This window comes from Vibrio sp. 811 (assembly GCF_033339195.1).
Map to the genome: position 1 here is coordinate 1 of NZ_JAWOUB010000014.1, position 57671 is coordinate 57671.

Annotated in this window: 58 protein-coding genes (1 of these 58 running past the window's edge); 49 read left to right on the forward strand and 9 right to left on the reverse strand. The window is 45.7% G+C overall.

Annotation, left to right across the window (positions count from 1 at the left end; all coding sequences use genetic code 11):
• The 15 genes from R7Q46_RS18040 to fliJ form a co-directional block, all read left to right on the forward strand.
• The coding region (locus R7Q46_RS18040) for a flagellin (RefSeq protein WP_254661342.1) at nt 1-105 on the forward strand (105 nt) is incomplete at its 5' end.
• A gap of 288 nt (nt 106-393) precedes the next feature.
• A complete protein-coding gene (locus R7Q46_RS18045) occupies nt 394-1524 on the forward strand; it encodes a flagellin (RefSeq protein WP_005380449.1) in 1131 nt (376 codons plus the stop codon).
• 92 nt (nt 1525-1616) lie between these two features.
• Nucleotides 1617-2051 (forward strand): flagellar protein FlaG, encoded by a 435-nt coding sequence (gene flaG / locus R7Q46_RS18050; RefSeq protein ID WP_005384493.1) that lies wholly within the window; start codon nt 1617-1619, stop codon nt 2049-2051.
• Nucleotides 2052-2072: 21 nt separating this feature from the next.
• Nucleotides 2073-4067 carry a flagellar filament capping protein FliD gene (gene fliD / locus R7Q46_RS18055; RefSeq protein WP_047102855.1) on the forward strand — a complete coding sequence of 665 codons (1995 nt, stop codon included), beginning with the start codon at nt 2073-2075 and terminating at the stop codon, nt 4065-4067.
• 3 nt (nt 4068-4070) lie between these two features.
• Nucleotides 4071-4376: a flagellar protein FliT gene (locus R7Q46_RS18060; RefSeq protein WP_005380456.1), complete on the forward strand. Its 306-nt coding sequence runs from the start codon at nt 4071-4073 to the stop codon at nt 4374-4376.
• Between the two features lie 12 nt (nt 4377-4388).
• Complete coding sequence (fliS, locus tag R7Q46_RS18065) at nt 4389-4799, forward strand: flagellar export chaperone FliS (RefSeq protein ID WP_005380457.1); 411 nt, start codon at nt 4389-4391, stop codon at nt 4797-4799.
• A 287-nt stretch (nt 4800-5086) separates the two neighbouring features.
• Nucleotides 5087-6553 (forward strand): sigma-54 dependent transcriptional regulator, encoded by a 1467-nt coding sequence (locus tag R7Q46_RS18070; RefSeq protein ID WP_318077672.1) that lies wholly within the window; start codon nt 5087-5089, stop codon nt 6551-6553.
• Between the two features lie 199 nt (nt 6554-6752).
• Nucleotides 6753-7784: a sensor histidine kinase gene (locus tag R7Q46_RS18075; RefSeq protein ID WP_005380459.1), complete on the forward strand. Its 1032-nt coding sequence runs from the start codon at nt 6753-6755 to the stop codon at nt 7782-7784.
• A gap of 36 nt (nt 7785-7820) precedes the next feature.
• Nucleotides 7821-9230 carry a sigma-54 dependent transcriptional regulator gene (locus R7Q46_RS18080; protein WP_318077673.1) on the forward strand — a complete coding sequence of 470 codons (1410 nt, stop codon included), beginning with the start codon at nt 7821-7823 and terminating at the stop codon, nt 9228-9230.
• Nucleotides 9231-9352: 122 nt separating this feature from the next.
• Nucleotides 9353-9664 carry a flagellar hook-basal body complex protein FliE gene (fliE, locus tag R7Q46_RS18085; protein ID WP_005384482.1) on the forward strand — a complete coding sequence of 104 codons (312 nt, stop codon included), beginning with the start codon at nt 9353-9355 and terminating at the stop codon, nt 9662-9664.
• 14 nt (nt 9665-9678) lie between these two features.
• Nucleotides 9679-11421, forward strand: a complete 1743-nt coding sequence (gene fliF / locus R7Q46_RS18090) for a flagellar basal-body MS-ring/collar protein FliF (protein WP_318077674.1) — start codon at nt 9679-9681, stop codon at nt 11419-11421.
• A complete protein-coding gene (fliG, locus tag R7Q46_RS18095) occupies nt 11414-12469 on the forward strand; it encodes a flagellar motor switch protein FliG (RefSeq protein WP_005380470.1) in 1056 nt (351 codons plus the stop codon). The genes fliF and fliG overlap by 8 nt, the downstream gene beginning before the upstream one ends.
• 71 nt (nt 12470-12540) lie before the next feature.
• Nucleotides 12541-13341 (forward strand): flagellar assembly protein FliH, encoded by an 801-nt coding sequence (fliH, locus tag R7Q46_RS18100; protein ID WP_005380472.1) that lies wholly within the window; start codon nt 12541-12543, stop codon nt 13339-13341.
• A 3-nt stretch (nt 13342-13344) separates the two neighbouring features.
• The gene (gene fliI, locus R7Q46_RS18105; RefSeq protein WP_005384474.1) at nt 13345-14664 is read left to right on the forward strand and encodes a flagellar protein export ATPase FliI; all 1320 of its coding nucleotides are present in this window, start codon (nt 13345-13347) and stop codon (nt 14662-14664) included.
• 6 nt (nt 14665-14670) lie between these two features.
• Nucleotides 14671-15114 (forward strand): flagellar export protein FliJ, encoded by a 444-nt coding sequence (fliJ, locus tag R7Q46_RS18110; RefSeq protein ID WP_005380474.1) that lies wholly within the window; start codon nt 14671-14673, stop codon nt 15112-15114.
• Nucleotides 15115-15154: 40 nt separating this feature from the next.
• On the opposite strand, the gene R7Q46_RS18115 is transcribed toward fliJ, so the two are convergent.
• Both R7Q46_RS18115 and R7Q46_RS18120 read right to left on the reverse strand, forming a co-directional pair.
• Entirely contained in the window at nt 15155-15469 is a 315-nt protein-coding gene (locus tag R7Q46_RS18115) for an NIPSNAP family protein (RefSeq protein ID WP_005380475.1), read from the reverse strand.
• Between the two features lie 39 nt (nt 15470-15508).
• Entirely contained in the window at nt 15509-15652 is a 144-nt protein-coding gene (locus R7Q46_RS18120) for a hypothetical protein (RefSeq protein ID WP_170897464.1), read from the reverse strand.
• 97 nt (nt 15653-15749) lie between these two features.
• Here R7Q46_RS18120 and R7Q46_RS18125 point away from each other — a divergent pair, with 97 nt between their 5' ends.
• The 31 genes from R7Q46_RS18125 to R7Q46_RS18275 all read left to right on the forward strand — a co-directional run bounded on the left by R7Q46_RS18125 (nt 15750) and on the right by R7Q46_RS18275 (nt 44592).
• Nucleotides 15750-17603, forward strand: a complete 1854-nt coding sequence (locus R7Q46_RS18125) for a flagellar hook-length control protein FliK (RefSeq protein WP_318077675.1) — start codon at nt 15750-15752, stop codon at nt 17601-17603.
• An 85-nt stretch (nt 17604-17688) separates the two neighbouring features.
• On the forward strand, nt 17689-18192 hold the full coding sequence (gene fliL / locus R7Q46_RS18130; RefSeq protein WP_005380477.1) for a flagellar basal body-associated protein FliL: 504 nt from the start codon (nt 17689-17691) through the stop codon (nt 18190-18192).
• Between the two features lie 7 nt (nt 18193-18199).
• Nucleotides 18200-19246: a flagellar motor switch protein FliM gene (gene fliM / locus R7Q46_RS18135; RefSeq protein WP_005380478.1), complete on the forward strand. Its 1047-nt coding sequence runs from the start codon at nt 18200-18202 to the stop codon at nt 19244-19246.
• Between the two features lie 58 nt (nt 19247-19304).
• A complete protein-coding gene (fliN, locus tag R7Q46_RS18140; RefSeq protein WP_005380479.1) occupies nt 19305-19715 on the forward strand; it encodes a flagellar motor switch protein FliN in 411 nt (136 codons plus the stop codon).
• 1 nt (nt 19716) lies between these two features.
• Nucleotides 19717-20130, forward strand: coding sequence for a flagellar biosynthetic protein FliO (gene fliO, locus R7Q46_RS18145; protein WP_005380480.1), 414 nt, complete (start codon nt 19717-19719; stop codon nt 20128-20130).
• The gene (gene fliP / locus R7Q46_RS18150; RefSeq protein ID WP_005384464.1) at nt 20117-20986 is read left to right on the forward strand and encodes a flagellar type III secretion system pore protein FliP; all 870 of its coding nucleotides are present in this window, start codon (nt 20117-20119) and stop codon (nt 20984-20986) included. Before fliO ends, fliP begins: the two co-directional genes overlap by 14 nt.
• Before the next feature lie 24 nt (nt 20987-21010).
• A complete protein-coding gene (fliQ, locus tag R7Q46_RS18155; protein ID WP_005380488.1) occupies nt 21011-21280 on the forward strand; it encodes a flagellar biosynthesis protein FliQ in 270 nt (89 codons plus the stop codon).
• 8 nt (nt 21281-21288) lie between these two features.
• Nucleotides 21289-22071: a flagellar biosynthetic protein FliR gene (fliR, locus tag R7Q46_RS18160; RefSeq protein WP_318077676.1), complete on the forward strand. Its 783-nt coding sequence runs from the start codon at nt 21289-21291 to the stop codon at nt 22069-22071.
• A 3-nt stretch (nt 22072-22074) separates the two neighbouring features.
• Entirely contained in the window at nt 22075-23205 is a 1131-nt protein-coding gene (gene flhB / locus R7Q46_RS18165; RefSeq protein WP_005380490.1) for a flagellar biosynthesis protein FlhB, read from the forward strand.
• A 210-nt stretch (nt 23206-23415) separates the two neighbouring features.
• The gene (gene flhA / locus R7Q46_RS18170; RefSeq protein WP_025998722.1) at nt 23416-25515 is read left to right on the forward strand and encodes a flagellar biosynthesis protein FlhA; all 2100 of its coding nucleotides are present in this window, start codon (nt 23416-23418) and stop codon (nt 25513-25515) included.
• A gap of 28 nt (nt 25516-25543) precedes the next feature.
• Complete coding sequence (gene flhF / locus R7Q46_RS18175; protein WP_033907111.1) at nt 25544-27061, forward strand: flagellar biosynthesis protein FlhF; 1518 nt, start codon at nt 25544-25546, stop codon at nt 27059-27061.
• 14 nt (nt 27062-27075) lie between these two features.
• Entirely contained in the window at nt 27076-27963 is an 888-nt protein-coding gene (locus R7Q46_RS18180) for a MinD/ParA family protein (RefSeq protein WP_005380498.1), read from the forward strand.
• Nucleotides 27956-28690 carry an RNA polymerase sigma factor FliA gene (locus tag R7Q46_RS18185; protein ID WP_005380499.1) on the forward strand — a complete coding sequence of 245 codons (735 nt, stop codon included), beginning with the start codon at nt 27956-27958 and terminating at the stop codon, nt 28688-28690. Before R7Q46_RS18180 ends, R7Q46_RS18185 begins: the two co-directional genes overlap by 8 nt.
• Nucleotides 28691-28735: 45 nt before the next feature.
• Entirely contained in the window at nt 28736-29104 is a 369-nt protein-coding gene (cheY, locus tag R7Q46_RS18190) for a chemotaxis response regulator CheY (RefSeq protein WP_017635949.1), read from the forward strand.
• Nucleotides 29105-29222: 118 nt separating this feature from the next.
• Nucleotides 29223-29963 carry a protein phosphatase CheZ gene (locus tag R7Q46_RS18195; protein WP_005380502.1) on the forward strand — a complete coding sequence of 247 codons (741 nt, stop codon included), beginning with the start codon at nt 29223-29225 and terminating at the stop codon, nt 29961-29963.
• 9 nt (nt 29964-29972) lie between these two features.
• Nucleotides 29973-32213, forward strand: coding sequence for a chemotaxis protein CheA (locus R7Q46_RS18200; protein ID WP_213871956.1), 2241 nt, complete (start codon nt 29973-29975; stop codon nt 32211-32213).
• 29 nt (nt 32214-32242) lie between these two features.
• Nucleotides 32243-33355: a protein-glutamate methylesterase/protein-glutamine glutaminase gene (locus R7Q46_RS18205; RefSeq protein ID WP_005380504.1), complete on the forward strand. Its 1113-nt coding sequence runs from the start codon at nt 32243-32245 to the stop codon at nt 33353-33355.
• An 8-nt stretch (nt 33356-33363) separates the two neighbouring features.
• Nucleotides 33364-34143: a ParA family protein gene (locus R7Q46_RS18210; RefSeq protein ID WP_005380505.1), complete on the forward strand. Its 780-nt coding sequence runs from the start codon at nt 33364-33366 to the stop codon at nt 34141-34143.
• The gene (locus tag R7Q46_RS18215; RefSeq protein ID WP_318077677.1) at nt 34133-35209 is read left to right on the forward strand and encodes a chemotaxis protein CheW; all 1077 of its coding nucleotides are present in this window, start codon (nt 34133-34135) and stop codon (nt 35207-35209) included. Before R7Q46_RS18210 ends, R7Q46_RS18215 begins: the two co-directional genes overlap by 11 nt.
• A 35-nt stretch (nt 35210-35244) precedes the next feature.
• On the forward strand, nt 35245-35739 hold the full coding sequence (locus tag R7Q46_RS18220; RefSeq protein ID WP_005380507.1) for a chemotaxis protein CheW: 495 nt from the start codon (nt 35245-35247) through the stop codon (nt 35737-35739).
• A 13-nt stretch (nt 35740-35752) separates the two neighbouring features.
• Nucleotides 35753-36247 (forward strand): DUF2802 domain-containing protein, encoded by a 495-nt coding sequence (locus R7Q46_RS18225; protein ID WP_213868031.1) that lies wholly within the window; start codon nt 35753-35755, stop codon nt 36245-36247.
• Between the two features lie 289 nt (nt 36248-36536).
• Nucleotides 36537-37154, forward strand: a complete 618-nt coding sequence (ccmA, locus tag R7Q46_RS18230; RefSeq protein WP_005380511.1) for a cytochrome c biogenesis heme-transporting ATPase CcmA — start codon at nt 36537-36539, stop codon at nt 37152-37154.
• 1 nt (nt 37155) lies between these two features.
• Entirely contained in the window at nt 37156-37824 is a 669-nt protein-coding gene (gene ccmB, locus R7Q46_RS18235) for a heme exporter protein CcmB (protein WP_005380512.1), read from the forward strand.
• A 109-nt stretch (nt 37825-37933) separates the two neighbouring features.
• A complete protein-coding gene (locus tag R7Q46_RS18240; protein WP_005380513.1) occupies nt 37934-38677 on the forward strand; it encodes a heme ABC transporter permease in 744 nt (247 codons plus the stop codon).
• Nucleotides 38678-38688: 11 nt separating this feature from the next.
• Complete coding sequence (gene ccmD, locus R7Q46_RS18245; protein WP_005380515.1) at nt 38689-38895, forward strand: heme exporter protein CcmD; 207 nt, start codon at nt 38689-38691, stop codon at nt 38893-38895.
• Nucleotides 38892-39377: a cytochrome c maturation protein CcmE gene (gene ccmE / locus R7Q46_RS18250; RefSeq protein WP_005380516.1), complete on the forward strand. Its 486-nt coding sequence runs from the start codon at nt 38892-38894 to the stop codon at nt 39375-39377. The genes ccmD and ccmE overlap by 4 nt, the downstream gene beginning before the upstream one ends.
• A complete protein-coding gene (locus R7Q46_RS18255; protein ID WP_064354224.1) occupies nt 39374-41350 on the forward strand; it encodes a heme lyase CcmF/NrfE family subunit in 1977 nt (658 codons plus the stop codon). Before ccmE ends, R7Q46_RS18255 begins: the two co-directional genes overlap by 4 nt.
• Nucleotide 41351: 1 nt before the next feature.
• Entirely contained in the window at nt 41352-41906 is a 555-nt protein-coding gene (locus R7Q46_RS18260) for a DsbE family thiol:disulfide interchange protein (protein ID WP_005380518.1), read from the forward strand.
• On the forward strand, nt 41903-42388 hold the full coding sequence (locus R7Q46_RS18265) for a cytochrome c-type biogenesis protein (protein WP_005380519.1): 486 nt from the start codon (nt 41903-41905) through the stop codon (nt 42386-42388). Before R7Q46_RS18260 ends, R7Q46_RS18265 begins: the two co-directional genes overlap by 4 nt.
• Entirely contained in the window at nt 42388-43602 is a 1215-nt protein-coding gene (gene ccmI / locus R7Q46_RS18270) for a c-type cytochrome biogenesis protein CcmI (protein ID WP_064354223.1), read from the forward strand. Before R7Q46_RS18265 ends, ccmI begins: the two co-directional genes overlap by 1 nt.
• A 216-nt stretch (nt 43603-43818) precedes the next feature.
• Nucleotides 43819-44592, forward strand: coding sequence for a VacJ family lipoprotein (locus R7Q46_RS18275; protein ID WP_170893577.1), 774 nt, complete (start codon nt 43819-43821; stop codon nt 44590-44592).
• A 74-nt stretch (nt 44593-44666) separates the two neighbouring features.
• On the opposite strand, the gene R7Q46_RS18280 is transcribed toward R7Q46_RS18275, so the two are convergent.
• The 4 genes from R7Q46_RS18280 to R7Q46_RS18295 form a co-directional block, all read right to left on the reverse strand.
• Nucleotides 44667-45983, reverse strand: a complete 1317-nt coding sequence (locus R7Q46_RS18280; protein WP_047104363.1) for an outer membrane protein transport protein — start codon at nt 45981-45983, stop codon at nt 44667-44669.
• 309 nt (nt 45984-46292) lie between these two features.
• Nucleotides 46293-47552, reverse strand: coding sequence for an outer membrane protein transport protein (locus R7Q46_RS18285; protein ID WP_064354222.1), 1260 nt, complete (start codon nt 47550-47552; stop codon nt 46293-46295).
• A gap of 297 nt (nt 47553-47849) precedes the next feature.
• Nucleotides 47850-48581 carry a DUF3379 domain-containing protein gene (locus tag R7Q46_RS18290; RefSeq protein ID WP_017635939.1) on the reverse strand — a complete coding sequence of 244 codons (732 nt, stop codon included), beginning with the start codon at nt 48579-48581 and terminating at the stop codon, nt 47850-47852.
• Entirely contained in the window at nt 48574-49149 is a 576-nt protein-coding gene (locus R7Q46_RS18295; protein WP_005380528.1) for a sigma-70 family RNA polymerase sigma factor, read from the reverse strand. The genes R7Q46_RS18290 and R7Q46_RS18295 overlap by 8 nt, the downstream gene beginning before the upstream one ends.
• Nucleotides 49150-49869: 720 nt before the next feature.
• On the opposite strand from R7Q46_RS18295, the gene fadI reads away from it, so the two are divergent.
• A complete protein-coding gene (gene fadI, locus R7Q46_RS18300) occupies nt 49870-51177 on the forward strand; it encodes an acetyl-CoA C-acyltransferase FadI (RefSeq protein WP_005384447.1) in 1308 nt (435 codons plus the stop codon).
• Nucleotides 51177-53288 (forward strand): fatty acid oxidation complex subunit alpha FadJ, encoded by a 2112-nt coding sequence (gene fadJ / locus R7Q46_RS18305; protein ID WP_062730490.1) that lies wholly within the window; start codon nt 51177-51179, stop codon nt 53286-53288. The genes fadI and fadJ overlap by 1 nt, the downstream gene beginning before the upstream one ends.
• A gap of 62 nt (nt 53289-53350) precedes the next feature.
• Here the strand turns inward: fadJ and R7Q46_RS18310 are convergent, their stop codons facing one another.
• Together R7Q46_RS18310 and R7Q46_RS18315 are read right to left on the reverse strand one after the other, a co-directional pair.
• The gene (locus R7Q46_RS18310; protein WP_005384444.1) at nt 53351-53605 is read right to left on the reverse strand and encodes a hypothetical protein; all 255 of its coding nucleotides are present in this window, start codon (nt 53603-53605) and stop codon (nt 53351-53353) included.
• Nucleotides 53606-53774: 169 nt separating this feature from the next.
• Nucleotides 53775-56552, reverse strand: coding sequence for an insulinase family protein (locus R7Q46_RS18315; RefSeq protein ID WP_318077678.1), 2778 nt, complete (start codon nt 56550-56552; stop codon nt 53775-53777).
• 374 nt (nt 56553-56926) lie between these two features.
• Between R7Q46_RS18315 and sixA the strand changes: the two genes are divergently transcribed.
• A complete protein-coding gene (sixA, locus tag R7Q46_RS18320) occupies nt 56927-57391 on the forward strand; it encodes a phosphohistidine phosphatase SixA (protein WP_005380537.1) in 465 nt (154 codons plus the stop codon).
• A 96-nt stretch (nt 57392-57487) separates the two neighbouring features.
• On the opposite strand, the gene smrB is transcribed toward sixA, so the two are convergent.
• Nucleotides 57488-57671, reverse strand: partial view of an endonuclease SmrB gene (gene smrB, locus R7Q46_RS18325; protein ID WP_005380539.1) — the final stretch only. Its footprint extends 347 nt past the window's final position; 184 of the gene's 531 nt are visible here — the last part of the coding sequence; its start codon lies beyond the right edge, outside the window; its stop codon occupies nt 57488-57490.

The window sequence follows — 57671 nt, forward strand, 5'->3', positions numbered from 1 at the left end:
GAAACGACGGCAATGACCAAATCACAAATTCTATCGCAAGCGTCAAGCTCAATCCTTGCGCAAGCGAAACAAGCGCCAAACTCAGCGCTAAGTCTGCTAGGTTAATTTCAAACCTAAGACGAGAACCTCATTGGCTCGTGGTGAGAGATGAGCGAGTAAACCCAGCTTCGGCTGGGTTTTTTTCTGTCTTTTGGGGCCCCAGGATTTCTGCGAATCACGACATTAGAGCTTCATCACATTTCAGTAAGCCAAAGAAAATAATCGCAAAAAATTGAAAATTTCTTCTAAAGGATATTCATCGGTCGCCGTTAAAGGGACTGAGAGAAATGAGATGTACCTAAGTGAGGTGAGAGACACGACGGTACATTCACTAAAGCCTTAAGGAGATCAATTATGGCGATTAACGTTAATACTAACGTTTCTGCGATGACTGCACAGCGTTACCTAAACCAGGCAGCTGACGGTCAACAAAAATCAATGGAGCGTTTGTCTTCGGGTTATAAAATCAATAGCGCGAAAGATGATGCTGCAGGTCTACAGATTTCAAACCGCTTGAATGCACAAAGCCGTGGCCTAGACATGGCAGTGAAAAACGCAAACGACGGTATTTCTATTGCACAGGTTGCTGAAGGTGCAATGAATGAATCTACCAACATCCTACAACGTATGCGTGATCTTTCGCTTCAATCGGCGAACGGCTCTAACTCAAAAGCAGAACGTGTAGCGATCCAAGAAGAAGTAACAGCGCTAAACGACGAGCTAAACCGTATTGCTGAAACTACCTCTTTCGGTGGTAACAAGCTTCTAAACGGTACTTACGGTACTCAGTCTTTCCAAATCGGTGCGGACTCAGGTGAAGCAGTGATGCTTTCTATGGGTAACCTACGCTCAGACACTTCAGCAATGGGTGGTAAGAGCTACGCAGCAGAAGAGGGTAAAGACGCATCTTGGACTGTTGGTGAGAAAACAGAGTTCAAAATGAGCTACACCAACAAGCAGGGTGAAGAGAAAGAGCTATCAATCAGCGCTAAGCAAGGCGATGATATTGAGCAGCTAGCGACATACATCAACGGTCAAAACGATGATGTAAAAGCCTCTGTTGGCGAAGATGGCAAACTACAAGTATTTGCTTCTTCTCAAAAAGTTGAAGGTGATGTTGAGTTTTCTGGCAACCTAGCAGACGAGATCGGCTTTGGTGGCCCGAAAGACGTAACAGTGAAAGACATCGACGTAACCACAGTAGCTGGCTCTCAAGAAGCAGTAGCGGTTATCGACGGTGCTCTTAAGTCCGTAGACAGCCAACGAGCTTCACTCGGTGCTTTCCAAAACCGCTTCAACCACGCAATCAGCAACCTAGACAACATTAACGAGAACGTTAACGCGTCTAAAAGCCGTATTAAAGATACTGATTACGCGAAGGAAACCACTGCGATGACTAAGTCGCAAATTCTTCAGCAAGCAAGTACTTCAATCCTGGCTCAAGCGAAGCAGTCTCCATCTGCAGCGCTAAGCTTGTTGGGCTAAGTGGTAAACCCAGCCTGAGGTCAACACCTTAGTGCTGGGGCACCAAAGCGATAGATTCTATCGTTAGCCCATAAGGTAGAAGGGAGATTGTAATGGATATATCCTCCTACGCATCGAACATCCAGCCTTACGGCACGCCAAATGGCACAAAGTTTGCAAATAAAAATGGCAATGATATAGGCACGTCTAGCCCAGCAAATTCAAATGGTGAGATTTCGCCGCAAAAAGCGAAAAACACCGAATACGACTTCTCTGTTCAAGCTGCGATCGAGATGGCTGAAAGCCGTCAAGAACTGAACAAGGAAGAACGTGAAAAATTGGTCGCACAAATGAATGAATTTGTAACGTCCATAAACAAAGGAGTCGCATTTCGAGTGGATGAAGAATCCGGACGAGATGTGGTGACGATTTATGAAGCCAATACCGGTGACGTGATTCGTCAAATTCCTGATGAAGAAATGCTAGTGGTATTGCGTCGCCTAGCTGAGCACACAGCCAACAGCGGGTTGTTGACTGAAAAAGTGTAAGTCGTTTTTAGAGGTGATTTGATGAGTTTAGGCCCTTTGGGGATGTCTGGCGGCATGGATATTAATTCCATGGTCAGCAAAATTGTGGATGCCGAACGCGTACCAAAGCAGCAACGCATCGACAACGAACGCACGACAATTAATGCCAGTATCAGTGCTTACGGGCGACTCAGAGAATCATTGGATACGATGAAAAATCTCATGGCGAACTTTCGTCAGGAGAAAGCATTTGCCGTTCGCACCGTCGAAACGACCAATGACAATATTGTATCTGCCACGGCAACCACAGATGCTATCGCTGGCAAATATGCTATCGATGTGTTGCAGCTTGCTCAGAGCCATAAAGTCGCTTCTGACGTATTGCCAGAAGACGCAAAATTTGGCCCTGGTAAGCTGCAGATTTCGCTTGGTGATGAGCGTTTTAATATCGATGTTCGTTCCCGATCTAAGCTCATCGATGTCGTACGTGGCATCAATGGCGCTAAAGATAACCCTGGCGTTCGTGCATCTCTTATTAACGACGTCGAAGGTCCACGCCTTATCCTTGCTTCTAACCTCTCTGGTAAGGATCATCAAATCAGAGTCAGTGTGGAGGCAGAAAAAGGCAACCCTCTTAAATATTTCGAATACCAGACACTTGAAGACCGCGTCAACGCGCTTGAAGAAGCTCGTTCAGCGGCGGAAGATGTCTTAGGTCCTCTTAAATTTCCGGAACAACCAGCAGAAGAGCTGGATGCAAACGGCAATCCTCTACCTCCAGAAGAGCAAAAAGCGGCAGACGATGTACAAGATGATGCATCGCAAGCGCCAATCTCTGCGGCGGGTGCAGAAGCAGCCAAAGCTGGTCAAGAAGCCATTGATGAAGCCAACCGACGCGCGAGTTTACGCCCTGAAGACAGAATTCCAGGGTGGACAGAAACTGCGTCAGGTACTTTGTTGGACTCTTATGAAGAACCTGAGCTCGAACTCGACGAAAAGGCAATAGAGAAGGCACCAGATGTACCAGGCTGGAATAATGCCGCATCGGGCACCCTAACCGATTCTTACGTTACGACGAAAGAGGCTAAGCAGCTTCTTGAGCAAGAAAAAGCGGAAATCGAGCAAAAAATTGCGAGTGAAAAGCAAGCGTTAGACGAAAAAGTGGCACGTGGTGAACTTTCCGAAGCGCAAGCTAAGCAAATTCATCGCGCTAAACTTGATCCTCAAGAACGTGAGCGTCTGGAAAAAATTGATGAAGCAGAAGCGAAAATCGCAAAGGCACAATCTGCTTTTGAAGAATACCTTGGGATGACAGAAGTACAAGCAGGGCAAGATTCAGAAGTTCTGCTTGATGGAGTGGCAAAGCTATCTAGCCACAACAATGTGATTGAAGATGCGATCGAAGGTGTTGATTTAACGCTAAAAGGCAAATCAGAACCGAATAAACCGCCTGCTGAAATTGGTGTCGAGTACGACCGTCAAAGTGTACGCAACGATATCGAAAACTTTGTGGCAGCGTATAACTCGTTTTATCAAACCTCCCAAGCGTTGGCGAGTGTGGATCCGGTAACTGGTCAAAAAGGGCCGTTGTCAGGTGACAGCACCGTACGCAGTGCAGATTCACGATTAAAATCGGTCTTTTCTACTCGAATCGATAAGGCGCCTGAAAACCTAAAGTCCTTAACAGAATTTGGCATTACGACCACACGTCAAGGCACCCTAGAAATCAACTATGACATGTTAGACCGCCAGTTGAACAATAACTTCAACGAGTTAGAAAAGTTCTTCGGTGGCAACACAGGTTTTGCTAAACGAGTAGAAGATGCGATTCACGGTATCACAGGTATTACAGGCAGTATTCGTACTCGAGAAAAAAGTCTCACAGAACAAAACTACCGTTTGAGTGACGATCAAGCGGCATTAGATCGCCGCATGGAAAGCCTAGAGAAGCGTACTCATGCGAAGTTTACCGCGATGCAAGATGCGACCGGTAAAATGCAGGGCCAGTTGGGCGCTTTGATGAGTGCGTTGGGTTAATAAATGCAAAAAGAACTCATGGAAATTAGTGATATAGATCAACTAATTACGCAAGAATTAGAAAAAATTGATTTTAATGCTGAAGAAATTCTTCGCTTGGTCGATATCAGGGAACGGTTATTGCAAAACCTGTTACCAATTATTCATCAAAATCCTTTGGTTAAGCAGGATGCAGAGTGGCAAGCATTGCTAACTCGTACCAAAAGAATTGTCGAGCTGATGCAATCGGAAACGTCAAAGGTCGGAAAAGAGCTCCATAAGTTTCGTTATGGCCAGCGTTCACTTCAGCAGTACAAAAAATTTATTTAAAAGAGGATTACTATGCGCGGTTCTTTGCAAGCATACAAAAAGGTATCAGTCGACAGCCAGCTTAGCGCGGCTTCTCCGCACAAAGTCATTCAAATGCTTATGGCTGGTGCGATTGAGCGCCTTATTCAAGGTAAAGCAGCCATGCAGGCAGGCAATATTCCAGCAAAAGGTGAGCGCTTAGGTAAAGCGTTAGACATCATTATCGCGCTACGCAGCTGTCTATCTATGGATGACGGTGGTGATATTGCTTCAAACTTAGATTCACTGTATGAGTTTATGATCACGCAAATTTCTGCTGCTAACCATCAAAATGAGCCTCAGCTGATCGACGACGTTATCGACATTATCCGTGAGATCAAGTCCGCTTGGGACCAAATCCCAACAGAGTTTCATAATCTTACCGCTGCTGAAGTTGGTATTTAATAGTCAAAACAATGCGTTAAGATACTAGACGAATATATTTGTCAATTGCGCAACGAGTTGTGTAGCAAAGTTTCTATCAAGCTCACACCTCTCCATTGCTTGGTTGCCTTATTTTTATATTCAAATAAAATAGAAGCCATTAGTAGCCCTAATGGCTTTTTTGTTGCTGATTTTCCTATTTTGTCTATCGTAAATTGAGTGTGGTGGTTCTGCCTTCTTTAGCACCCAATTGCGCAAATCAAGGTTTGGCCGCAACGCACCTAAAATAAAGGCAATCATTCTTACTTATGCATGGTTTGGCAAAGCTGCTTGTAATTGATGATGACGCATCAAGTCGTTTAAATTTAAGCAATATATTGGAATTTGTTGGAGAAAATTGCGAAGCGGTCAGTTCTGATCAGCTCAGCGATGTTGATTGGTCTAGCGTATGGTCGTGCTGTATTGTTGGTAATATTCCAGCAGGTCAAGCGGCGAGTACGGTTATCTCTCATTTAAACAGCGCTTACCACATCCCTCTTCTAGTCATGGGCCGTTTTCCTTTGCCTGTTGATGATCTTCCAAATTTTGTTGGTGAACTAGAGCTGCCGCTTAATTACCCACAGCTTAGTGAAGCGTTACGCCACTGCAAAGATTTTCTGGGGCGAAAAGGAGTGAATGTTGTTGCTAGTGCACGCAAAAACACGCTTTTTCGCAGCTTAGTTGGTCAAAGTAGAGGTATTCAAGAAGTTCGACACCTGATCGAGCAAGTATCAAACACGGAAGCAAACGTGTTGATCTTAGGTGAGTCCGGTACGGGTAAAGAAGTTGTTGCGCGTAACATCCACTATCATTCTTCATACCGCGATGGCGCATTTGTACCTATTAACTGTGGTGCAATACCGCCTGAGCTCCTAGAAAGCGAATTGTTTGGTCACGAAAAAGGCGCGTTTACTGGTGCGTTAACTGCCCGTAAAGGTCGATTTGAGCTCGCAAACGGTGGCACGATCTTTCTTGATGAGATTGGCGATATGCCAATGTCGATGCAAGTAAAGTTGCTTCGTGTATTGCAAGAACGCTGCTTTGAACGTGTAGGTGGCAATAGTACCATCAAGGTAAATGTTCGAGTTGTGGCGGCGACACACCGTAATCTAGAAAATATGATTGAAGAAGGCACGTTCCGAGAAGACTTGTTCTATCGTCTGAACGTGTTTCCAATTGAGATGCCAGCGCTGAAAGAGCGCAAACAAGATATACCATTGCTGCTGCAAGAACTGATGACACGTTTAGAGGCGGAAGGCGGACAACCTATCTGCTTTACACCTCGTGCAATCAACTCACTGATGGAGCATAACTGGCCGGGCAACGTACGCGAGTTGGCTAATCTTGTTGAGCGAATGATTATTCTGTATCCAAATAGCTTGGTGGATGTAAACCATCTACCAACCAAATATCGCTACAGTGACATCCCAGAGTTCCAACCAGAGAGCAATCCATTTGTTTCGGTGGAAGAGCAAGAGCGTGATGTATTCCAAGATATCTTCTCTGAAGATTTTAGCTTTGAAGATCAAGACGACCTTGATCACAGCATGAACGCCCCGCAAGCGCTGCCACCGGAAGGGGTTAATTTGAAAGAGCTGCTGGCTGATTTAGAAGTTAATATGATCAGCCAAGCATTAGAAGCGCAGGGTGGTGTTGTAGCAAGAGCGGCCGACATGCTGGGTATGCGACGTACTACGCTGGTGGAAAAAATGCGTAAGTACAACTTACAGCGCTAGGTAAAGTGAAGTTTTAAGACGATATCTGAATTATCACTTGTGCTAGTTAACATCGTTTTTCTGGCATCCAAAACCGTTATCTCTGAGTGTCAACTTATTGTCGATAGCTTAACATCCTGATAAATATAAAGAATAGCTTGGTACGCTAATTGCTTACCAAGCTATTTTAGTTTTAGCGGCGATATTTCGACAGGCAGTAATGGATAACAACACCAATCAATCCCATTTAGATTCCGTAGAGAATCAGGTTGAGCGCTACAAACAGGTGCTCGATGTGATGCCTGCTGGAGTGATTTTGCTCGATACGTACGGAGTAGTGCGTGAAGCAAATCCAGAAGCGCACCGAATTCTTGAGATTCCACTGGTTAACGAAAAATGGTTCAACGTTATCCAGGCGGTGTTTGACCCACGTGAAGATGATGGCCACGAAGTTTCATTACGTAATGGCCGTAAAGTTCGACTCGCCATCTCGGCGTCCACAACAGGTCAATTGATCCTGATTACCGATTTAACCGAAACCCGTTTACTTCAAGCTCGTGTCAGTGATTTACAGCGCTTATCGTCGTTAGGGCGTATGGTTGCGTCGCTTGCTCACCAAGTAAGAACGCCGCTGTCGAGCGCTATGTTATATGCATCCAATTTGGGAGCGCCAAATCTTCCTCCAGCGACAAAAGATCGCTTCCAAACCAAATTAATGGATCGACTGCACGATTTGGAAAAGCAGGTTAATGATATGCTGCTTTTTGCTAAAGGTGGTGATAATAAAGTCATTAAGCCATTTACGATTGCCCAGTTGGTAGCGGAATATCAGCCGATGGTCGAAACCGCGCTAAAAAACAACAGTATTGATTACTGCCTAGAAGTGGAAGAAGAACAAACTGAGCTACTAGGCAATGCGAACGCCATTGCATCTGCATTAAGTAATCTGGTCATGAATGCGATTCAAATGTCTGGTAAAGAATCGCAAGTCGATATTTTTTTCCGCCCGGTAAATGGTGAGTTACGCATTTCTGTGCAAGACAGCGGACCGGGTGTGCCCGAAGAACTGCAAGCCAAAATCATGGAGCCATTTTTTACCACACGTTCTCAAGGAACTGGATTAGGGTTGGCAGTTGTTCAAATGGTTTGCCGTGCCCATGACGGTCGATTGGAACTTATTTCAGAGCAGGGTGATGGAGCCTGCTTCACCATGTGCATTCCGCTAGAGCGAGTGCAAACAGAAGCGCAATAAGCGGCTTTTGGTAATAACAATTTCTGGAGAATCATAATGGCGCAAAGCAAAGTGCTGATCGTAGAAGACGATGAAGGTCTTCGTGAAGCCCTAGTCGATACTCTGGCTCTGGCAGGGTATGAGTGGTTGGAAGCGGACTGTGCTGAAGATGCACTGTTAAAGCTGAAATCGAATACGGTTGATATCGTCGTTTCTGATGTGCAAATGGCGGGTATGGGTGGCTTAGCTCTGCTCAAAAGCATCAAGCAGAACTGGCCTAACTTACCAGTATTGCTAATGACGGCGTACGCCAATATTGAAGATGCCGTGTCTGCAATGAAAGATGGCGCGATTGACTACATGGCGAAACCATTTGCACCAGAAGTGTTGCTAAATATGGTCAGTCGTTATGCACCGATAAAAAATGATGACAACGGTGATGCTATCGTTGCTGATGAGAAAAGTCTGCGCTTACTCGCGTTGGCCGATAAAGTGGCGCGTACAGATGCGAATGTTATGGTGCTAGGTCCGAGTGGCTCAGGTAAAGAAGTGATGTCGCGTTATATTCACAACGCGTCAAATCGTAAAAATGGTCCTTTTGTCGCAATTAACTGTGCCGCGATTCCTGACAATATGCTCGAAGCAACACTGTTTGGCTATGAAAAGGGCGCATTTACTGGTGCTGTTCAGGCATGCCCAGGAAAGTTTGAACAAGCGCAAGGTGGCACAATCTTACTTGATGAAATCAGTGAGATGGACTTGAACCTGCAAGCGAAGTTGTTGCGTGTTTTGCAAGAGCGAGAAGTAGAGCGCCTAGGCAGTCGCAAAAGCATCAAGTTAGATGTTCGTGTGTTAGCGACGAGTAACCGTGATCTTAAGCAATACGTGTCAGAAGGAAACTTCAGAGAGGACTTATATTACCGCCTGAATGTATTCCCAATTGCGTGGCCTGCACTTAAAGAACGTAAAGGCGATATTGCACCGCTTGCCAAGCATCTTGCTGAGCGTCATTGCAGCAAAATGGGCATGCCAGTGCCTCAATTCTCGACCGTTGCGTTAGAAAAACTATTGCAATACCCTTGGCCGGGTAATGTTCGTGAATTGGATAACGTGGTTCAACGAGCGCTGATATTAAGTGAAAATGGCGACATCGATGCAGAGCACATTTTGCTTGAGGGCGTAGATTGGCAAGATGCCAATAGCTTGCAACACGTGGTGCAAAACGCAGATATGGTCGTGCCCAATGTTAAGCCAGTTGCTCAAGCTGAGAGTGTCAGCCGCCCAGTAACTGGTGGAGAAGGCTTAGGCAGCGAGCTGCGCGATCAAGAATACGCCATTATTTTGGAGACTTTGGTTGAGTGTAATGGTCGACGCAAAGAAATGGCGGAGAAACTGGGTATAAGCCCTCGAACCTTGCGCTATAAGCTTGCCAAAATGCGTGATGCTGGTATAGATATCCCGAATTAACACAGACAACGGCCATAAGACAAAAAGTGTAAGTAAATTGATTGCCAATGTCTTATGGCACGTTAATTGCTGTGTCAATAATCAGTTTTGTTAATAGTCAATCTTTTGGCTTAGAGGTGCTAATGAAAATTGATGGTATTCAGGCAGAAATGCGCGCCATGATGGTAGAAGCAACCAATACGGCTCCTACTGCAAGTGGGGCGAAAGTTGGAGCAGATTTTAACGATCTCCTAACTAAAGCCATCAATAACGTGAACACACTTCAAAAAGCATCTGGTGATTTACAAACCCGTTTTGATCGTGGTGATGCCGATGTATCCCTTTCTGACGTTATGATCGCTCGTAACAAGTCTAGTGTCGCTTTTGATGCGACGGTTCAAATTCGCAATAAACTCGTTGAGGCATATAAAGACCTCATGAACATGCCAGTGTAATTTAGGTAATAAGTGTGGCAGACAAGTCTACAGATTTAACCGTCACTGAAGGCGGCTCAGATGGTGCACTGGTAGCAAGTTCCGATGTGGATGTGGAGAGTCAAAATCCAGATCTAGAGGAGCGCAGTGCGTCAAAATTCGATATGGCAGTGGGCGACCTCGATTTACTTCGTCAGGTTGTGCTTGTGCTGTCGATCTCCATCTGTGTTGCATTGATCGTGATGCTGTTCTTTTGGGTCAAAGAACCGGAGATGCGCCCACTTGGTGCGTATGAGACCGAAGAATTGATCCCCGTTCTGGATTATCTGGACCAGCAGAAAATCAATTATAAGCTTGATGGCAATACTGTTTCTGTTGAATCGAGTGAGTACAACTCGATCAAACTTGGCATGGTTCGTTCCGGCGTTAACCAAGCTACAGAAGCGGGCGATGATATTTTGCTGCAAGACATGGGTTTTGGTGTTTCACAACGTCTCGAGCAAGAGCGTCTCAAACTCAGTCGAGAGCGCCAATTAGCTCAAGCAATTGAAGAAATGAAGCAAGTTCGCAAAGCACGAGTGTTATTGGCACTGCCAAAGCACAGCGTGTTTGTGCGTCATAACCAGGAAGCGTCTGCGTCGGTATTTTTGACATTGTCGACAGGCACGAACCTTAAGCAGCAAGAAGTGGATTCTATTGTCGACATGGTAGCGAGTGCCGTGCCGGGAATGAAAACTTCTCGAATTACCGTCACAGATCAGCATGGCCGCTTACTCAGCTCAGGCTCCCAAGATCCCGCTTCTGCGGCGCGACGCAAAGAACAAGAATTAGAACGCAGCCAAGAGCAAGCGCTGCGCGAAAAAATTGATTCCGTACTATTACCCATTTTAGGTTATGGCAACTATACGGCGCAGGTTGATATCCAAATGGATTTCAGTGCGGTTGAACAAACTCGCAAACGCTTTGATCCGAACACCCCTGCGACCCGCAGTGAGTACGCACTCGAAGATTACAATAACGGTAACATGGTAGCGGGTATTCCGGGTGCGTTGAGTAATCAGCCTCCAGCGGATGCCTCAATTCCGCAAGATGTGGCTCAAATGAAAGATGGTTCTGTCATGGGGCAGGGTTCAGTTCGTAAAGAGTCCACGCGTAACTTCGAGCTAGATACCACCATCAGCCACGAGCGAAAGCAGACCGGAACGGTGGCTCGTCAGACCGTTTCTGTTGCGATTAAAGACCGTCGTCAAGTTAACCCTGATACGGGTGAAGTGACTTATAGCCCAATGTCCGAATCTGAAATCAATGCCATTCGCCAAGTATTAATTGGTACCGTCGGCTTTGATCAAGGTCGTGGCGATTTACTGAATGTATTGAGTGTAAAGTTTGCTGAGCCAGAGGCTGAGCAGCTAGAAGAACCACCAATTTGGGAGCACCCTAACTTCAGTGATTGGGTTCGTTGGTTCGCAAGTGCATTAGTGATTATTGTGGTTGTGTTGGTTCTGGTTCGCCCAGCAATGAAGAAATTGCTTAACCCTACCAGCGATGATGAAGACGAAATGTACGGACCAGACGGCTTGCCGATTGGTGCGGATGGTGAAACTAGCTTGATTGGTAGTGACATCGAAAGCAGCGAACTGTTCGAGTTTGGCTCAAGTATTGATTTGCCAAACCTTCATAAAGATGAAGATGTATTGAAAGCGGTTCGCGCTCTGGTTGCGAATGAACCTGAACTGGCTGCTCAAGTAGTGAAAAACTGGATGAATGACAATGGCTAACGATATCGTACCTCAAGATGACAACGCCGCGGGAATGCCAGTAGAGCTGGATGTTTCAACCATTACTGGCGAAGAAAAAGCGGCAATTTTGCTACTGAGCCTTAATGAACAAGATGCAGCTGGCATTATCCGTCACCTAGAACCAAAACAGGTTCAGCGTGTTGGTAGTGCGATGGCTCGCGCGAAGGATCTCAGCCAAGACAAGGTATCTGCTGTTCATCGTGCGTTTTTGGAGGATATCCAGAAATACACCAACATTGGTATGGGCAGCGAAGACTTTATGCGTAATGCACTGGTTGCCGCTCTTGGTGAAGACAAAGCCAACAACTTAGTTGACCAGATCCTACTTGGTACGGGCTCAAAAGGCTTGGATTCTTTGAAATGGATGGACCCACGCCAAGTGGCGAGCATTATCGTCAATGAACACCCACAGATTCAAACTATCGTACTATCTTATTTAGAAGCAGACCAATCTGCAGAGATTTTGTCTCAGTTCCCTGAGCGCGTGCGTTTGGATCTGATGATGCGTATTGCCAACCTTGAAGAAGTTCAGCCATCAGCATTGGCAGAGCTGAACGAAATCATGGAGAAACAGTTCGCGGGTCAAGCGGGTGCACAAGCAGCCAAAATTGGCGGCCTGAAAGCAGCAGCGGAGATCATGAACTACCTAGACAACAACGTCGAAGGTTTGTTAATGGAACAAATTCGCGATCAGGACGAAGACATGGCGACGCAAATCCAAGACCTAATGTTTGTCTTCGAAAACTTAGTCGAAGTGGACGACCAAGGTATTCAGAAGTTGCTGCGTGACGTACCACAAGACGTGTTGCAAAAAGCACTCAAAGGTGCAGATGACTCGTTACGTGAGAAAGTCTTCAAGAACATGTCTAAACGTGCTGCTGATATGATGCGTGATGATATAGAAGCGATGCCGCCAGTACGAGTGGCAGATGTAGAAGCCGCTCAGAAAGAAATCTTAGCAATTGCCCGTCGAATGGCGGATGCTGGTGAGCTCATGTTGTCTGGCGGTGCTGACGAATTCTTATAATTTCTATTGCTTCGCAATTATCCTATTGCGGAGCACCCTCACTTCTTAATCGAACACACAATAGGTAACCCATGGCTGGCGATAGAAAACGTGGATTTATCCGTCCTGATGAAGATGATTCGATGATCGAACCTCAACGTTGGGGGCTGCCTGATTATGGCGAGCCTAAAGCCAAACAAGCAAAACAAACCGCGTTCAACTATGACCCGGGATGGGTGCCGAATTTTGATGAGCCTGAAGAAGAGCAGCCACTTGCGCTAACCGAAGAGCAAATTGAACTGATTAAGCAAGGTGCTTATCAAGAAGGCTTACATCAAGGTCAGGAAGCTGGCTTTAAGCAAGGTTACGACAAAGGTAAAGAAGAAGGGTTGCAAGCCGGCCATGCTGAAGGTCTCGAGCTCGGAAAAGCTGAAGGGGTAACTGCAGGGCAAGAATACATTCAGCAGCAAGTTGAAACTTTTATGAACTTGGCCAATCAGTTTGCTCAACCTTTGGAGTTGATGAATGCTCAGGTTGAAAAGCAGCTGGTGGATATGGTGCTCTGCTTAGTCAAAGAAGTGGTGCACGTTGAAGTACAAACCAACCCTCAAATTATTTTAGATACAGTGAAGCAGTCGGTCGAGGCGCTACCAATATCAGGCCACCCTATTACCTTGCACCTGAATCCAGAAGATGTCGCGATTATTCGTTCAGCTTATGGTGAAGAAGACCTTGATTGTCGCAACTGGACGTTAGTTGCTGAACCATCGCTCAATCGAGGTGACGTCCAGATTGAAGCCGGTGAATCAAGCATTAATTATCGCATGGAAGAACGCGTCAAAAGCGTATTGCACAGCTTTTGTGGCGCAAACCGTCATCAAGAGGGTGAGTAATCCATGCAAGCACTCGCTGACCGCTTAAAAAGCTACAAAGTTGAAGGCCTTACGACGCGCCCTGTCGCCTCTGGCAAACTGGTGCGTGTGGTTGGGTTAACGTTGGAAGCGACCGGCTGTCGCGCACCAATTGGCAGTTTATGCTTAGTGGAAACCATGTCAGGTCAGATGGAAGCCGAGGTTGTCGGCTTTTCAGGTGACAACCTATTTTTAATGCCAAGCGAACAAATTACGGGCATTTTACCTGGCGCGAGGGTCACCCCTTTAACCAGTGACGCTGGTTTGCCTGTCGGCATGGAGTTACTTGGGCGCGTGATAGACGGGGTTGGGAATCCACTTGATGGACTTGGCCCTTTGTATACCGATCACCGTGCCTCTTTTAATGCCGAGCCGATCAACCCGTTGGCTCGAAAACCAATTTCTGAACCGCTCGATGTTGGCCTAAAAGCCATCAATGGTTTGTTGACGGTTGGTAAAGGTCAGCGTATCGGTCTGTTTGCAGGTTCTGGTGTGGGTAAATCGGTCACGCTTGGCATGATGACGCGAGGCACCACCGCACAGGTTGTGGTCGTCGGCCTGATAGGTGAGCGTGGACGTGAAGTTAAAGAGTTCATCGAAGAGATCTTGGGTGAGGACGGTCGTCGCCGCTCAGTGGTGGTCGCGGCGCCTGCCGATGCTTCACCTCTAATGCGCTTAAAGGGGTGCCAAACGGCATTAACGATTGCTGAATACTTCCGAGACCAAGGGTTAGATGTTCTGCTATTGATGGACTCGTTGACTCGTTTTGCACAAGCACAGCGTGAAATCGCACTTTCTGTTGGTGAGCCGCCAGCGACGAAAGGTTACCCGCCTTCTGTATTTGCCAAGCTGCCAGCGCTGGTTGAGCGAGCGGGTAATGGAAGTGCCGAGCAAGGCTCGATTACGGCGTTCTTTACCGTGTTGACCGAAGGGGATGATTTGCAAGATCCGATAGCGGACGCATCGCGAGCTATTCTTGATGGCCATATTGTACTTTCTCGTGAAATGGCGGATGCAGGCCATTATCCGGCGATTGATGTCGAGAAGTCGGTGAGCCGTGTTATGCCGCAAATCACGACCGAAGAGCACGTTCTGATGTCAAAAGCGGTGCGACAGGTCTTGTCTATTTGTCGCAAGAATCAAGATTTGGTCTCGATTGGAGCGTACAAACCGGGTACCGATCCTGCTATTGATGGCGCATTTACTTTGAAACCGAAGTTAGACGAATACTTGCAGCAGAGTATGAAAGAATCGGTGCCATACGATATGTGCGTCAATATGCTTAGAAACATTTTGGGTGGGTGATAACGCATGAATAACGCGATGGAGTTTCTACTTGAGCAAACTAAGGATCGTGAAGACCAAGCTGTGCTTGCACTGAACAAAGCGCGTTCTGAACTCGAAGATTATTACCGTCAGGTTGAACAAATTGAAAAGTATCGGCTTGATTATTGCCAGCAACTCGTCGACCGTGGTCAGGCGGGCCTAACGGCAAGTCAATATGGACACTTAAATCGATTCCTTACCCAGCTAGATGAAACTTTATCTAAGCAAAAGCAAGCAGAAAGTCATTTCAAAGAGCAGGTTGAAAACTGTAAAGAATATTGGTTAACCGTGCGTAAAGAACGCAAATCCTATGAGTGGATGATAGACAAACGCGAAAAAGAGAAACAACTTGCTGAAGCTAAGCGCGAACAAAAGCAAATGGACGAGTTTTCCACCTTACTTTACAGTCGAAAACCACATCGTTTCTAAAGGTTATCGGTTCGATATTGCATTACGGTGTTGCAGTTGACTACATCTCTACCGATTCAAGTAAGGTAACTTTGATTGAGTCTTGTTCAATTAGCTCAAATACCTTCGGTCGAATCTCGCGAACCCACCACTCGTTGTATGTTTTTTCGTAGAGAGCCTGGCGTGCTTGTTCATTGTCGAACTCTCTAAGCCAAACAAAATAGTCATGTCCATCATCACCAGTGTGGACGTAAGTATTCAGTACACGCATGCCTTGTGAACGTTGATAGGGCAACAGTTCTTCCTTCATCCAACTTAGCCACTGTTCTGTTTTGCCTGCTCTGATTCTATATTGGCGTAATTCTGTGATCTTCAAAGTGATTCCTTAATTGTTAAGCCAAGTGTCTGTTTACGCTTATCGTTTTTCAAAGTCAATCAAGTAGCTGTACATCATGTTAGGAACCAGGTTATCGGATAGTACTGTTGATGTTTGTTCCATAAACATGCCATCTATTAGCTTGCCGAGAATTGGCTCAATATTGTGGTGTGATTTTTGCATTTTAGCTGTCAGTATCGGGTCTTTTTGACCTTTGTTTGCCGCCAGTATTGCTGCCTGTCAGCGATACGCTCAGAGCCACGAGAACGAGAGTTTCTAAATGAGTGTGAATTTGTCCCATGTATCTGCGACTACCAAGACGCCAGTTTCTGATGTGTCCGCTAAAGCGTCTGCAGAGAGCTCTGAAAGCAAGGGATTTTTAGAAACGTTAACCGATGCGTTTGCTGGTAAACAAAAGCCCGAAAAAGTAGCAACAGAATCGACAGTGGTTGAAGAAAAAGAAAGAGCGGATGTAGGCAGTACTTCTTCTGCTAACGTCTCGGACGAATTGTTGGCGCAAGAAAGCCAAGAATCCGTCAGTGACGGGCCCCATGATTTTGATGAAACATCAGCAAACAAACCGAATGCAACCCTAAGTGACAAGGCAAGTTTACAAAAGGCGAGCAACAGCACACCTTTGAAGCCTGATGTTGAAGCTATCGAAAAAGTGAAATCAACATCAATTGATACGAGTAACCCATCAAATACAATGGACGTAAAAAGCACGATGGGCGAAGGACAACAGCTTCTTGGTCGAATTGAACAAGCGAATCAAACCCTGAATGCGAGTAATGCATCCATCGATAGTGGCAAAGTTTTGCCTCAGAGCGCGAATTTAGTACGTTCGTTCCACGAGCAAGCAACCGTTTCGACAAACCTTGATGAGTTGGCTTTGAATGAAACGCCATTAGTTCATTCGCTTGAACAAGCACAGATGATCCCAGGGCAAGACTTAGAGCCAATTTTAGATAAGAATGGTCAACCTATCGATGTCGACAAACTTTCGCCTGAGTTTGCTGCTTGGCAAGAGCTAGCGAAACAAGCCAGCCATCCGACGGCTAAGAGCGCGGTCAGTGGTGAAGTTGCTAATGAGCTGTCGCCGTTGTTAACAGACGTTGATGGTTCCAACATCGACGCGCTTCCACGAGTCTCCTTGGATGAACTTGAAATTATAGATACCAAGTTGGCGCAAGGAAAAGCACTGACTCAGCAAGAAGCTCAGATCATTGAAGGTTTGAAACAAGGAACGATCACGGCGGATATTCCTGAGCAAGACCTTGCCCAATTTGTTGCGCTCCCTAATGACATTAAACAGATTCTAGCAGAGCAACAAGTACAACATAACTTAACTCGCCAGGCTGGACCTATGGCAGTGTCTCAGCAAATCCAGCATACAGCGGCTCAAGTACCCCAGCCACAAGCTGCTCATAGTGGAGATAAAGTCGCATTATCTTCAACGCCCGATACGTTGATAGCCGCGCAAGTGCCGACGTCGCTTCAAGGTGTGAAAGACGGAGAGATTAGCCAGAAAGTGATGAACGCAGCATTGGCGACTGGTGCGCTAAAGGCGACTGCGGATAAACAAGATAAGCCGGACCACCAACACGGCTTCGCTGGACAGCTTCAGGCTATGGCAGGTCAGCAAGGAATTAATGTGCAGCAACAAGCGCGTATTGATGCTGCACAACAAGCTCAGCTTCCGTTGCAACTAACTAAAGAGCTAGCCAACGAGCAAGTTGCGGAAAAAGTGCAAATGATGATGTCGAAGAATCTGAAAAATCTCGATATTCGTCTTGATCCACCAGAGTTAGGTCGTATGCAAATTCGTATGACCATGAATAATGACGTTGCCAATGTACATTTTACAGTGAACAACCCGCAAGCTCGTGACATTATTGAACAGACGCTCCCTCGTTTGAGAGAAATGCTAGCACAACAAGGTATGCAGCTGGCTGATTCTTCCGTCCAGCAACAAAACAGCGGGCAACAGCAAGGTAGGTATACTGCTGAACAACATGGTCAAAGCGCGCAAAGTGGCGGTTTTTCTGGGCAGTCCGAAGAAGGTTTTGAATCTGATGTCAATCTGGATTTGAATGTCGCTTCAAAGCGTGATGGAATTAGTTTTTACGCATAAAAGGCCGTTTAACGGTAATGGCATACGGTTACCAAGCAACTCACTAAAACGTCTTGGTAACTCAAAAGAACAATAAGAGACAAGAATGGCAGAAGAACAGTTACAAGGGGCCGATGCGCCGAAAGGAAAAAGCAAGTTACTTATCATCATCATCGCTGTTGTAGTATTACTACTTGGTGGCGGGGCAGCGGCATTTTTTCTAATGGGCTCTGATGAACCTGCTCAGGCTGAATCGTCTCAACAGGCTCAAGTGAAGGCATCGGATGCTGCGCCCATCGCGTATGTGAATCTTCCTCAGGCATTTGTATTTAACGTTACTGGGGATAGCCGCGATAGGTTGGTTCAAATTAAAGCGCAGTTAATGGTTCGTGGTGCAGAAAATGAAGAGTTGGCGCGGTATCATTCGCCACTGATTGAAAGCTCTATGCTATCAACGTTTGCTTCCGCGACGGTTGATCAATTGCGCTCTCCTACAGGACGAGTGGAATTGCGCGATCGTGCTTCCGAAGATATCAAAGCAGCGCTGAATGCTGCGGTCGGTAAGCCAGTGATTGAAAAAGTACTGTTTACAGATTTTGTTATTCAATAGGTAAAACGTGACCGATCTATTAAGCCAAGACGAAATTGATGCGCTATTGCATGGGGTTGACGATGTTGATGACGTCGATGAACCGATAGAAAACGACACTGAGGGTGCCGTCAATTTTGATTTCTCGTCGCAAGACAGAATCGTACGTGGTCGAATGCCGACGCTCGAACTTATCAACGAGCGCTTCGCACGGCACATGCGTATTAGTCTGTTTAATATGCTGCGTAAAACGGCAGAGGTGTCGATCAATGGCGTGCAGATGATGAAGTTTGGTGAATACCAGAACACATTGTACGTGCCAACCAGTTTGAACATGGTGCGTTTTCGTCCGTTAAAAGGCACTGCGTTGATCACCATGGAGGCTCGTTTAGTCTTTATTCTGGTAGAAAACTTCTTTGGCGGTGATGGTCGATTTCACGCCAAAATAGAAGGCCGTGAATTTACCCCAACGGAACGCCGCATCATTCAGTTGTTACTGAAAATTGTATTTGAAGATTATAAAGAAGCGTGGTCGCCAGTGATGGGGGTAGAGTTCGAATATCTCGACTCTGAAGTAAACCCGAGTATGGCAAACATTGTCAGCCCGACAGAAGTGATTGTCGTGAGTTCCTTCCATATAGAAGTTGACGGCGGTGGCGGCGATTTTCATGTCGTTATGCCTTACTCCATGGTTGAGCCTATCCGTGAACTATTGGATGCAGGTGTTCAGTCCGACAAGATGGAAACGGACGTTCGCTGGAGCTCAGCACTACGTGAAGAGATCATGGATTGTCCGGTTAACTTCCGCGTGAACTTGCTCGAAAAAGACATTTCTTTGCGTGATCTCATGGAGCTGCAACCGGGCGATATCATCCCGATTGAAATGCCAGAACATGCGACGATGTTTGTAGAAGACCTACCGACCTATCGCGTAAAAATGGGTCGTTCGGAAGATAAATTAGCGGTGCAAATTTCTGAGGAAATTGAGCGCCCACATGTCGTCAAAACAGATTTAGCTTTCTTAGGTAAAGACATCATGTCCGAGCTTGAGAGTGAAGACGATATAGACCATTAAGATACCTTATAAAACTGACATGCTATGGCATGAGTAAGGCGTAACACAGGATAGAAAAATGGAACCAAGTGACGATCAAAAGCTAGCAGACGAATGGGCAGCCGCTCTTGGCGAAGACCCGTCTGCCCCTTCTGTAGACGTAGATGAAGTATTGGCTGCGCCACTGGAAGAGCTAAAAGACACTTCAAGCCCAATTAGCGAAGATGAGCGTCGTAAACTCGACACTATTATGGATATCCCGGTGACGATTTCGATGGAAGTCGGTCGTTCTCAAATTAGCATTCGGAACCTGTTGCAGCTTAACCAAGGTTCGGTTGTTGAGTTGGATCGTCTAGCCGGTGAGTCGCTCGACGTATTGGTTAACGGTACTTTGATTGCTCACGGCGAAGTCGTGGTCGTCAACGATAAGTTTGGTATCCGTTTGACGGATGTGATCAGCCAAACTGAACGAATTAAGAAGCTGCGTTAAGATGAGTCGTTCAATCAAAATGCGATTGAAGCAAATCACTGGAGCACTGAGCTTAATGCTAAGTGCTCCTTATGCATTTGCTGCCGCACCAAATAATCTGGATCTTGCGACGACACTTGGCTCGCTTGTGCTTGTAATCGGCGTGATTCTTTTGCTGGCTTGGTTGCTGAAACGTATGCAAGTTCCAGCGATGGGACAACAAAAGGGCTTGCGTATAGTGAGTCAGTTGCCAGTGGGTACAAAAGAAAGAATCGCAGTAGTTCAAGTGGGTGAAGAACAGTTTTTGGTTGGGATTACTAGCCAATCGATCCAAACTTTAGCCAAGTTAGATAAGCCACTGAAAGAGGAAGAGTTGGCGACCAATGCTTTTGCGACTCAATTTAGCCAGCTGATCAAAAAACATGACAAAGGGTAATCCAATTCGTTTGCTCCTGAGTACGTTGTTACTTTTTGTCGGCGTGCTGTTTTCTTCATTTACCTTTGCTGAAGCAGAGGAGTCAGCGCTGCCAGATAACTTAGCCGATGGAAGTAGTGTTACAGTTCAGGCTATGCAAAGTGATACTGGTGCTAGCCGTGCTATGTCCGTTTCTAGTGGCGGTGGTATTCCAGCATTCACCATGACCACGAACCCTGATGGCAGTGAAGACTACTCGGTTACACTACAAATTTTAGCGTTAATGACCATGCTTGGCTTCTTGCCTGCCATGGTGATTCTGATGACCTCGTTCACTCGAATTGTGGTGGTGATGTCGATATTGCGTCAGGCAATGGGTTTGCAACAAACGCCTTCTAATCAGGTCATTATTGGTATTGCGCTGTTTTTGACCTTTTTTGTTATGTCTCCTGTCCTGAACGAAATCAACGACAAAGCTGTTCAGCCTTATTTGAACGAGCAAGTCACGGCGCGAGAAGCGTTTGATGCTGCACAAGCGCCAATGAAAGCATTCATGCTTAAGCAGACCCGAATCAAAGATTTGGAGACGTTTGTAACCATGTCAGGAGAGCAAGTCGAGGATCCAGAAGATGTGTCGATGGCGGTATTGATTCCGGCTTTTATCACCTCAGAGCTAAAAACTGCATTCCAAATTGGCTTTATGCTCTTCTTGCCGTTTTTGATCATTGACCTTGTAGTCGCTTCGGTACTGATGGCAATGGGTATGATGATGTTGTCACCAATGATTGTTTCGTTGCCGTTCAAGTTGATGTTGTTCGTATTGGTCGATGGTTGGAACTTGATACTCTCGACACTTGCGGGCAGCTTTGCCCTTTAGATAAGCGCAGATAGAGGATAAGACATGACACCAGAAATGTTTGTCGAGCTTTTCCGTGAAGCACTTTGGATGGTGCTTATCATGGTCTGCGCTATTATCATCCCAAGCTTGCTTATCGGCCTTGTAGTCGCGATTTTTCAAGCTGCGACATCCATCAACGAACAAACATTGAGCTTCTTACCGCGTTTGATTGTCACGCTTTTGGCCCTGATGCTGTTTGGGCATTGGATGACGCAAATGTTGATGGAATATTTTTATGGCTTGATTGAACGCTTACCTCAGGTGCTTTATTAGAGGCGCCTATGGAGTACCCCACTAGCGTTGTCTTAGATTGGATCGCAAACTACTTCTGGCCCTATGTTCGTATCTCATCCATGTTAATGGTGATGACAGTAACCGGGGCCCGATTTGTTTCGCCAAGAATCCGCCTTTACCTCGGTTTAGCCATCACTTTCGCTGTCATGCCTGCCATCCCCGCCGTACCTCAAGACATTGAGCTACTCTCGTTTCGTGGCTTCATGACCATTGCCGAGCAAATGATCATCGGCATAGCGATGGGTATGGTTACTCAATTTATGATTCAAACCTTTGTCCTACTTGGTCAAATATTGGGTATGCAATCAAGTTTGGGCTTTGCTTCTATGGTTGATCCCGCAAATGGTCAGAACACGCCATTGCTTGGCCAGTTATTCATGTTCTTAACGACAATGTTTTTCCTTGCCACCGATGGACACTTAAAAATGCTGCAATTGGTGGTGTTCAGTTTCAAAACTTTGCCGATTGGCTCCGGCTCGCTCAACGCGGTTGATTTCCGTGAAATGGCAGGCTGGCTTGGTATTATGTTACAAACGGCACTGAGTATGTCTCTATCCGGCATTATTGCACTACTGACCATTAACTTGTCGTTTGGTGTAATGACCCGTGCCGCACCACAGCTGAATATCTTCTCGCTTGGTTTTGCTTTTGCTTTGATGGTGGGTCTATTACTTTGTTGGTACATACTGGCTGGTCTATACAGTCATTATGAAATGTTCTGGACAGTGGGTGAGGCGCAGATTTGTCGGCTTATTCGCTTGGAGTGCTAAGATTTGGCAGAATCAGACGGTCAGGAACGCACCGAAGAAGCCACGCCCCGACGGTTACAACAAGCCAGAGAAAAGGGGCAGGTCGCTCGATCTAAAGAGCTGGCATCAGCATCTGTGCTGATCGTTGGCGCCATTTCATTGATGTGGTTTGGCGAGGCGTTAGCACGTTCATTGTTTTCCATCATGAGCCGTTTATTTGATCTTCAACGAGAAGAGATTTTCGATACTGCAAAACTGTTTGATATCGCTTTGGGCGCGATGAGTGATTTGTTGTTCCCACTATTTTTGGTGTTAGCGACATTGTTTACCGCCGCCATGATTGGAGCAGCAGGTGTGGGAGGAATCAGTTTTTCTGCCCAAGCGGCCATGCCCAAGCTGTCGAAAATGAATCCGCTTAGCGGTTTAAAGCGAATGGTTGGAATGCAAAGCTGGGTAGAGTTGATCAAATCAATCCTTAAAGTGGTTCTGGTCACTGGTGTCGCCATCTATTTGATCCAAGCATCGCAGGCCGATCTGATTCAATTGAGTATGGATGTGTATCCGCAAAACATCTTCCATGCTTTAGATATTTTGCTGAACTTTATTTTGCTGATCAGTTGCTCGCTATTGATTGTGGTTGCCATCGATATTCCATTTCAAATTTGGCAGCACGCCGATCAGTTAAAAATGACCAAGCAAGAAGTCAAAGACGAATACAAAGAGACTGAAGGTAAGCCGGAAGTGAAAGGCCGTATTCGTATGTTGCAAAGGGAAGCTGCTCAACGTCGAATGATGGCGGATGTTCCTCAAGCTGATGTTATTGTTACTAACCCAGAGCACTTCTCGGTAGCGCTTCGTTATAAACAGAAGACAGACCGTGCGCCAGTCGTGATCGCTAAAGGTACTGACCACATGGCGATGAAGATTCGAGAAGTCGCCCGCGAACATGACATTACGATTGTGCCCGCACCACCTTTGGCTCGTGCGTTGTACCACACGACAGAACTCGAGCAAGAGATCCCCGATGGGTTATTTACTGCCGTCGCTCAGGTTTTGGCATTTGTATTCCAATTGAAGCAATACCGAAAACGAGGTGGACAGCGCCCGAAAATTCAAGATTATGATTTGCCAATCCCACCCGAACACCGCCATTGATACGAAAAGCGGTAAAGCCTTAAAAAAGCTCGTTTGATCAAAAGCTAAGCTCTATTTGAGTGTTTAGTCATTATTTTGGCGCTAATTATGGTACATAGATTGCTTAAAACGCTTTAATTATCAACCCTACCTAAACTTTTAGGCTAAAGCGGTCGCGTATTAATAGTAAGAGCTTACGTGACGCTTCAATCGATTGAGATCTCTCGCAGTATGAAGTTAAGCCTGCCGTTTGCAGATAAATTGCCACGAATCCCTCAACGTGAAATGCCAGCTATTGGTGCTCCGGTGATGGTTTTGGCCACCCTAGCGATGGTGGTACTGCCGATTCCAGCATTTTTGCTGGATATGTTCTTCACCTTTAACATCGCGCTGTCGATGGTGGTGTTGTTAGTGACCGTTTACACACGTCGCCCTTTGGACTTCGCTGCTTTTCCAACGGTATTGCTGATCGCCACGTTGCTCCGCTTGGCTTTGAACGTTGCCTCGACTCGTGTCGTCTTACTGCATGGTCATGAAGGCGGTAATGCGGCAGGTAACGTAATTGAGGCGTTCGGTAACGTCGTTATTGGTGGTAACTACGCGGTCGGCCTAGTGGTTTTCCTCATCTTAATGATCATCAACTTTATGGTGGTGACCAAAGGTGCGGGTCGTATCTCTGAGGTAAGTGCTCGCTTTACGCTTGATGCGTTGCCGGGTAAGCAAATGGCGATTGATGCGGACTTGAATGCCGGATTGATAGACCAAGAGCAGGCAAGAGTTCGTCGTTTTGAAGTGACCAAAGAAGCGGATTTCTATGGCTCGATGGATGGTGCCTCGAAGTTCGTAAAAGGGGACGCGATTGCCGGTATTTTGATTCTGTTTATCAACATCGTCGGCGGTCTGTCGATCGGTATGGCGCAGTATGGATTGGGTTTCGGTGAAGCGATTGAAATCTATACCTTACTGACAATCGGTGATGGTTTGGTCGCACAAATCCCATCGTTATTACTGTCGATTGCAGCGGCAATGATGGTGACGCGCCAAAACACCGATGAAGACATGGGTGAACAACTGGTCTTCCAGATGTTCGACAACCCAAAAGCGCTGATGATTACTGCAGCTATTCTTGGTGTGATGGGCATCGTACCGGGCATGCCGCACTTTGCGTTTTTGAGCCTGGCAGTCGCGGCCGGTGCAGCGGCATATTTCATCGACAAACGGCAGAAGCAGAAAGCGAAAGAGCCCGCTTTACCAGCAACGGCAGATGAAGGTACAGAACCTTCATCACAGCGCGAACTGTCTTGGGATGACGTCCAGCCAGTCGATATTATTGGCTTGGAAGTCGGTTATCGCTTAATCCCTTTGGTGGACAGAGACCAAGGTGGGGAACTGTTAGAGCGCGTAAAAGGCGTGCGTAAAAAGTTATCGCAAGATTTTGGGTTCCTAATTCCAGCGGTTCATATTCGCGACAATCTTGAGCTGACCCCAAACAGTTACCGAATTACATTGATGGGGGTTGCGGTGGGCGAAGCAGAGATTCGTCCGGATCAAGAGCTAGCGATTAACCCAGGTCAGGTGTATGGCATGATTGATGGTGAGCCAACCATTGACCCTGCTTTTGGACTGGAAGCCGTATGGATCCGAGAAGATCAGCGTGAGCACGCTCAGGCCTTAGGTTATACGGTTGTTGATTCATCAACGGTATTAGCGACGCACCTGAGCCAGCTATTGACCAACAACGCGTCACAGCTAATTGGTCATGAAGAAGTAGAGAATTTATTAGAAATGTTAGGACGCAGCGCGCCTAAGTTGGTCGAGAACTTTGTTCCTGACCAATTACCATTAGGTGTGGTGGTGAAAGTCCTACAAAACTTGTTAAACGAGGCCATTCCAATCCGCGATATTCGCACGATTGTTCAAACTTTGGCTGAGTACTCAAGTAAGAGTCAAGAAGCTGACATATTGACGGCAGCAGTTCGAATTAGTCTTAAACGTCTAATTGTTCAAGAAATCAATGGTATAGAGCCTGAGTTACCAGTGATTACTTTGATCCCCGAACTGGAACAAATATTGCATCAAACTATGCAAGCATCAGGAGGCGAATCCGCGGGGATTGAACCGGGACTCGCTGAGCGATTGCAGTCTTCACTAAGCCAAGCGACACAGGAACAAGAACTGAAAGGCGAACCTGCCGTTCTGCTTACTTCCGGTGTATTACGCTCGACATTGGCAAAATTTGTGAAGAACACAATACCTAATCTCCGGGTACTGTCTTACCAAGAAATACCGGATGAAAAACAGATCAGAATTGTGCAAGCCGTGGGTAACTGATCTCACGCATCATTAATGGATTCATAGTTTGAAAATAAAGCGATTTTTTGCCAAAGACATGAGAACGGCGCTGCTCCAAGTGAAAGAGGAGTTAGGCGCGGAAGCGGTGATCATGTCAAACAAGAAAGTGGCTGGTGGAGTAGCGATTGTTGCGGCGATAGATAGTGAATCTAATCCGTCTCAAGCAAGCGCAGCGTCACAGCAAAATCGCGGTGCTTCTCAATCGAATCGCTATAACGAACATCGTCAAATGTCATCGTCTTCTGCTGATCGTTACCAAGATCGTCATTTAGATGAAGATAAAATTAGCCTGAACAGTAATAACAGTAACAATGAAAAAACAGGCTCAATGACACAGCGATTCGCTAATATGCTTAAGCAATATAGCGGTGGTGCAGCAGATGCTGACGACCACGTAGCGGAAAATGAAGATTCGCTCTCTGCTTTGCTGCAACGCCAAAATAAGCATCGCGACGGCTACAACCAAGAAAAGCCAGCGCCATATCAACCAGATTCACCTTTGGCGAAGCTAATCGCACAGGACAATCGATTTGAACGTCCGACGCCCAAGCTGGACCCGACGCGCTATGACCGACGTCGCCCAAGTGATGAGCGTGACGAATCGGCCGATGAGCTAGAAAGCATGCGCGAAGAGATGACGTCAATTCGTCGTCTGTTGGAGCACCAAGTTTCTGGCCTGATGTGGCAAGAAGTAGAACGCCGTGAGCCGCTAAGAGCTATGCTGATTAAGCGCTTAGAGCGAATGGGCGTTTCTCCGGAATTAGCAGACCAGATGGCCTGTTATATCCCGGAAGATACAAAGCCAGCGCGAGCGTGGAAAGCGTTATTGTCGCTGGTGGCGGATCAAATCAATATTCCTAAACAGGACATTTTAAAACGTGGTGGCGTAGTCGCATTGTTGGGTCCGACGGGGGTTGGGAAAACAACAACCGTAGCGAAACTCGCAGCACGCGCAGCCATGGAATACGGTGCCGACAATGTGGCCCTTGTGACAACAGATACATATCGCATAGGTGCACATGAGCAACTCTCAATTTACGGAAGAATCATGGGTTGTCCCGTAAGAGTTGCTAAAGATTCTAACGAGTTAGCCGATGTTATATATCAGCTAAGAAACAGAAGACTGATTTTGGTCGATACGGCAGGGATGGGGCAACGAGATGTGAGGCTTTCCGAGCAGCTCGACACTCTAATGCAAGAGAGCGGAGAAGTGATTCACAGCTACCTTGTTTTGCCGGCTACCGCACAACGTCGTGTTCTACAAGAAACGCTGGATCACTTCCGACGTATACCACTTTCGGGTTGTATTATGACGAAGCTTGATGAGTCATTAAGCCTAGGCGAATTCATCAGTGTAGTGATTCAAAACGCAATGCCAGTAGCTTACATCGCTAATGGTCAGCGCGTACCAGAAGACATTGTGATAGCGCAACCAAAATATATGCTTGCGAAAGCAAATGAACTGTTAGAGAAGTCGACAGAGAACGAACCTCACTTTTGGAACAGTGACAGTGAAGGACTCTAAGGCGGCGGACTACTATGACTGAGAATATGATACACGATCAAGCAAGCGGCCTCCGTCGCTTAACACAACCATCGTTGACCAAAGTGATTGCTGTTACTGGCGGCAAAGGTGGTGTGGGGAAATCAAACGTAACACTGGGTCTGGCGATTTGTATGGCTCGCCAAGGCAAGAAGGTGATGGTTCTCGACGCTGATTTAGGTCTGGCCAATGTGGACGTGATGCTCGGAATTCGTGCAAAACGTAATCTAGGACATGTCTTAGCGGGTGAATGTGAGCTAAAAGATGCGATTGTCGAAGGGCCTTATGGTATAAAGATAATTCCTGCAACTTCTGGCACACAGAGCATGACAGAGCTTTCTCACGCTCAGCATGCCGGACTCATCCGAGCATTTGGTAGTCTTGAAGACGAAATGGATGTCCTGCTGATTGATACCGCTGCTGGTATCTCTGACATGGTAATCAGTTTTTCGCGAGCAGCTCAAGATGTGGTTGTAGTTGTGTGTGATGAACCGACGTCAATCACAGATGCCTATGCATTAATCAAGCTGTTGAGTAAAGAACACCAAGTTCAACGCTTTAAAGTTGTAGCAAATATGGTCAGAAGCTACCGTGAAGGGCGAGAATTGTTTGCAAAGTTGACACTAGTCACAGAGCGATTCTTGAATGTTAGCCTTGAACTCGTAGCATGTATTCCATTAGATGATAAAGTACGACAGGCTGTAAAAAGACAAAAAATTGTCGTTGATGCGTTCCCACGCTCGCCTGCCGCTTTAGCTATCAGCTCACTAGCAAACAAAGCGTTGACGTGGCCACTACCGAAAACACCAAGTGGACACTTGGAATTTTTTGTGGAAAGGTTGCTAAATCGTACCGAATTCGCAGAGGACCCTTTTGGTGAATAAAGCGATAACCTATGACCAACATGGCAAATTTAATAGCCAGCAGGCGTTCATTGAACGTTATTCAGTGTTGGTTAAGCGCATTGCTCACCACCTACTAGGCCGTTTACCGCCGAGTGTTCAGGTAGAGGATTTAATTCAGGCCGGCATGATCGGTCTTATCGAAGCTCAGCAGAATTATGATGGTTCTAAAGGTGCGAGCTTTGAAACTTATGCAGGTATCCGTATTCGTGGCGCAATGTTAGATGACATGCGTAAAGGCGATTGGGTACCGCGTTCTGTTCATAAAAATAATCGAGAGATTAACCAAGCGATTGCGGAGCTGGAAGGCGAATTAAATCGAGATCCTACTGATTCTGAAGTAGCCACGCATCTCGGTATGACACTGGATCAATATCATAGTGCTCTTACCGATATCAACTGCTCAAAATTAGTCGGTATTGAAGATTTAGGCGTTTCTGATGATGTGATTTCACCGGCGGATGAAACCGATGACAGCAACCCATTCAAAGGGGTAGTTGATGAATCATTTCGAAAAGCACTGGTTGAATCAATAAAACAGCTTCCAGAGCGTGAAGCTTTGGTTCTTTCGCTTTATTATGATGAAGAACTCAATTTGAAAGAAATTGGCGATGTGTTAGGCGTAAGCGAATCTCGCGTAAGTCAAATACTGAGTCAAGCGATGCAACGTTTACGTACCAAGCTCAGTGCGTGGACACAAAATGACTAAAAACACTGATTTTACGATTCAGTGGAGGCAATTTTGAATAAAAACATGAAGATCCTTATTGTTGATGATTTCTCAACAATGCGCCGTATTGTTAAAAACCTGCTTCGTGACTTGGGTTTCAATAACACTCAAGAAGCGGACGATGGTTTAACCGCATTACCAATGCTGAAAAAAGGTGACTTCGATTTTGTTGTAACTGACTGGAACATGCCAGGTATGCAAGGCATCGATTTGCTTAAACACATCCGCGCGGATGCAGAACTTAAGCATCTGCCAGTTCTAATGATCACGGCTGAAGCGAAGCGTGAGCAGATCATTGAAGCTGCTCAAGCAGGTGTAAACGGCTACATTGTTAAGCCATTTACTGCTGCAACATTAAAAGAAAAATTAGATAAAATTTTCGAGCGTTTATAACTCTCTCTTTCTCTTTGTTATTCGAGTCATTCATACCAATTATTAAATACCTATTAAATGACTCGTTTAGCGTTTTCAAAGTGATAAGAAGAACTAAACGTAAAAGGGTCTATTCAGAATGATCTCACTAGAGCAGGCGAAGTCACTCGTTCAAATGCTAGAAAACGGGGAACAAGACCAAGCCAATATGCTTGTTGCCTCGATCTACGAAGGTGCCGATAACCCAATGCTGCAAGAAATTGGAGCGTTAACTCGAGACCTTCACGAATCACTCAAGCAGTTCAGTCTCGATCAGCGCATGACCGAAATTGCGAAAGACGAAATCCCTAACGCTAGGGATCGTCTCAATTATGTGATCGAGAAGACAGAGCTTGCAGCCAACAAAACAATGGATGCGGTCGACTGCTGCCTTCCTATCGCTGACAACCTGCATGATTGCCTTCTAAAAGTTCGTCCTCAATGGAATGAACTCATGCACGGGCGCATAGAATTAAGCGAATTTAAAGCACTGTGCCACCGAATCGACGGGCTATTAGTGCAAGTCGAAGGTGACAGCACTGAATTGCGCGGCCAGTTGACCGAAATTCTCATGGCGCAAGACTTCCAAGACCTAACTGGCCAAATCATTCGCCGCGTAATTACGTTGGTTAATGAAGTAGAAGGCCGCTTAGTGGAAATCCTAACCGTATTCTCTGGAAATAAACTTGAAGAACACATTCAAGTTTTGTCAGAACCGGCAGATAAAAAGAATACACAAACAAGCGAAGCCGAAGGCCCGATTCTTCATCCAGAACTGAGAGAAGATGCGGTTTCATCGCAGGACGAAGTCGATGACTTGTTGTCCAGTCTTGGATTTTAAAGGTAACGTATGAGCTACGATTTAGACGAAGATATTCTTCAGGACTTTCTCATTGAAGCTGGGGAAATTCTCGAGCTGCTTTCTGAGCAGTTGGTTGAATTGGAAAATAACCCAGAAGACAAAGACTTACTTAATGCTATTTTCCGCGGGTTTCATACCGTAAAAGGCGGTGCCGGCTTCCTTTCATTGGCAGAGCTAGTCGATACTTGTCATGGTGCGGAGAACGTGTTCGACGTTTTACGAAACGGTCAACGCACGGTAACGCAAAACTTAATGGATACGATGCTAAAAGCCTTGGATACGGTTAATACCCAGTTCCAGGCTGTTCAAGATCGTGAGCCGTTAGAAGCTGCGGACCCTGAGCTTCTTGAAGAACTTCATCGTCTATGCAAACCTGAGTCAGAAGATGAAGTAGCGGCAACCGTAGTTGAAGAACCAGTGGCTACTCCAGAGCCTATTATTCCCGAGCCTAACACCGAAGAACCTGCTGCGCCGTCAGCACCATCAAGTGTCGGCTCTGTTGATGAAATTACCCAAGACGAATTCGAAAAGCTATTGGATGAGCTTCATGGTAAAGGTTCAGCGCCAGGCAACTCAATGTCTGCGACACCTACAACGCCATCTGAACCGCCTCAATCGAGTGCACCATCAGTTGAAAGTGGTGATATCACTGATGATGAGTTTGAACGCTTACTCGATGAACTGCACGGTGTAGGAAAAAGCCCCTCTACGGCAGAGGCTGCTGCATCTGCATCCGTACCAGTAGAGCCACCTAAAGCGGCAGAGCCTTCCGCTCCAGTGGCATCTTCATCAAATCAAGACAGTGACTTAATGACGGACGAAGAGTTCGAAAAGTTACTCGATGAGCTACATGGTTCAGGTAAAGGCCCAACGCTAGAAGAATTGGACATGGCAACGAAGCCTGCTTCAGCAAACGTAGAGCAAAGCCCTGCGAAACCTGAGCCTGTTGCTAAGCCAGCACCTGTTCAAGCAGCGCCAGCACCAAAGCCAGAATCTAAACCAGTCGCGGTAAAAGAAGAAGCCAAAGCACCAGCGGTTAAAAAACCTCAGGCTGAAGCAACCGTTCGTGTTGATACCTCGACGCTTGATACCATCATGAACATGGTGGGTGAGCTCGTATTGGTGCGTAACCGTCTACTAAGCCTTGGTTTGAATAGCGACAACGAAGAGATGTCCAAAGCGGTCGCTAACCTTGATGTGGTAACTGCGGATCTACAAGGCGCGGTAATGAAAACGCGTATGCAGCCAATTAAGAAAGTGTTTGGCCGTTTCCCACGCGTTGTCCGTGACTTGGCTCGTAACCTAAATAAAGACATCGTGCTAGAAATGCGCGGTGAAGAAACCGATCTCGATAAAAACCTTGTAGAAGCATTGGCCGATCCGTTGATTCACTTGGTGCGTAACTCGGTTGATCACGGTATTGAAATGCCAGACGCACGCGCGAAGGCAGGCAAATCACGCACAGGTAAAGTGATTTTGTCAGCATCGCAAGAAGGGGACCATATTGAACTATCCATCGTAGATGATGGTGGCGGTATGGACCCGAACAAACTGCGTGGCATCGCGGTGAAGCGTGGCATGATGGATGAAGATGCGGCGGCACGTTTAACAGATAAAGAGTGCTTCAACCTTATCTTCGCACCTGGCTTCTCAAGTAAAGATAAAATTTCTGACATTTCTGGTCGTGGTGTGGGTATGGACGTGGTTAAGACGGCGATCAATACCTTAAACGGTTCAATCGATATCGATTCTGAGCTAGGCAAGGGCACTAAGATTACGATCAAAGTACCACTAACGTTAGCGATTTTACCGACTCTGATGGTTGGTGTTGGCGGTCATCCTTTTGCTCTACCACTGGCTTCGGTGAGTGAAATTTTCCACTTGGATCTTAGTCGTACAAACGTGGTAGATGGTCAGCTGACGATCATTGTGCGTGAGAAATCTATCCCACTATTTTACTTACAAAACTGGTTGGCATCCAAATCGCAAAACGTTCAAGAGCGTACTGGTCACGGTCACGTGGTGATTGTACAGATTGGTAACCAGCGCGTTGGTTTTGTTGTGGATACGCTTATTGGTCAAGAAGAAGTGGTTATTAAGCCACTCGATAATCTATTACAAGGCACTCCAGGTATGGCTGGTGCGACAATTACTAGCGATGGCCATATTGCATTAATTCTAGATGTGCCTGATTTACTTAAGCGATATGCTGCGGCTTCACGCCTTTAAGCAAAGCTGACGTTATTAAAAGGAATAAGATGGCGATTAAAGTACTAGTCGTTGATGATTCGAGTTTTTTCCGACGTCGCGTGAGCGAAATCATCAACTCAGAATCGCGCCTAGAAGTGATTGACGTTGCGGTAAATGGTAGAGAGGCGGTTGAGAAAGCCAAATCTCTCAAACCTGACGTCATCACGATGGATATTGAAATGCCAGTGATGGATGGCATTACAGCTGTACGTGAAATAATGGCCGCTGCTCCAACGCCAATTCTAATGTTTTCGTCCCTGACCCACGACGGGGCGAAAGCTACGCTTGATGCGCTAGATGCGGGCGCATTGGACTTCTTACCGAAAAAGTTTGAGGACATTGCGCGTAACCGTGAAGAAGCGGTGTCATTACTTCAACAGCGTGTGATTCAGATTGCCTCGAAGCGCGCTTTCATGCGTCGACCTATCGCTCGCCCAACAGCGAGTACCAGCACGACTACTCGATCATTAGGTTCAAGAACGGCTTCACCTGTGACTCCAACACCAACTCGACCTGCTGCGACAAAGTACCGTGCTTCTGGTAAGAAGTATCAATTGACGGCAATTGGCACATCAACAGGTGGCCCCGTTGCTCTACAAAAAATTCTGACGCGCTTGCCGATGAACTATCCGCATCCGATTGTATTGATTCAACACATGCCAGCAACGTTTACTGCTGCGTTTGCCAGCCGTTTGAACACCTTGTGTAAGATTCAAGTGAAAGAAGCACAAGATGGCGATGTGTTACAGCCCGGTGTGGCATACCTTGCACCAGGTGGGAAACAAATGATGGTGGATGGACGAGCGGGCGCTGCTCGTCTTCGCATTATTGATGGCGGCGACCGCATGAACTACAAACCATGTGTGGATGTGACTTTTGGTTCTGCCGCAAAAGTATATGGCGACAAAGTGCTCTCTTTAGTGTTGACAGGCATGGGTGCAGACGGTCGTGAGGGCGCTCGCATGTTGAAGTCTTCAGGCTCAACAATTTGGGCACAAGATGAAGAAAGTTGTGTTGTTTATGGCATGCCCCAAGCGGTTGCTAAAGCAGGCATTTCTTCAGAAGATTTACCGCTTGACCGCATTGCTGAACGCATGTTGGTGGAAGTTGGCCTAGCTTAGGATTCATCATGATTGTTTGGAGTGTAGCTAACCAGAAAGGAGGCGTGGGTAAAACCACCTCAACAGTGACATTGGCGGGCTTATTGAGCCAGAAAGGCCATCGAGTATTGATGGTTGATACTGACCCTCACGCCTCACTGACTACTTATCTCGGTTATGATCCTGATGCAGTAACTTCGAGCCTATTTGATTTATTCCAGTTGAAGACGTTTTCTCGTGAGACGGTTAAGCCGTTGATTTTAGAAACAGAGCTGGAAGGAATGGATATCATTCCCGCGCATATGTCCCTTGCCACGCTTGATCGCGTAATGGGTAATCGCAGTGGTATGGGATTAATCTTAAAACGGGCGCTGCAAACTGTCTCACAAGACTATGACTATGTGTTGATTGACTGTCCGCCAATCCTTGGCGTGATGATGGTGAACGCGTTGGCAGCCAGTGACCGAATTTTGATTCCTGTTCAAACAGAGTTTTTGGCGATGAAAGGTCTAGAGCGCATGATGCGTACGCTAACCATTATGCAAAAATCTCGCCCGGGCGGTTTCAAAGTGACTATCGTCCCAACCATGTACGATAAGCGCACGAAAGCGTCATTGCAGACATTGATGCAACTGAAAAAAGATTACCCAAATCAAGTGTGGACCTCAGCGGTGCCTATAGATACCAAGTTCCGCGATGCCAGTTTAAAGCACTTGCCAGCTTCGCACTTTGCATCTGGTAGCCGTGGTGTGTTTGCCTATAAACAGCTACTGATTTACCTGGAGAGGTTGGCGTTCGATGAGCAGTAATGATGTGCTGTCCAGTGAACAAGCACTTGATGACTACTTTAATGCATTACTGGATGATGAAACTGAAATAACGACTCTTGAGGAAGACCTTGACCTGTTGGCTCAAGAGGTATCATCTGCAGAGCCAGAGCCAGAGCCAGAGCCAGAGCCAGAGCCAGAGCCAGAGCCAGAGCCAGAGCCAGAGCCAGAGCCAGAGCCAGAATTACAGCTACAATACTCGGAGCCAGAAACGTACCAGTTTCAAGAAACATATCCGCCAGAGTTGGAAGCTCCAAACCTGGAAGATGTTCAAAGGCTATTAAGTCAGCTTGAAGCAAGCAACCCAGTGGCTGAGTTGGATATTGATAGTATTCTTGAACAAAATACGATTGATATTGCAGCAGAGATAAAAGCGGCTGAGCCTGAGGTACAAACCTTTAGTGAGGTGCCTGAGCTTCAGGGTGTTGAGGAAATACAGGACTGGGTGATTGATGAGCCAGTTTTTGAGGATGCGCAACCAGAGGTGGATGAACCTCACGCAGTGATCGAACAAAGTATCAATATAGAAGCGAACGTCGATACTGAACTCGAAACACAAGCAGATTCCGATATACCAACGGTCTGGGAAAGCACGAAGCGAAGTGAGGACTTCCAAGTTCTTTACTTTGATGTGAATGGTGTCACGTTTGCTGTACCTCTTGATGAGTTAGGTGGTATTCATCGCATTAGCGAGCTTAACCATTTGATAGGAAAACCCGCCTGGTATTTGGGGCTACAAACAAATCGCGAGCAGCAGTTTGATGTCGTCGATACCGCGAAATGGGTGATGGCAGATAAGCTTCGTGATGATAGCTATAAAGATAACTACCAATATGTCGTCATGCTTGGTGAGAGCATGTGGGGGTTGGCCAGTAACCAATTAATGGGGACTGAAACGCTTAATATCGACAAGGTTCGCTGGCGTGAGCAGGCGGGTAAACGCCCTTGGCTAGCGGGCATGGTAAAAGAAAAAATGTGTGCCTTAATTCATGTCCAGGCGCTCATTGACATGCTAAACGCCGGTTTAGATGTCAAATCACTGAATTAGATTTAAGTCGGGAACGACATTAACGAGGATTAACTATGTCTCAAGCTTTTGAAGTAGAAGTGAAGAAAGATGCATCGAATGACGAAGTTCTTCAGTGGGTGACGTTCCAGCTAGAAGAAGAAACGTACGGCATCAACGTAATGCAAGTTCGTGAAGTACTTCGTTATACTGAAATTGCCCCTGTTCCAGGTGCACCAGATTATGTACTTGGTATCATCAACCTACGCGGTAATGTAGTTACTGTTATCGATACACGTTCACGTTTTGGCCTGATGGAAGGTGAAGTCACCGACAACACTCGTATTATTGTGATCGAGTCTGAGCGTCAAGTGATCGGTATCTTAGTAGATAGCGTGGCAGAAGTCGTTTATCTGCGTTCTTCTGAAATTGATACGACGCCTTCAGTTGGTACCGACGAGAGTGCGAAGTTCATCCAGGGTGTGAGCAACCGTGACGGCAAGCTTCTTATCCTTGTGGATTTGAACAAGCTGCTAACAGATGACGAGTGGGACGAGATGGCTCACCTTTAATGGCTGAATGATGATGGCTGAAGAGACTCTTTTATCTGCTCCATTCCTTGCGGGTGGCGTCGCTTTTATCGTGTTAGTATTGGTTGTTTTGCAACTGCGGATTCGCTCGGGGTTACAAAAGCAGTTAGACCAACAACGATCTCAATCTCGACACGCAGATAAAGAAGTGCAAAAGTTGAGTAAGCAGTTACTCGAAGTGCGCTCGGTTGTCGTTGGTCTTGGACAAAAAGTGACGGAGCAACAAGACATTATTCAGCACTTAAACGAGAGAATTCGCGAACTCGAACACGCTGATACTGATGGTCGCTTGTATAGTCGCGCTTCTAAAATGGTACAGCTTGGCGCTGATATCAACGAGCTGATTGAAGAGTGCGAACTACCAAAAGCCGAAGCTGAGTTGATGCTTTCACTGCAGAAGAAACTGGCAGGGAAAGAGAAGATTCCACCATTAAGTGGTCAGCCATCAGATGATGCAGAATATCCAACGCGTGGACGTCGTCGACGCTAAAGGTTATCAAGCGATAAAAAAGAGGCGTTATTACGCCTCTTTTTTGTTTTTAGCCGTTAATGCTCTTCTTAAATACACCCCTAGATAACCTTCAGTCGATCTTGCTCTTAGCTCTGGCCTCTCAAATTCAAAATGAGCGCTTATAACTACTTATAGTTAATTTTATTAAAGTGTGATGATTAATTAACAAAAATACATGAACTTACATGTAACCTAGCCCTCTTATCCTGTTTTGTCATAACTAAGCTGTGCTAATATAGCGGCTCGTTCATTTTTTAGTTGAAGCTCTATGTTAGAAGTGTCTAACCTGACAGCAATCCGTGATGAAAGGGTTCTGTTTGAAAACCTGCAGTTTGAAATTAAGCCTGGTGAATTGGTCCAGATCGAAGGGCGTAATGGTACTGGTAAAACTACATTGCTACGGATTGTGACAGGGTTAGGTGATAGAGAAGAAGGTGTCATTAAATGGAAAGGCGAAGAGGTTGAAAAATCTCGTGATGTTTTCCATCAAGATCTGCTTTTCTTAGGACATCAAACAGGAGTGAAACGAGAGCTTACCGCATTAGAAAACTTACGTTTTTATCAATCTATTCAAAATAATCGCTCTTCAGACGAAGAAATCTTCATCGCTTTAACTCAAGTAGGATTAGCTGGTCGAGAAGATGTGCCTGTAGCACAACTTTCCGCAGGTCAGCAACGACGAGTCGCATTGGCAAGGTTATGGCTCAGTAAGCAAATTTTATGGATCTTAGATGAGCCGTTGACTGCCATTGATAAGCAAGGTGTCAAGGTGCTTGAATCTTTGTTCGCAAGTCATGCTGATAATGGCGGTATTGTTGTGTTGACGACGCATCAAGATATGTTTGCGGACAGCCCGAAACTTAGAAAAATAAAGCTGGGTGACTGATATGATTTCCTCGATGACCACCATCATTCGTCGTGAGCTCTTAATCGCATTTCGCCGTCAGGCAGACATTCTGAACCCGCTGTGGTTCTTTATTATTGTCATTACTCTCTTTCCTCTGAGTATTGGACCAGAACCTAATTTGTTAGCACGTATTGCAGCGGGCATCGTTTGGGTTGCCGCATTGCTGTCCGCCTTATTATCATTAGAGCGTCTATTTCGTGATGATTTTCAAGACGGTGCACTAGAACAAATGATGCTAATGCCGATTCCATTGCAACTTGTCGTGGTTTCAAAGGTCATAGCACATTGGTTGTTAACAGGGTTACCTCTGATTTTAATTAGCCCATTATTGGCGGTTTTACTTTCGCTCGACTTCAATACTTGGCTATCGGTTGTATTAACCTTGATGATCGGTACACCAACACTAAGTTTTATTGGCGCCATTGGTGTGGCGTTGACTGTTGGGTTGCAAAAGGGTGGCGTTCTTTTGAGTTTGCTTATTCTTCCGCTCTACATCCCAATTTTGATTTTCGCAACATCGGCAATTGATGCTGCGGCACTCGGTATGGCGTATAACGGTCAACTAGCGATTTTAGGTGCGATGCTAATGGGGGCGATGACATTAACGCCTTTTGCCATCAGTGCCGCATTGCGAGTTAGTGTTAACTAACTCAATAAAGTGCCAATGAAGCGGCGCTTGATCAAAGAATTATTATTAAAGCACTGCTACGGTCTCAACCCTTTAGACAGTGTCCCTGAAGTAAGAGTGAGAACAAAACATGTGGAAATGGCTACATCCTTATGCCAAGCCAGAAGCAGCTTATCGTTTGAGTGGTAAGTTTCTGCCTTGGTTTTCTGTATTGGCCCTCGTATGCTTATCGGTTGGTACGGTTTGGGGGCTTGCATTTGCGCCTTCAGATTACCAACAAGGTGACAGTTTCCGAATCATCTACATTCATGTCCCATCAGCTATTTGGTCTATGGGCGTTTATATGTCGATGGCGATCGCTGCATTTATTGGCCTAGTATGGCAAGTTCGCCTATCTGATATGGCGGCACTTGCGATGGCTCCGATTGGTGCAGTATTTACTTTTATTGCTCTACTTACAGGTGCTGTTTGGGGCAAGCCTATGTGGGGCACTTGGTGGGTATGGGATGCCCGTCTTACATCTGAATTGATTCTTCTATTTCTCTACCTTGGTGTGATTGCGCTTTACCATGCGTTTGACGATCAAAAAACCGCCGCAAAAGCTGCTGGTATTTTAGCGATCGTAGGCGTAGTAAACCTACCTATCATTCACTTTTCCGTGGAATGGTGGAACACGCTTCATCAAGGTGCGACGATCACGAAATTTGAACAACCTTCTATTTCATCCGACATGCTTTGGCCGTTATTGCTGAACATCTTTGGCTTTGCGTTCTTCTTTGGTGCCGTGACGATGGTCCGTTTTCGTAACGAAATCATCAGTAAAGAAAGTCACCGCCCTTGGGTGCGCAAACTCGCAACAGAACAAACTCAGTGAGGTAACTGATTATGCATTTTGAATCTCTGAGCGACTTTTTTGCCATGGGTGGCTACGCATCATACGTATGGAGTGCGTTTGGTATTACTTTCTTATCCATGCTGATTCTTCTGATCACTAGCCTTCGCCGCGGTGATGCATTATTGAAAGAAGTGAAAGCAAAAATTGACCGTCAAGCTCGTATCGACGCAGCGAAGAACATGGAGAACACCTTATGAACCCGAGACGTAAAAAGAGGCTAGGTATTGTACTAGCGATCTTTATCGGTATTAGTGCCACCATTGGTTTGATACTTTATGCGCTTAACCAAAATATGGACCTTTTCTACACTCCAACGGAATTGGTTAATGGTAAGCCAGATGGCACCAAGCCAGAAGTAGGCCAGCGTCTGCGTATCGGTGGAATGGTGGTTGTGGGCTCAGTTCGTCGAGATCCTAATTCTTTGAAAGTGAGTTTTGACCTGCACGATGTCGGTCCGAAAGTGACGATTACCTATGACGGTATTCTTCCTGACTTGTTCCGTGAAGGGCAGGGTATTGTTGCTCAAGGTGTACTGAAAGATGCCACGACAGTTGAGGCATTTGAGGTCCTAGCGAAGCACGATGAAGAATACATGCCACCAGAAATTGCAGAAGCGATGAAGAAAACGCATGAACCGCTTCAATACAGCACCGAACAGAAACAAGGAAGCGGCCAATGATTGCTGAAATCGGTCACTTTGCTCTCATTCTTTCGCTTGCAATGGCAGTGCTGTTGAGCGTATTGCCATTGTGGGGAGCATCGAATAATAACACCATGCTCATGAACACAGCGCGACCGCTATCTTGGTCTATGTTCCTGATGCTGTTGTTCTCTTTCGCCATTTTATGTTGGGGATTTTATACTAACGACTTCACGTTACAGTATGTAGCGAGCAACTCGAATAGTCAGCTTCCTTGGTACTACCGTTTAACCGCAGTATGGGGTGCACACGAAGGTTCACTGTTGCTATGGGTGTTAATCCAAGCTGCTTGGACTGTCGCTGTAGCGACGTTTAGTCGTGGTATGCCGCAAGAGTCGGTTGCACGTGTACTTGCTGTTATGGGCATGATCTCAGTGGGTTTCCTACTGTTTATCATCCTAACGTCAAATCCATTCCTACGTACGTTACCGTTCTTCCCGGTTGACGGACGTGACTTGAACCCTCTGCTTCAAGACCCTGGTTTAATTGTTCACCCGCCAATGCTTTACATGGGCTATGTTGGTTTCTCGGTTGCGTTCTCTTTTGCGATCGCATCCCTAATGACTGGACGCCTTGACACGGCTTGGGCTCGTTGGTCTCGTCCTTGGACAACCGCTGCATGGGTATTTTTAACACTTGGTATCGCACTAGGTTCTTGGTGGGCTTACTACGAACTTGGCTGGGGTGGCTGGTGGTTCTGGGACCCAGTAGAAAACGCATCATTCATGCCTTGGTTAGCGGGTACCGCATTAATGCACTCTCTTGCCGTGACAGAAAAACGCGGCACATTTAAAGCGTGGACGGTACTATTGGCAATCTCTGCATTTTCGTTGAGTTTGTTGGGCACCTTCTTAGTCCGTTCCGGTATTTTAGTATCGGTGCACGCGTTCGCGTCTGACCCGTCGCGCGGTATGTTTATTCTAGGCTTCCTCGTTTTCGTTATCGGTGGCTCTTTATTGCTGTTTGCCGTAAAAGGGGCAGCAGTGCGTGTACGAGGTAACTTCGACTTAGTCTCACGTGAAAATGCGCTCTTAGCCAACAACGTATTACTTATCGCCGCTCTTGTTGTGGTGTTAGTGGGGACACTGTTGCCGCTCGTACACAAGCAGCTTGGTTTGGGGTCGGTCTCTATCGGTGCGCCATTCTTTGATATGCTATTTGCGTGGTTAATGATGCCATTTGCTTTCCTGCTTGGTATTGGCCCTCTTATTCGTTGGAAGCGAGACAATTTATCTAAACTTGTGAAGCCAATGCTCGTTTCAGGTGTGCTTGCTTTCGCCTTGGCCGCGCTATGCGTGTACCTGTTTGCCGATTTCTTCTCAACCATGGCTTACATTGGTTGGGTGATGGCGATTTGGATTATTGCGATGCATGGCTTTGAACTGTACGAGCGCGCAACGCACCGTCATAGCTTTAGTGAAGGTGTTCGCAAGCTGCAACGTAGCCACTGGGCAATGATGTTGGGTCATGTTGGTCTGGCGGTATCTGTTATCGGTATTGCGATGGTACAGAACTACAGCATCGAGCGTGATGTACGTTTAGCACCTGGCGAACACTTCCAAATTCAAGGCTATGATTTCTACTTCTCAGGCTTGCGTGATAAAGATGGTCCAAACTACGATGGCTACATCGCAGACTTTGAGATCACACACAATGGCAAATACGTGAATACGCTTCACGCAGAGAAGCGCTTCTACCGTACGGCTAAGTCTATGATGACTGAAGCAGCCATTGACCGTGGTATTAGCCGCGACTTATACATTGCAATGGGTGAACGTTTAGACGACAACCGATCTTGGGCTGTTCGTATTTACTATAAACCGTTCGTTCGTTGGATTTGGGCTGGCTCTTTGATTATGGCATTAGGCGGCGCACTAGCGATTTCTGATAAACGCTACCGCTTCCGTAAATCGCCGAAGAAAAATGCGAAGTCAAAAGAGCAGGAGGCATAACATGAATAAGAAAATCTTATTTATTCCGCTTGTCGCTTTCATGATTCTAGCGGGCATTTTCGCAACCCAATTAATGCGTAACCAAGAGGGCGATGATCCAACTAAATTGGAGTCGGTTTTGGTTGGCAAGCCAGTTCCTGAGTTTCATTTAGAAGACCTGGCTGAGCCTGGAAAACAGTACGACCAATCAATTTTTAAAGGTGAACCGTTGCTCTTGAACGTTTGGGCAACGTGGTGCCCAACGTGTTATGCAGAGCATAAATACCTAAACGAATTGGCGGGTAAGGGCGTTAAGATCATCGGTATGAATTACAAAGATGATCGTAATAAAGCAATAGGTTGGCTGAATGATCTCGGCAACCCGTACTTGATCAGCCTATTTGATGGCAGTGGTATGCTTGGCCTTGACCTTGGCGTTTATGGTGCTCCAGAAACATTCATTATTGATGCAAATGGTGTGATTCGCTATCGCCATGTAGGGGATGTAAACCCACGTAATTGGTCAGAAACACTGGAGCCGCTTTACAACAAATTGGTTGAGGAGGCGAAGCAATGAGAAAGCTAATTCTTGCCGTTTTTGCTGCGATGACATTATCTCTTGCTGCTCATGCGGCCATTGAAGTGTACGAGTTTGATAATTTGGAACAAGAACAGCAGTTCAAAGAGTTAAGCCATACGCTCCGTTGCCCTAAATGTCAGAACAACACGATCTCGGATTCTAACGCTGAACTTGCTCAGGACTTACGCCATAAGGTGTACGAAATGACCAAAGAAGGTAAGTCCAAAGATGAGATTGTTGATTACATGATCGCCCGTTACGGTAACTTCGTGACTTACAACCCACCATTTACGGTCGCGACTGCGATTTTGTGGCTAGGGCCACTCGCTGTAGTACTGGGTGGTTTTGGTTTGATTGTGCTGCGTAGCCGTAAATCTAAAGTTAAGGCAAAAGCGAGCAGTGACGAGCAATGGGATGAGCAAAAAGAAGCTCGTTTAAAAGCATTGCTTGAAGAAGAGAACAACGGAGATAAGAAGTAATGACACTATTTTGGATTTCCACCGTTGTTCTCACGCTTATTGCTTGTGCGCTGGTGGCTTTGCCGCTGCTTAAACAAAAAGCGAACAATGATGATGTGTTACGCGATGAGCTTAACAAGGCATTTTATAAAGACCGACTATCTGAGCTTGCAGAAGAAACTGACGAAGGTCTAGTTGAAAGTGAAGACGAACTGATTTCTGATCTAAAGCAATCACTGCTTGACGATATCCCTGGTGATAAAGCGCAAAAAGAAACTAAGGTTTCTCCAATCGCGGTTTTAGTTCCATCGGTAATTCTGACGGTGGTGCTGAGCTATGGTTTGTATTATAAATTTGGCGCGTCAGACGATATTGTTCAATGGCAAGAAGTGTCTGCAAATCTACCTGAGTTATCGAAAAAGCTGATGTCGGCTTCTTCTGAGCCGCTGAGTGACGATGAAATGGCGGATTTGACCCTTGCCCTTCGAACTCGCTTACATTACCAGCCGGAAGACTCGACAGGTTGGTTACTGCTAGGTCGTATTGCGTTAGCAAATCGTGATGTCACCACAGCTATCGATGCGATGGAAAAATCGTACCGCCTAGAGCCAAAAGATCCTGATGTGATGTTGGGTTATGCACAAGCTCTGATGCTGTCTCAAGAGGAAATGGATCAAGCGACGGCTCGCTCATTACTCGGCAAGCTGATGCAGCAAGACTATGTCGATCTGCGTGTGTTTTCTTTGTTAGCGTTCGATGCGTTTGAGCGTCAAGACTTCCCGGCAGCCATCAAGTACTGGGGAATCATGCAGCAAATGATTGGTCCAGAAGATAGTCGCTACGAGATGTTGTCACGCAGTATTGAGAGTGCTCGTAAGCAAATGGGCGAAGCGGTTTTACCGGATAAGAGTGTAGCTGTGACAATTAATGTGGCACCAAATGCTCAGTTGGATCCAAACGCAGTTCTGATTGTGTCAGTACATCGTTCAGATGGCTCTCCAATGCCTGTGGCTGCTGCTCGTTATCCGCTAGGTACTTTCCCTCGCACAGTCGTATTAGATGATGGCAATGCCATGATGCAAGGGCAAAAGTTATCTTCACTCGATAAGCTAATCGTCCGTGTGCGTGTAGATTCTGACGGTAACGTAGCAACGCGTGATCAAGATTGGCACGGAGAAAGTGACGTCGTTGAATTTGGCGCACCAGTAGAAGTGACCATTGATCAGCAGTATTAATTGTTAACATCTGTCTCTGAAACATGACAACGAGGTAGAGTCAGTTGCCTTTAGTGGTATGACTCTAAACGATCGAGTAGAATACCGAAGGCCAGCGATTGCTGGCCTTTATTTATTCCCATATCTGAGTCATCTTTACTATGTATCCTGCTCAACATACGTACAATGGTTAATCGGGGTGACTTAGGTACATTAATAGTCGTTATGGAAAATAAAATGTATAACAAGGGTAAATCTACCTTCTTGTTGCTGTTAGCCGTTGGACTGGTTGGCTGTTCAAGTGCACCTGATGAAGCAGTAACAGGACAAGAAACAAATCAAACGACTTCTGATGTGTATGACCCGTTGGAAGGCTTTAACCGAACCATGTGGGAACTCAACTACGAATATTTAGATCCGTATTTGGTTCGTCCTGTATCACTTGCGTATGTAGAATACACGCCAGTTCCTATTCGTTCTGGTATTGCTAACTTCTTATCGAACTTAGATGAGCCAGCAAGCATGGTTAATAACTTAATCATGGGTAATGGTACGAAAGCCGTGGACCACTTTAACCGTTTTTGGATTAACTCGACGTTCGGTATTTTCGGTTTATTCGATATTGCAAGTGCCGCGGGTATTACGAAGTACGACGAGAAAGCGTTCAGTGATGTAGTAGGCCACTATGGTGTTGGAAATGGTCCTTACTTCATGGTTCCAGGTTATGGTCCGTATACCTTACGTGAAGTGACAGATACCGTAGATAGTACGTATTTACCCCTCTCTTATCTCAACTTCTGGGCGAGTTTGGGTAAGTGGGCGTTTGAAGGAATGGAGAAGCGTGCTTTATTAGTACCGCAAGAAGCGCAGCTAGACTCGTCGCCGGATCCATATATTCTAACTCGCGATGTTTATATCCAGCGTCAAAACTTTAAAGCAGAAGTTGAAACGGTAGAAGAAGTTAACATCGAAGAAGAAGAGTATTTAGATGAATATCTAGAAGACTTTTAAGCGTTGTTCTTCACAATAGAGAAATGAAAAAAGGCTTAGCTGATGCTAAGCCTTTTTTGTATTTTGCAGCTTGGTTAGAAACGGTAGTTTGCTTGAACACCGATTAGCCAAACATTACCCGTAGTTTCGCCTACGAATTGGCCACCGACTTGTTCTGCAGTGTCGTCTGACTTGTAACCACGAGACTCAACGATTGGTGCGTCTTTCGCAAAAATATAGGTGAAGCCAGCGTCTAGGCTGAAGTCTTTCGTCCAATCGTACGTTGCGCCAATACTTAGCCAAGTGCGGTCAGTTTCTGGAATAGTGATCGTACGGTTTTTGTCGCTTACCGCTGAAGTATCGTATGCAATACCAGTGCGTAGCGCTAGCTTAGGATCAAGCTGGTAAGTAGCACCAACAGCAAAGCGATAGTTGTCTTCCCAGTTTTCTACTTTAACCATATGCGTGCCAGCAGTATCTAGACGTGCTTCCAATTTCTCGAAAGAGCTCCAATCCGTCCAGTTAACGCTTGCGTGTAATGCAAGTTGGTCTGTTACTTGGTGGAAGCTTGCCAACTCAGCCGTTGCAGGCAGGTTTAGATACATGTAGCCGTTGTCGCGTTCAGAAGTGCCGAAGCCAAAACCAAGACCTTCAGCATGGCCTTCAAGCTTCAGTTCAACTTCAGATTTGTACGCGAAGCCGATACGGTTGTTTTCATTGATCTGCCATGCTGTACCAACTTGCCAGCCCCAAGCGGTATCGTCACCTTCCATGTATTTTAGAGCGGTACCTTGAGGAACACTGATTGGTTGATTAGTTTCAGGATTTAACCCTACAACGTTATTCTTAGGAGCTGCTGCGCCAAAGCTGCCTTCGCCGATGATGTAACGGATACCACCACCAACGCTGATTGATTCATTGACTTTGTAAGCTGCGTTCAAGTTCGCTTCCATTGTCGTTACGCTTGCTTCGTTACCGAAGTGCGAGGCACCAAAGCCTTTACCTAAATCGGTTTCCATGCCGTAGTTGGTGCCAAATGCCAAACCAATCGCGAATTTCTCATTATATTGGTGTGATAGGTAGAAGTTTGGAATGATTGCATCATGTGCGAAGTCATCTGAAGATGCAGAAGAAGTGCTACCGTGGAAGTTTACATCACCTTCAATATCAATATTTGGGTTCACATAGATTGCACCAACGGACACTTGAGTGCCTTCCAAATAAGTTAGCATTGCTGGGTTACGCCATTGTGCACTTGCGTTGTCAGCCATTGCAGCTTCACCAGCATATGCTCGACCTAGGCCTGTTGCAGAATATTCAGCAAGTTGGAAACCTGCTGCGTTAGCCATGCCCGTTGTGCCAAGTAGGCTTAATGCCACTGCTGTTGATAGAAGAGTCTTGTTGGTTTTCATTCGAATGTTCGCTGATTTGTTTATAACGTGGGACAAAAGTTTAAAGGTAGAGTTTTTACTTTAGAAATGAAAATCCAGCATAAGTAGTCATTTGGAATATTATGCTCTCAAGTGTTGATTGGGTGGTTTAATTATCTAACTGTGAAAGGCTTGTAAATGGTATTCAGCGAACAGCTGTGCGTCCTAATTGTGAGATTTAGATACACGTGTTCACTCAAATTGAGTGGGCAATAAATCGCAGATATGAAAAAAGGCTGGAAATCCAGCCTTTTATATAAAGTATTTTTCTACTAACTAACAGCGAAGTGTTTAGAAGCTACGGCTGTATTGTAAGCCGAATAGAATTGCATCAGCATGAGTTGTTGCTGTTACACCGGTAGAAAGACCAGGAGCTAATTGAGTATTCTCATTAACTTTTACATCTTCACCTAACAAGTACGTGAAGCCAAAATCGATGTTTGAGCTATTATCAATATGGTAAGAGAAACCTGTGGAGAACCACTGGCGATCTGAGTCTGGTACCGAGATAGACGTTACTTTATCTTGAGCGCTTGTGTCGTACATGTAACCAGCACGAAGTGTCCAGTTGTTGTTTAGGTAGTAAGTACCACCAATTGCGTAGTGCCAGCCATCTTGCCATTGATAGTCTTTCGAGTAACCACCTTTAAGTAAACCCTGATTTAGGTTCTCAAAATCAATTTGGTCGAAATCTTTCCAACCGATGTATTGGATGCTGTAGTGTACAGCAAACTTAGTGTCTTGGATTTTGTGGAAACCAGAAAATTCGGCCATATCTGGTAGAGGTAGCGTGATTTCCTGACCTTTGTCGTCTTTCGCCGTAAATTCAGGGCTGTAACGATACGCTAGACCAAAACGGTTGTTTTCATCTAGTTCGTACACAGTACCAACGTTAAAACCAACAGCCCAACCATCAGCTTTATCTACGTCCAGAATTTTTTGACCGCCAACCCCTGGGACTGAAGAGCTAGTTGTACGCTTCATTGTGCCTTGGCCGTAGATTAAATCTAAACCAGCACCAAAGCTCCATTGTTCGTTTAAACGGTAAGAACCCGCCAATCCAAAGTTGAAGCTTTTTACATCCGTAAGACCACCGTACTCGGTTGCGGTGTAGTTATCTGAAAATTCAGTTTTAGTGCCGAAATTAGAGTATGCGTTTACGCCCCATGCAAACTTGTCATTTACTGGAACGATTAGGTGAATGTTTGGAGCTATTGACGTATCACCCACATCATCAGTGTCAGCAACATTTACAGTACTGGAGCCCAAAGGAGTATTAACGTTATATTTCGCATCTTTCACTTCAATCATTGAAGTAATGCTTTCGAAACCTAGCGACAGTTCCATTTTATCAAACAGAGCCATTGCTGCTGGGTTACGAGCCATTACTGCTGCATTATCTGCGATTACTGCATCACCAGCAAATGCACGGCCGATGCCAGTTGCTGATTGAGCGTTGATTTGGAAACCCGCTGCCATCGATTGACCTGAGGCAAAAGCTACCGTTACTGCTAGGAGAGTCTTTTTAAACAGACGCGTGTTCTGAGTCATTTGTTTTTCCTTATTAGATTCGTCTCTTTGGACGATAAATTGAGCTTTTGCTCAGTGGCGCAGATAGTAGTATCAATAGTTGCTTGGACAAATCCGACCATTGGATAAAATTGAATAAAAATTGCAGAAATGATGTCTAAAAGACGGGAAATTGCACTTAAAATGCATAATTTAGAGTTTAAGCTCTAAATGCGATAGGGGTGGTGAATGTTTTGTGTTCTATTTATACAAAAATGCCGCTAAATAAGATCATTTAGCGGCATTTAACCTTTTGAAGGCTGGAAATCGTCGAAGTTGTTACATTGGCTTAATCATTGATGCAAGAGTCGTAGCGATCGCATCAATATTTTCACCTTCTTCCCCGACTAAAATCAGGCTTGAACTCCCGACGGGCTGAACGATTCCGGTCATGCCATCCTTACTAAAGTCGGTACTTTGTTCGCTTGGAATACCAGTAATAAATAACGTTACTTTACCTTTTGGACCTTGGAACACCATATGCACCGCATTGGATTCGCCAAAACCGCAGTGGTTTAGGTAGTAAACGTGATATGGAAAGTTTTCACTAAACTGGTAATGAAATGGCGACATTTTCGCATTAATTTGCGAGCTCGGTACATCCTCATCAAGATGACGAACAAACGGTTCTTCATGAATAACGTGTTTCATCGCGGTATCCGCTAAACTGGCTTGTGCTGGAGACACCAAAACATTTCCCCAGTTTACTTGGCCAACTAATAATCCTGCGGTGAACGCAATAGAAGCGGCAAGTGCCATTGCTTTGCGGACAAAGTTTGGTCTTACGACCTTCTCTTCATCAAGTGCACTCGACGTCTGGCTAAATAAAATCTTATCTGCGAGATCTTCGGGTACATCCACATTCATGGCTTGTTTAATTTTTACATCGAGATCCAAAACGTCATCAACAAACTTATTGTTGGCGTCGCTACCAGCTAAAGCTTGCAGAATCTCTTCATCCTTTTGTTTTGGATCCGACAAAATACGACGACGAAATTCTAAATCATCCATTCTTTTGTCCTCTCTTAGTATCTTGAGAATCCAACATCTCTTTAAGTTGATTACGAGCGCGAAATAGTCGAGTCATCACTGTGTTTTTATTTAAATCAAGAATGTCGCCAATTTCTTCTCCACTGAAACCACCGACAACTTGGAGAAATAAAGGCTCACGATATTCAACATCGAGCTTCATGATCTGTGCCTGCAGCCATTCTTGCTGATGATGTGAGTCATCGCTGACTTTAGCATCATTGCCGTAATCATCGATATCAACTAAATCAAATTGTTTACGTTCGAAGCGGCGCGCATTTTCTCGTCTCAATATTGTGATGAGCCAAGACTTGGCAGCTTTTTCGTCTTGGAGGCTATCGAGTGACTTCCAAGCTCTAAGACAGGTTTCCTGAACTAGATCTTCCGCGACCGCTTTATCTTTGCACAACCAATATGCGTAGCGGTACAAGTCACGATGATACCCTCGGACGAGCGCTTCGTATTTTCTTTGCTTGTCCATATCAGAGTTGACCGGACTGTTGGAATTTTTCTTTCCAAACATTTTTAATATGGCCACAGGAGCCTCCATCCTCGCTCTGTGAGTTTCTTATTTGTTCTGAGCATGACTTTACTTGCTTCATCGCTTAGCGGTTTTGGTTGCAGGATTTGTCATGCAACCCCTTTGACACAATAAGCCATGTGGTTACCTAAAAGTGTATACGCAAATGTCAGATATCATCGAACACGAATTGATATATATTGTTAACAATATCATCATTAGTAATCAATGGCTTGGATAAGTTCACTCGATGGAGCATTAAAAGGGACTTCTGATGGTGGATTCTTGAATTGTTTTGAATCAATAATCGCTCTAGGTGAGCTTAAAACTCGTAAAATCACTATAAAATTGATCTATTTCAAAATATCAAGCAGTGAAGGGGTTATAGTACACCTTGTCATCTCGTTAGTCATTGCGACTAACATGTTGAGCAAGATGACACTTCCTTTTGAAGGCTGACTTTACTTTCTCCTAATCAGGAAACTGATTACTTTTCAATTGGCGTAAGTTAATTGTTTTATAGATATTCCGACCACACAGTTATGTGTGGTTTTTTTTTGCTTCGATTTTACTTTCCGTATACCTCTTACCGTTTTAACTCTCTATAGTTAACCATTAGTAATCGCATAAGAATCAAAGAAGTAGAGTAATTGAACTACTTGCTTCACGTTTATTTAAACGCACGTTTGATAAATTTAACAAATTCATTACAATGCATCAGGTCAGACCTCTTGTATTTAAGGAGAAACAATGGGCAAGCAGGAAGTAAAAACACGCAATGGTGAGCGTGTCGCTATTGTCGCGGGGCTTCGAACTCCCTTTGCTCGTCAAAGCACGGAATTTAGCCAAGTGCCAGCGGTCGATTTAGGGAAAATGGTAGTAAGCGAAATGCTTGCTCGAACAGATATTGATCCGAAGCTAATCGAACAAGTGGTATTTGGACAAGTAGTACAAATGCCTGAAGCGCCAAACATCGCACGAGAAATCGTGTTAGGCACCGGTATGAACATCCATACTGATGCTTACAGTGTGACTCGAGCGTGTGCAACGAGTTTTCAAGCGGCGGTTAATGTCGCAGAAAGCATCATGGCGGGAACCATCGATATTGGTATTGCTGGCGGTGCAGACTCTTCTTCCGTCCTGCCTATTGGCGTATCAAAGAAATTGGCCGCTAATCTGCTTGCTCTTAGTAAGACAAAAACAATGGGTCAGAAGCTTAGTATCCTCAAAAACTTGAGCTTTAAAGACCTGATGCCAGTGCCACCAGCAGTAGCAGAGTACTCTACGGGTTTATCCATGGGACAAACTGCAGAGCAAATGGCTAAAACACATGGTATTTCTCGCGCAGAACAGGATGCGCTTGCACATCGTTCTCATACGCTGGCTTCTCAGGCTTGGAAAGAAGGAAAAATCCAAGATGAAGTGATGACGGCTTTCCCTGAACCATACAAAAAATGGATTTCGGAAGACAACAATATCCGTCATGACTCAACGGTTGAGGGATACGCGAAATTGCGACCTGCGTTTGATCGTCAGTATGGCAGTGTTACGGCAGCGAACAGTACGCCATTGACTGATGGTGGTGCGGCAGTGATGTTGATGCGAGAAGGTAAAGCGAAAGAGCTCGGAATGGAGATCCTTGGTTACATCCGAGGTTATGCATTCTCTGCTATCGGCGTGGAAAAGGACATGCTGATGGGGCCGACTTATGCCACAGCGAAAGTGCTTGAAAATACAGGCTTGGAACTGTCAGACCTGACGTTGATCGACATGCACGAGGCCTTTGCTGCTCAAGCATTGGCGAATGTGAAGATGTTTGCTTCCGATAAGTTTGCTCAAGAAAACCTTGGTCGCTCAAAAGCGATTGGTGAAATTGACATGGATAAGTTCAACGTGCTTGGCGGATCAATTGCTTATGGTCACCCATTTGCTGCGACTGGTGCGCGTATGATGACGCAAACCCTACGAGAGCTAAAACGCCGTGGCGGTGGTATTGCATTGAATACCGCATGTGCTGCTGGTGGTCTTGGTGCGGCAATGATTCTGGAGGTTGAGTAATGAGCGAGCAAAAAGCATTTAGTCTAAAGGTTGATGAGCAAAATATTGCTTGGTTAGCCATCGATGTTCCTAATGAAAAAATGAATACGCTGCAGGCGGCTTTTGCTGACGAAATGAAAGAAATTTTTGCTCAGCTAAAAGACTCCAGTGGTATTAAAGGGATGATCATCCACTCCCTAAAACCGGACAATTTTGTTGCGGGCGCAGATGTTAGAATGCTAGAAGCATGCACCACAGCAAGTGAAGCGGAAGCCTTAGCAAGGCAGGGTCAGGAGTTGTTCCAGCAGCTATCGGACTTACCGTATCCTGTCGTTGCGGCTATTCATGGCCCATGTTTGGGCGGTGGTTTAGAACTGGCTCTTGCATGTGATTATCGTGTTTGTACGGATTCTGACAAAACGCGTTTAGGTCTGCCAGAAGTACAACTTGGTTTATTGCCAGGTTCTGGTGGTACTCAGCGTCTGCCACGTTTGATTGGCCTGTTACCATCGTTGGACTTGATCCTGACGGGTAAACAACTTCGTGCGAAGAAAGCTAAAAAACTGGGCGTTGTGGACGCCTGTGTGCCTGACACCATTTTGCTCGACGTAGCAAAACAGTTTATCGACAAAGGTAAAAACAAGGGTACGAAAAAGCTATCGACGAAAGAAAAGGTGATGTCTGGTAGCGGGCTAGGGCGCAAGTTTGTATTTGAGCAAGCTGCGAAGAAAACGAATCAAAAAACCCGTGGTAACTATCCAGCAACGGTTGCAATTCTAGAAGTTATTCAACATGGCTTAGAGAAAGGCTTCGCTAAAGGCCAAGAACTTGAAGCGAAGCGCTTCGGTGAGCTTGTAATGAGCTCAGAGTCAAAAGCGCTCCGTTCGATCTTCTTTGCCACAACAGAAATGAAGAAAGAGAATGGCACGGATGCGAAACCAGCACCAGTTCATAAAGTTGGTGTGCTTGGTGGTGGTCTGATGGGCGCCGGAATCAGCCATGTGTCTGTTGCAAAAGCAAAAGTACCTGTTCGCATCAAAGACGTTAGCAACGATGGCGTTTTAAATGCGCTCAACTACAACTACAAGTTATTTGAGAAACAGCGCAAACGTCGCATTCTATCCAAGGCCGATCTGCAAGCGAAAATGCTGCAACTGTCTGGTGGTGTCGATTTTACCAGTTTTAATCATATTGATGTCGTAATTGAAGCCGTTTTTGAAGACTTAGATCTTAAGCAAAAAATGGTGGCGGACATTGAAGCAAACGCTAAGACAGAAACTATCTTTGCGACCAATACTTCTTCGTTGCCTATCCACAAAATTGCAGAAAAAGCGGAGCGTCCAGAAAACGTAGTGGGTTTGCATTACTTCAGCCCGGTAGAAAAAATGCCGTTGGTGGAAGTGATTCCGCATGAAACGACGTCAGATGAAACCATTTCAACAGTCGTTGCACTTGCTAAAAAGCAAGGTAAAACCCCGATCGTAGTGAAAGACAAAGCGGGCTTTTACGTGAACCGCATTCTTGCGCCATACATGAACGAAGCGGCGCATATTCTGCTGGCTAACGAACCGATCGAAAAGATTGATACGGCGTTGCTTGATTTTGGTTTCCCTGTTGGCCCGATTACCTTGTTGGATGAAGTTGGTGTCGACATTGGCGCGAAAATTATGCCGATTCTGGTTAACGAGTTAGGTGACCGATTCAAAGGGCCGGATGTGTTTGATATCTTGTTAAATGATGGACGTAAAGGACGCAAGAGTGGTAAGGGGTTTTACACTTACAAGGGCAAGAAGAAAGATGTCGACAAATCGGTTTACAAACTGCTTAAGCTCGACCCTGAATCTAAGCTAAGCGATAACGATATTGCGTTGCGCTGTGTGCTGCCAATGTTGAATGAAGCGGTACGTTGTTTGGATGATGGCATCATTCGCTCGCCACGTGACGGTGATATTGGCGCGATATTTGGTATTGGTTTCCCACCGTTCTTGGGTGGTCCGTTCCGTTACATGGACCAATTTGGCATTAAAGAGCTCGTAGAGAAAATGAATGAGTTTGCATCGAAGTATGGCGATCGTTACGCGCCATGTGATGGTTTGCTTACTCGAGCTGGTGAAGGGACAACGTTCTATTAAACGTTGCTTCGGTAGAGAAAAAGGCTTGCCAGTGGCAAGCCTTTTTCATAAAGAAGAAATGGTTACTTCTTCTTGTCTTTCTTATCTTTATTGTGGCCTTTACCTGGGTTGTCGTCCCCGTGAACGCTGCTGTTACCTTTTTTGTCTTTATCATTCCACTGCTTTGAAGAGCAATCATCTGATTTGATGGATACATTGTCTCCGCTAAGGCGCACACAGTCGTCACTTAATTCGAAGCCATCGCCTTTGACTGAGATTTCAGCGTGAGCAGATGCCAATGGCAGTATAAGAGCCACAAGTAAAAGTGCTTTTTTCATGACTACCTCATTAAGTTATTTTTAGTGCGGGGAATTAGAGCATAAGCCGTAATGGCGTAATTTCAATTTTCTGCTAATTATGGTGCCGATTCAATCTATGAGACCGACAATCTCACTGGGCTCTAGGTACATACTTAGTATTCGACAATTTTATTTCTGCGCAACTAGATCACCCCAAGCCGCAATCTTTTGGCCGAAGTTGGAACTCTTCAATTGATCCAATTTCTTGTCCTAGATGGATGCGCGGAGCCTCCGAATGCGCTTGACCTTGAGAGTGCATGATCAAACGATTTGCAGTACGAGGTTTCAATTCGTTCACAACGAAGCGAATCATGTCTGCGCGCGTCAGCTTCTTCAACTCCGCCAGTACCTTGTCACGTTGGTTAAACTCAGTGTCCTTATTTCCTATCGCAACCCAAAGACGTTGAGCCCGTCCTCGAAGTGTGGTGTCCGGCGTTGCTATTTGGTTCCACAAGCCGCGCTTACTGCTGTGCCATTGGTAATCGTTTAACTCTAACAGCACCATATAAAAGGCATTTAAAAACTCATCGATTGAGGTAACCAGCTCGGCCGGTGCTGCATTAGGTGACTGCACATACAGTACAATACCAGGGTGACGATTTAGCGGCATATTGCCAGTGCCTACCATGTAACCTAATTGCTGCTTGGTACGGATTTCATGGAAAAACGTTGCCGACATAAGGTGATTGGCCAATGAGTATAGCGCGATACTACGAGGCTCAATATCCTCGCACTGGTGGTAAATAACGACCGCGGAATCTTGCTGGTTACAATGCACCTCACGTTGAAAACTGCCATTTTTACCTAGCATAATGAGCGGACGAAGTGCCTCTTCATAACGTTGCTCGTTAACTCTTAGAGCATCCTTCAAGGTCGTAGCCATGTCATGGGCTTGCTGGCGTTGCCAGTCTCCGTAAACAAACATTTCAACGTGCAGTTCTGCAAGAATGGATTCTACGAATACCGAGAGTTCATCGACTTCGATTTCTTCTAGCGCTTCGACTAAGGTTGCGAAAGGCGGGTTATTGGGTTGAAGTAACCCAGTAAGTGCGTTAAACAGCTGCGAAATAGGGCGATCTTGTGAAGCATTTCTCCAGTTTCGTAACAGTTGTTGTTTGATGGTTTCAAAGCGAGCAGGGCTGAAATCTCGAGAAGCAAAACGGTGCAGAATCATTTCCAGCAACTGAGGCAGCTTTTGACTGAACCCAGAGAGGGTTAAGGTCACGCCACCTTGGTGAGCGTACATGTTGTAACCCATCCCTGCGATTTCTGCTTGATAGGTTTCTTTTGCTAGCGAATCGAGGAACATCTCTACACATAAGCGCGTTTTGACGATGTTCTTTGGTGATGCAACGGCATGAGAGCTGTCGATAGCGACATAAACGACACCTTTAGGCACGCGAAATTCGTCATCTTGCAAATGCCACAGCCGAAACCCTTCGAGATCCTCAATCAACTCTGGCAGCGAGTCACCATTTTCGAGTGGCATGGGGTCGAGGTCGTAGCAAATATAAGGGTTCTTTTCCGGTAAGACGAATTGCCAGCTTGGGTCGATTTGTTGATAGAAACGACGTTGGTCTTCACTAAAAGGTGTGACGGAGTACGGGGTAAAGTACCATTCGGCAGTACGGTTGTATTCCAGGCCTTTAGCAATCAAAGTGACGCGTACATTATCGATGGTTAAGTATCGCAGCAATGAACGCTGTAACTCCTCATCGTAGCCCGTCATTTTGTAGTCACCATAAACCGTGTCTTCCGGTTGATAGTGCTGCATGTTGATCACCAGATGGCTGACGAGATCCATTGGGCGCGATGGCTCTTGGAAGCGAAAAGCCGATTCTAATACCGCTTGTTTTTCGAGATAGCGCCATTCATCTAACCCGTCTTGTTTGATCATCGAGAGGTATTGAAAAACTGCTTGAACGATATCATCAACATGATCTAAGCCGTTTGGCGTCAGGGTGCAGCTTACGGTAAAGTCTCGGTAGTTACTGCCACTCGCGCCGCCGCCCGCTGAGAGAGAAGTAATCCAGCCTTTTTCTTTGAGTTGAAGCATCAAACTGCCTTCTCCTTCATAACCCAACAGGTGAGCAAAGTAGGAGAGTGGCTTCACGCTATAATGCGCATCCATTCCCGGCATGGGGAATGTGAGAATCAGTTTACGGAACTCTTTGAGCGGCTCGACTTGAACCAAAATGCCCGTGCTTTCCTCAGTACCTATCGGTACATCAATCGATTTTCCACGAAGGTGGTGATTTGGGATGTCGGCAAACATGGTTTCTACCCAAGCTTGCTGTTCATCGAGCGACTGTGGCCCAAATAGAGTCAGTGTCATCAAATCGGCGGAATACTGAGAGTGGTGAAACTCCACAATTTCGTCGCGGATGGATTTACCATCTCGGTCGCCAAGAGTATCTAAGTTTCCGACAGAGAATTTTGAAAACGGGTGCTCTGGATTGATGACTTCTTTGTTAACTTGATACAGGCGACGAGAATCATCATTAAGTTTGAGCTTGTATTCGGAGTCGACAGCCTGTCGCTCTTTGTCTAATGCTTCTTCGTTAAACAAAGGTGCGGTAAAGAATTGGCTAAACCGATCTAAGGCACTTTCAAAGGCATTTGGAGCAATATTGAAAAAGAAACAAGTTTGCTCTGTACCAGTCCAAGCGTTGTTTGTTCCACCGTGTTGGCTAATATAGCTTTGAAACTCGCCCACTTTAGGGTATTTTTCCGTACCCAAAAAAAGCATGTGTTCTAAATAGTGTGCCAGACCTTGGCGATCGTTTGGGTCGTCGAAGTGTCCAACGTTCACTGCCAGAGCAGCTGCCGACTGTTGAGCTGAATCGGAATGAATCAGCAGTACACGCAGTTCATTGCTCAAGGTAATGTAGCGGTATTGATTTGAATCGTTAGGACTTAGATGCACGATGCGTCTCCAGATTTCGCATTACAGTAATTTAGGCTCCCCTCGCGGGGGGCGCAAAGTTTGCGTTTCGACAAATACTGCTTGCCGTATTTTTGTTATTCGTAGACTTCTGCACAGGCCCATCGCGTTTGCGTATGGGGAAGAACTGTTTGAGTGAATGCTCTGAACTCATTGCACAGTTAAATAGTGTGATGAACTGAGTACATTCTTTTAATAGATTGTTAAGAAAGTCGCTATCTTTAACAAGCGAATTGGTATAATGAACAGATAATTATATCAGTATTTTTGTTTCGTCATTGTTAAAGTTAGCCCCGTCTATCTAATAAAGATAGCAGTCAACCTTTTGGTAGCGTTAGCTATCCCTAGGAAATAACATGAAAATATTCATCATGCGTCACGGTGAAGCCGAGCATTTTGCAGATTCAGACGCAGCACGACAATTGACCCCAAGAGGCAGAGTCGAATCAGAAGCGGTTGCGAGAGCCTGTAAAGAACAGGGTTTTGCGCAATTCGATAAAGTGTTGGTGAGTCCGTACATTAGAGCTCAACAAACTTGGCAAGAGATCAGTGCGTATTTCTCTGCAAAAAGCATTGAAACTTGTGAAGATATTACACCTTATGGCCAGTCCGAGCATGTCTTCGATTTCGCAAGTGCGTTAATAGAAGTCGAACAATTGGACTCGCTTTTGTTCGTATCGCATTTGCCTTTGGTCGGTTATCTGACTTCAGAGTTTGTAAAAGACATGACACCACCGATGTTTCCTACATCAGGGCTAGTGTGCATTGAATATGATTTACAAACACAAAATGGTGAAGTGCTATGGCATATTACGCCATAAGTGTCTAAACCAAAATAAGCGTTTGCAAATTAGAGACAGAATAAGAAAGGCAGGAGATCCCTGCCTTTTCGTTTCGTCGTGTCTACAGCAAGCTTGTTACTTTTCAGGAATTGAAAGCAACACTAACAACGCACCATCACCACCAAATTCTAGTGGCGCTTGGTGAAAAGCCATAACGTCAGGATGCTGTGCTAACCAAAGTGGGGCTTTCTGTTTCAGGATGTGTTTCCCAATACCATGTTGCACACACGCACAATGAATCTCGTTTTTGATGCAATAG

Excerpts from the sequence above, each read along its gene's own strand:
- R7Q46_RS18045 (WP_005380449.1), top strand. The coding sequence starts at position 394 with ATGGCGATTAACGTTAATACTAACGTTTCTGCGATGACTGCACAGCGT.
- ccmA (WP_005380511.1), top strand. The coding sequence starts at position 36,537 with ATGTTAGAAGTGTCTAACCTGACAGCAATCCGTGATGAAAGGGTTCTG.
- R7Q46_RS18275 (WP_170893577.1), top strand. The coding sequence starts at position 43,819 with ATGTATAACAAGGGTAAATCTACCTTCTTGTTGCTGTTAGCCGTTGGA.
- R7Q46_RS18120 (WP_170897464.1), bottom strand. The coding sequence starts at position 15,652 with ATGCAAAAATCACACCACAATATTGAGCCAATTCTCGGCAAGCTAATA.
- flaG (WP_005384493.1), top strand. The coding sequence starts at position 1,617 with ATGGATATATCCTCCTACGCATCGAACATCCAGCCTTACGGCACGCCA.
- fliI (WP_005384474.1), top strand. The coding sequence starts at position 13,345 with ATGCAAGCACTCGCTGACCGCTTAAAAAGCTACAAAGTTGAAGGCCTT.
- R7Q46_RS18280 (WP_047104363.1), bottom strand. The coding sequence starts at position 45,983 with ATGAAAACCAACAAGACTCTTCTATCAACAGCAGTGGCATTAAGCCTA.
- R7Q46_RS18195 (WP_005380502.1), top strand. The coding sequence starts at position 29,223 with ATGATCTCACTAGAGCAGGCGAAGTCACTCGTTCAAATGCTAGAAAAC.
- R7Q46_RS18225 (WP_213868031.1), top strand. The coding sequence starts at position 35,753 with ATGGCTGAAGAGACTCTTTTATCTGCTCCATTCCTTGCGGGTGGCGTC.
- cheY (WP_017635949.1), top strand. The coding sequence starts at position 28,736 with ATGAAGATCCTTATTGTTGATGATTTCTCAACAATGCGCCGTATTGTT.
- fliH (WP_005380472.1), top strand. The coding sequence starts at position 12,541 with ATGGCTGGCGATAGAAAACGTGGATTTATCCGTCCTGATGAAGATGAT.
- R7Q46_RS18070 (WP_318077672.1), top strand. The coding sequence starts at position 5,087 with ATGCATGGTTTGGCAAAGCTGCTTGTAATTGATGATGACGCATCAAGT.
- fliR (WP_318077676.1), top strand. The coding sequence starts at position 21,289 with ATGGAGTACCCCACTAGCGTTGTCTTAGATTGGATCGCAAACTACTTC.
- fliS (WP_005380457.1), top strand. The coding sequence starts at position 4,389 with ATGCGCGGTTCTTTGCAAGCATACAAAAAGGTATCAGTCGACAGCCAG.
- fliO (WP_005380480.1), top strand. The coding sequence starts at position 19,717 with ATGAGTCGTTCAATCAAAATGCGATTGAAGCAAATCACTGGAGCACTG.
- flhA (WP_025998722.1), top strand. The coding sequence starts at position 23,416 with ATGAAGTTAAGCCTGCCGTTTGCAGATAAATTGCCACGAATCCCTCAA.
- fadJ (WP_062730490.1), top strand. The coding sequence starts at position 51,177 with ATGAGCGAGCAAAAAGCATTTAGTCTAAAGGTTGATGAGCAAAATATT.
- fadI (WP_005384447.1), top strand. The coding sequence starts at position 49,870 with ATGGGCAAGCAGGAAGTAAAAACACGCAATGGTGAGCGTGTCGCTATT.
- R7Q46_RS18205 (WP_005380504.1), top strand. The coding sequence starts at position 32,243 with ATGGCGATTAAAGTACTAGTCGTTGATGATTCGAGTTTTTTCCGACGT.
- R7Q46_RS18125 (WP_318077675.1), top strand. The coding sequence starts at position 15,750 with ATGAGTGTGAATTTGTCCCATGTATCTGCGACTACCAAGACGCCAGTT.
- R7Q46_RS18295 (WP_005380528.1), bottom strand. The coding sequence starts at position 49,149 with ATGGAGGCTCCTGTGGCCATATTAAAAATGTTTGGAAAGAAAAATTCC.
- fliG (WP_005380470.1), top strand. The coding sequence starts at position 11,414 with ATGGCTAACGATATCGTACCTCAAGATGACAACGCCGCGGGAATGCCA.
- R7Q46_RS18200 (WP_213871956.1), top strand. The coding sequence starts at position 29,973 with ATGAGCTACGATTTAGACGAAGATATTCTTCAGGACTTTCTCATTGAA.
- fliL (WP_005380477.1), top strand. The coding sequence starts at position 17,689 with ATGGCAGAAGAACAGTTACAAGGGGCCGATGCGCCGAAAGGAAAAAGC.
- fliJ (WP_005380474.1), top strand. The coding sequence starts at position 14,671 with ATGAATAACGCGATGGAGTTTCTACTTGAGCAAACTAAGGATCGTGAA.
- R7Q46_RS18240 (WP_005380513.1), top strand. The coding sequence starts at position 37,934 with ATGTGGAAATGGCTACATCCTTATGCCAAGCCAGAAGCAGCTTATCGT.
- ccmI (WP_064354223.1), top strand. The coding sequence starts at position 42,388 with ATGACACTATTTTGGATTTCCACCGTTGTTCTCACGCTTATTGCTTGT.
- ccmE (WP_005380516.1), top strand. The coding sequence starts at position 38,892 with ATGAACCCGAGACGTAAAAAGAGGCTAGGTATTGTACTAGCGATCTTT.
- R7Q46_RS18210 (WP_005380505.1), top strand. The coding sequence starts at position 33,364 with ATGATTGTTTGGAGTGTAGCTAACCAGAAAGGAGGCGTGGGTAAAACC.
- R7Q46_RS18220 (WP_005380507.1), top strand. The coding sequence starts at position 35,245 with ATGTCTCAAGCTTTTGAAGTAGAAGTGAAGAAAGATGCATCGAATGAC.
- R7Q46_RS18285 (WP_064354222.1), bottom strand. The coding sequence starts at position 47,552 with ATGACTCAGAACACGCGTCTGTTTAAAAAGACTCTCCTAGCAGTAACG.
- fliP (WP_005384464.1), top strand. The coding sequence starts at position 20,117 with ATGACAAAGGGTAATCCAATTCGTTTGCTCCTGAGTACGTTGTTACTT.
- R7Q46_RS18060 (WP_005380456.1), top strand. The coding sequence starts at position 4,071 with ATGCAAAAAGAACTCATGGAAATTAGTGATATAGATCAACTAATTACG.
- ccmB (WP_005380512.1), top strand. The coding sequence starts at position 37,156 with ATGATTTCCTCGATGACCACCATCATTCGTCGTGAGCTCTTAATCGCA.
- R7Q46_RS18310 (WP_005384444.1), bottom strand. The coding sequence starts at position 53,605 with ATGAAAAAAGCACTTTTACTTGTGGCTCTTATACTGCCATTGGCATCT.
- fliD (WP_047102855.1), top strand. The coding sequence starts at position 2,073 with ATGAGTTTAGGCCCTTTGGGGATGTCTGGCGGCATGGATATTAATTCC.
- fliE (WP_005384482.1), top strand. The coding sequence starts at position 9,353 with ATGAAAATTGATGGTATTCAGGCAGAAATGCGCGCCATGATGGTAGAA.
- sixA (WP_005380537.1), top strand. The coding sequence starts at position 56,927 with ATGAAAATATTCATCATGCGTCACGGTGAAGCCGAGCATTTTGCAGAT.
- R7Q46_RS18255 (WP_064354224.1), top strand. The coding sequence starts at position 39,374 with ATGATTGCTGAAATCGGTCACTTTGCTCTCATTCTTTCGCTTGCAATG.
- R7Q46_RS18180 (WP_005380498.1), top strand. The coding sequence starts at position 27,076 with ATGACTGAGAATATGATACACGATCAAGCAAGCGGCCTCCGTCGCTTA.
- fliN (WP_005380479.1), top strand. The coding sequence starts at position 19,305 with ATGGAACCAAGTGACGATCAAAAGCTAGCAGACGAATGGGCAGCCGCT.
- R7Q46_RS18260 (WP_005380518.1), top strand. The coding sequence starts at position 41,352 with ATGAATAAGAAAATCTTATTTATTCCGCTTGTCGCTTTCATGATTCTA.
- R7Q46_RS18075 (WP_005380459.1), top strand. The coding sequence starts at position 6,753 with ATGGATAACAACACCAATCAATCCCATTTAGATTCCGTAGAGAATCAG.
- R7Q46_RS18080 (WP_318077673.1), top strand. The coding sequence starts at position 7,821 with ATGGCGCAAAGCAAAGTGCTGATCGTAGAAGACGATGAAGGTCTTCGT.
- R7Q46_RS18265 (WP_005380519.1), top strand. The coding sequence starts at position 41,903 with ATGAGAAAGCTAATTCTTGCCGTTTTTGCTGCGATGACATTATCTCTT.
- ccmD (WP_005380515.1), top strand. The coding sequence starts at position 38,689 with ATGCATTTTGAATCTCTGAGCGACTTTTTTGCCATGGGTGGCTACGCA.
- fliQ (WP_005380488.1), top strand. The coding sequence starts at position 21,011 with ATGACACCAGAAATGTTTGTCGAGCTTTTCCGTGAAGCACTTTGGATG.
- R7Q46_RS18290 (WP_017635939.1), bottom strand. The coding sequence starts at position 48,581 with ATGGATGATTTAGAATTTCGTCGTCGTATTTTGTCGGATCCAAAACAA.
- R7Q46_RS18215 (WP_318077677.1), top strand. The coding sequence starts at position 34,133 with ATGAGCAGTAATGATGTGCTGTCCAGTGAACAAGCACTTGATGACTAC.